Source organism: Gilliamella sp. X-60 (genome assembly GCF_057063585.1).
In genome coordinates this window covers 1-41,496 of record NZ_JBXSQJ010000026.1, presented here as the reverse complement: position 1 = coordinate 41,496, position 41,496 = coordinate 1, and the positions used below count along the sequence as shown (strand labels likewise).

Here is a 41,496-nt window from a genome sequence, read left to right as displayed (position 1 = left end):
TAAAGTGGATAGTGTCGATGGTAAAGTCACCATTACCGCCAAAGACAACCTCACGCTCATTTGCGGTGGCTCTTATATCAAAATCAGCGGTGAAGGCATTGAACTGGGTACACAGGATAATATCTATTTTAAATGTAATGTCTTCCAGAAGATGGGGCCGAAAGCACTTGATATCTCTACAGTAAATTTACCACAACTTATTACAGAACATGGTATTAAATTTCACTTTGTCGATGATCAAGGCGGGGTATATGCTAATGAACCCTACATTGCCGTGTTACCCGATGGCAAAGAAATACATGGCATAACCGATAAAGAAGGCAAAACCAAAGCTTTCTATACTGATTCTCCAGATTCAATTGATGTGCAATTAACTCGATTAATATAAGGAAATCAATATGAAGAATAAAAAGCAGGGATCATTTACTACAGCTAACACTAACCAAGTTGGAGCTAATGGTGAGGTTGCTGTACATAAACAAGTGATTAAACGTCCTGATGAAGTTATATTGACTATAGGTGTATTTTTTGACGGTACAGCGAATAATTCATTTAACATCTCAATGCGTGAAGAGTATCAACAAGCGCTAGCCCGCGGCGAAACACCTGAAATCACTTTCCCAGTGTTCAATACCAGTTACACCAATGATCATTCGAATGTCTATAAATTATATCAAATGTATCAGTCTGATCTTAAAAAAGATCTTGCGAAATTACCAAAAGATAAAAATGGTGTGGCACATTATCAATTGAGCGTTTATATAGAAGGTGTCGGTAGCCGAATTGGTGAAAGTGATAGTAATATTGGTTTTGCCACAGGCCTTGGTGTAACGGGAATTAAAGGTAAAATAAACCGAGCTATAATCGAAATTAAAAAAGAGTTAAAGACTTTTTTGGGTAAAGCCCCTAAAACACGTATTCAACAAATTAACTATGATGTATTTGGCTTTAGCCGAGGTGCGGCAACCGCCCGCTACTTTACCAACTTTGTTGCTGATAAGTTAAATGATAAAGATAAACAAGGCAATAACAACCCGCTAACCAAAATGTTAAAACAGGCGTTAGAGGGCAAAATCAGTGACCATTGGCAAGGACATGCCAATGGACATGTCCATTTTTTAGGTATTTTCGATACCGTGGCAGGAATTGGTCGACCCGAAAATTTATTTGATGCGGGCGATGCTAACACTTTTGATATCGATATCCATATTCACCCCGATTCGACTGATGCAGGATTACATATTCAGGCCGCGCACGAATATCGGCATAACTTTTCGCTCAATGATGTGCCTAATTATTTTAAAAAAGTAAGCATGCCGGGTGCGCATTCGGATATTGGCGGTGGCTACCCCAATCACGATATTGAAGAAAACCTTTATATTACCAAAGTTTATCAACATGATAATCTCTATTTAGGTCAACCATCCAATATTAAGCAAAAGCTACAAAAAGCGCTCGTAAAAATCCAACAACATCCTGACTTGCACTACCTGTTTTATGGTTTAAGTGAAAATAACTTCTACCAATGGACAACCCCAGTAAAATACGATAACAATAACTACACCAACGCCTATGGCGTAATTCGTGTTAGGCGGCAAATAAAATTTGGTCTTGACCGAGTTGCTTTAAGGATTATGTATAATGAGGCGGTAAAACAAAATTGTAAATTTATCCCTTTTTGGGATATTTACGTTATCCCGAATGAATTACAAAGCGTGGCCAATAAAATCATCAAAGCTGCCGATAGCTATCAAACCTATCAATTGACGGAAGCTGAAAAGCGGTTAGTGCTGAACAACTATACCCATTGCTCGGCTGAATATGAACGCTATTTTTATACTAGACCAGCCGAAAAAGAACTAATCGACAAAAACACTGGTCAAATAGTTAAAATCACTTGGCCGGCAAAAAAAGAAAAAGAGCAGGCAATAACAGGATTACTGCAAGTTCACCAACCACACCTTACCCACCACGGTGATTGGCAACGGTTAATCCACCCCGATCAATAAATAGTAAGGATTTTATATGTTAAAAAAATTTATCACCAGCTTCAGTTTGGTACTGCTAATAAGTGGTTGCCATACACCATTTACACATAACAACGTGGACCTTAATTTGCCGCAAAAACCTTACAGTGAATGGCGTATTGGTGGGAGTTATCCACACTATTTCCAATCGATAGTATTTTCAACCATGATAAAGACCCAATCAAACAAATATAAAATCATTGATATAGTTGCGCGTAATAATCAAAATTATGAAACCCCTGGGCAATGGCAGACAGAATTCGGTTATAGTAATTTACCGGTTTATTCCGATTTGCCAGAAGAATTTTATATTTGTTGGTCATCCTTTGCCGATCAAACTTTTTATCGCACTAAATTAGTGGTGCCATTATGGGCTAGGCAAGAGATGGCAACACCACACCATTTTTATTCCGAAGCCTATGATAAAAATGAGATTGGTTATAACGATACCATTATTATTGGTTTTGCCCCAGGCGGCAGTGTGACCGGTTGGGTTACAGGGCTTGCTCATCCAGATGCAACGGCAATAGAATTTGGTAAAGGAGTCACTGAGCGAATCCCGCAAGGGTCGGATGTTTGCCCCAATCCATACCCAAACGGTAAAATAACCGAAATCACCCCTGAAGCTAAAGCTTGGCTAAAAAAACACGGCATGCCTAAAGAGTGGCAAGAAAAATATAATAATGTCACCATGGGACAATATCTCAAACTAAAAAATTCACCCAATTTTTAAAATTGTAAGTATAAATAATGGGTAATAATGAAGAATCATGGTACAAGTTTAAATAAAGCATCTTCATCATTTGTTAATTGATATTTAAAGGAAGGATTACGCAGAAGCTGGACGGCGGAGTTGATAGGGCATTTACTGGTGAAATATGAAAGCGAATGGTATGCCGATGAATCGTTAAGAAAATGGAATGAAGTTGATGAGCTGTTTGAAGAAGAAAAACAACAACAAAAAGCGCTTATCGAAGCGGGATTAGATGAGCTGGGCATCACCGAGCCTTACCTCCGTGATTTTGCCTTAGACGTAGTGGACGAAGCGCATAAACATGTCAAATCAAACTGGCAACTTGAAAAAGTGCAGCGCATTAAACCATCACTGTGGTGGAAACAAGTGGCACAGGCACAAGCGCAAACTCAAAATCAAACAACCAGCACAGAACAAAGCAATGCGAATACCAATACCCCTAAACTGTCCAATCTATCCGCAGACGGCAAGGCGTGGTTTATTCATCCGGTAGCGATGATGGATTATTTTAATATTGAAACGGCAAAACTCTGGCATGAACCTTTAGAAAATCCACAAAGGATGTATTACAATTTTAGTGGTGCGGATAGGGCTCAAAATGGTGATTTTGGTATCGTTCGAACTCGTTTAGATAAAAATAACCCTAAAAATACAATATTTTGTGCTCATGCTGGTTTAGATATCTTTGCCGATATAAATACACCTTGTTATGCCTGTTTAGATGGTGAAATAATGCAATATAAAAATGAGGGGAATAACGGATACGGCAATATATTAGTCCTTAAAGTTAATGGTGAGGATTTAAGAAAATTACGAAATGATACTACCCTTGAATTTCGTAAAGACGGTGAAATTGAGCAAGCCAAGGATTTTAATATTAATGCTGACCATTTTTATTTGCGCTATTGTCATTTAAGTGATAAACGTGCTGACTTAGAAGTGGGTGATAAAGTTAAGTCTGGCGATACCGGTAATGCAAAAAAATGCCTTAATCCTCACCTACATTTTGAAATTGCAATGAAGATAACAGGTAACCGCTCTACCGCATATGATACGCAAACCAATAGATTAGGCTTTAAAATTAATCCTGCGTTATTTGTTAATTTACAGCCAATAGATAAAGATGAACAGACAAAAGTAAAAGAGCGAAGAGTTAACAAAAAATAATAAGAAAGTACAATGTAAACAAAGTAACAATATCCAAAAAATAAGGAATATCAATATGAAGTATATAAAGTGTATATTGCTGACCCTATTCTTAATCCCCACTACCAGCCATGCCATTTTTCGCATTTATACTGGCAATATTGGGCAAGATAACGCCGAATTTTATTTTGATGGTGAATATGCTTTTTATATTGCTGGTAAAGAGCACCAAATTAAACATTTAAGTTTTATAAGCGAAAGAGAACGTAATGATAAGTTTAATTTTAAAATTACTTAAGCAAATTCTTCTTTTAAAAACATATTAGATAAAATATATATTGAAAATTTTGATGATGTCACTTTTTATCATGGGACTGAAGCCTATCAAAATCTCACAGGCTACACCCTTAACGGAGACAAAGTAAATTTACACAAAATATTTGAATATAATACCATTGATGAACGAACATGGCGGGAAGTAGAATTTAACAATATCGAATTTTTACAGAATCATAGTTCCAAAGCTTTTTATTTTAAAGTGATGGTTTCTAAACTCAAAATATCGACTGGCAACGTAGTCGGTATCAAAATATATCGCAAACATGATGGTAAGCTTATTCAAACCATTACCGGCATCGACGGGTGTGATTTTCTTGGCCATGTTAATATCTCGAATCACGAAAACTCTGATTATAATTTTGATGGTGATAATAATGATTTTAGTCTTATTAAAGACAGATATCATGGGCCCAATACCACCGCAGAATATTATGTTTACGACAAAACACAACAACAATTTGTCAAATTAAATCTCGATGGTAATGATTTTCGTTTTGATCGCGAAGCAAAGACTGCCACTAGCTATAAAACCTGCCCAAGTAAAAAAGAAAATGATCATATATCGCTAACCGATAATTTTCAATACATAGGCAATAATCGTTACAAACGGGTCAAACCGAATGCCTGTATAAATCGGGGGAATATCTGAACGAAGACAATAATCAATTTGAATATAAAAAACAAAGGGCGTGCAGACCTAAAGAAATAAAAGATTGTCGAAATTATATTGATAATAATGATTATGATAGTTATTAATGGCACGGAACTAATTATGTAGCTGAACTCATTCGTGGCGGAAAGGGGCAAGGCTTATATTGCCGAGAAAATTATTGAAAGGAAAGCTGATTCTCGAATTTAGAATGTTAAAATTAAAAAAGGTTGCTTGGCAATGCCAAGTAACCTCGTTGTGTATGATAAAACATCAAAAGCAAACTATTGACCCATGCGGCGAGTCAATTCGATAACACGAATTTTTGCCAATGCTTTTGATAGTTCTGCAGAAGCTTGAGCAAATGACATATCATCGCTTGGGTGATTGATATGTTCTTGCGCTTGTCTTACTGCTTCTTGTGCTCTTGCTTCATCTAGATCTTCGCCACGGATAGCGGTATCCGCTAAGATGGTTACGATGTTAGGTTGAACTTCTAAGATACCACCAGATAGATAGATAAACTCTTCTTCTCCATTCGTTTTCACAATGCCAACCATACCTGGTTTTATGGTTGTGAGTAGGGGAGTATGACCAGGATAAATTCCAAGTTCACCTTCTTTACCTGTGACTCTGATTCGCTGAACATCACCTGAAAACAGGTGAGATTCAGCACTAACAACTTCTAATTGATAGGAAGTTAGTGCCATAATACGATCTCCATTAATACGATCTGTTCTATGAATCTCTTAGAGAGATTTTGCCTTCTCAATCGCTTCATCAATTGAACCGACCATATAGAATGCTTGTTCTGGTATATGGTCATAATCGCCTTTCATGATACCAGTAAATGCACTTATCGTATCTTTCAATGGTACATATTTACCTGGTGAACCAGTGAATACTTCTGCAACAAAGAATGGTTGAGATAAGAAACGCTGAATTTTACGAGCACGAGCAACGATCAATTTATCATCTTCTGATAACTCATCCATACCAAGAATCGCAATGATATCTTTTAATTCTTGATAACGTTGTAAAATTGACTGAACGCCACGAGCACAATCATAATGTTCTTGACCCACTACTAAAGGATCTAATTGACGACTGGTAGAATCTAGTGGATCTACGGCCGGATAGATACCTAAAGAAGCAATTTGTCGGCTCAATACAATTGTTGCATCTAAGTGAGCAAAGGTTGTTGCTGGTGATGGGTCAGTCAAGTCATCTGCTGGTACATAAACGGCTTGGATTGAAGTGATCGAACCAGTTTTAGTTGACGTAATACGTTCTTGTAGTAAGCCCATTTCTTCGGCTAATGTTGGTTGATAACCTACCGCCGATGGCATACGACCTAATAATGCAGACACTTCAGTACCGGCTAAGGTATAACGATAAATATTATCGATGAATAATAAAACGTCTTTACCTTCGTCACGGAATTTTTCAGCCATAGTTAAACCCGTTAATGCAACACGTAAACGGTTTCCTGGTGGCTCATTCATCTGACCATAAACTAACGATACTTTATCAAGTACGTTTGATTCTTTCATTTCGTGGTAAAAGTCATTACCTTCACGAGTACGTTCACCCACACCAGTAAATACTGAGTAACCAGAGTGTTCGATAGCGATATTACGGATTAATTCCATCATATTAACGGTTTTACCTACACCCGCACCACCGAATAGACCCACTTTACCACCTTTAGCAAATGGACAAATTAAGTCGATAACTTTAATACCAGTTTCAAGTAACTCTGTTGAGTTTGCAAGTTCTTCATAGGTTGGTGCTGCGCGATGAATCGCCCAACGTTCTTCTTCGCCAATTGGACCCGCTTTATCAACAGGATCGCCAAGCACATTCATAATACGACCCAGTGTTTTAGTCCCCACTGGTACTTCAATGCCGTGACCAGTGTTTCTAACTTTAAGTCCACGCCTTAAGCCATCAGATGATCCCATTGCGATACAACAAACAACGCCACCACCTAATTGTTGCTGAACTTCCAGAACTAATTTTTCAGTGCCAGTTTCCACTTCTAATGCATCATATACCTTTGGTACTGCATCTTCTGGGAATTCGACATCAACCACCGCACCGATGATCTGGACAATCTTTCCAGTAGCCATTTTTAATCCTCTACGTCTTTTTCTTAACTATAAGCCAATATTTAGCACTAACCTGAAACAGCAGCTGCACCGGATACAATATCAATCAATTCATTCGTGATAGCACCTTGACGTGCTTTGTTGTACACAATTTGTAATTCATTAATTAGGTTTGCACCGTTATCTGTTGCCGCTTTCATAGCTACCATTCTTGCTGCTTGTTCACTCGCTAAATTATCAACCACTGCTTGGTAGACTTGTGATTCAATATAGCGACGTAAAATCACATCTAATAGTGATTTAGCATCAGGCTCATAAATATAATCCCATGATGAAGCTTTAAGTTCTTTATCTTCTGATGGTGGTAATGGTAATAATTGCTGGATTGTTGGCTTTTGTGACATAGTATTAATAAATTTGTTAGTAACGATATATAATTTATCAATTTTACCGTTGTCATATGCCTCAAGCATTGTTTTTACCGGACCAATTAAATCGGATAAATTGGGTTCATCCCCCAAGTTAGTCACTTGAGTTAAGATGTTTGCTTTTACCGATGAGAAAAACGAAACACCACGCGAACCTACTAAAGCAACATCAGCTTCAACACCTTTTTCCTGCCATGCTGACATGTCAGCAATGACAGTTTTAAAAAGATTGATATTTAAACCACCACATAAACCACGATCGGTTGAAATAATAAGGTAGCCAACTCGCTTTACATCTCTTTCTTCTAAATAAGGATGTTTGGCGCCTATCTGAGCTAACGCTAAATGTCCAATTACTTCGCGGATCATTTCGGCATAGGGTCGACTAGCGGCCATTCTATCTTGCGTTTTACGCATTTTAGAATTGGCAACCATTTCCATTGCTTTAGTGATCTTTTGCGTACTTTGGATACTGGCAATCTTTGTTCTAATCTCTTTTGCATTAGCCATTTGTTACCTCACCCTTACCAAGTTTGAGTCGATTTAAAGCTTTCAAGTAATGCTTTTAGCTTACTTTCAATCTCATCATTGTAATTACCCGTCTCGTCGATTAATTTGACAAAATCGGCATATTGACTGTGGGCATAAGCAAGTAGTGCTGTTTCAAATGATAATACTTTAGCCAGTTCTACATCTTCAAGATAACCACGCTCAGCAGCGTAAAGTACAATTGATTGTTCAGCAACAGTCATTGGTGAGTATTGCTTTTGTTTTAACAATTCAGTTACTTTTTCACCGTGGCTTAATTGGTTTCTTGTTGCTTCATCTAAGTCAGATGCAAACTGAGAGAACGCGGCTAACTCACGATATTGTGCCAGTGCGGTACGAATACCACCTGATAATTTTTTCATTATCTTGGTTTGCGCAGCACCACCTACACGTGAAACCGAAATACCTGGATTAACCGCAGGGCGGATACCTGAGTTAAATAGGCTGGTTTCTAGGAATATCTGACCATCAGTAATCGAAATTACGTTAGTTGGTACGAATGCTGAAACGTCACCTGCTTGAGTTTCAATAATTGGTAATGCTGTTAATGAACCGGTTTTGCCCTTAACTTCGCCTTTTGTGTACTCTTCAACATAAGCTTCGTTCACACGCGCTGCACGTTCAAGTAAACGAGAGTGAAGATAAAATACATCACCCGGGTAAGCCTCACGCCCTGGTGGACGACGAAGTAATAACGAAATTTGACGATAAGCAACCGCTTGTTTAGATAAATCATCATAAACAATTAACGCATCTTGACCACGGTCGCGGAAGTATTCGCCCATTGCACAACCCGCATAGGGTGCTAAGTATTGTAACGCAGCTGATTCAGACGCTGATGCCACAACGACAATCGTGTTTTTAAGTGCACCATGCTCTTCAAGTTTACGCACAACATTAGCAATAGTTGATTGTTTTTGACCAATGGCAACATAAATACATTTTACCCCTGAGTCACGTTGATTGATGATTGCATCGACGGCAAGTGCTGTTTTACCTGTTTGACGGTCGCCGATGATTAGCTCACGTTGACCTCGTCCAATTGGAATCATTGAGTCGACGGCTTTATAACCGGTTTGTAATGCTTGGTCAACGGATTTACGATCGATAACACCTGGAGCAACAACTTCGACAGGTGAAAAGCCATCATGTTGAAGTGAGCCTTTACCATCAATTGGCTCGCCTAGCGTGTTAATAACGCGACCTAATAAACCTTCACCAACGGGTACTTGTAAAATACGCCCCGTACATTGTACTTTCATACCTTCAGACAAGTCTTCGTATGGTCCCATGACCACCGCACCGACAGAGTCTCTTTCAAGGTTTAATGCCATTGCATATCGGTTGCCAGGTAATGCAATCATTTCACCTTGCATTACATCTGTTAATCCGTGGATTCGAAGAATACCATCACTTACCGATATGATAGTTCCTTCATTGTGAGCATCACTCACAATATTGAACTGAGCTATTCGCTCTTTAATTAGTTCACTTATTTCAGTTGAATTTAGCTGCATTATCAGTCCCCTTAAGACTGTAGAGCGTCATTTAAACGATTTAAACGCCCTCTGATACTACTATCAATAACCATATCGCCCGTACGAATAATAAAACCAGAAATGAGCGATTTATCTATATGACATTTTAGTTTTACTTTTCGTGATAAACGTTTCTCGACAGCGACAGAAATCTTATTAAGTTGTTCATTAGTTAGCTCACTGGCAGAAATAACATCTACATCTGCTTGGGCTTCTTTATCTAAACAATATTGCTCAAACAAGGTTAAGACTTCAGGAAGAAGTGATAATCGCTTGTTTTCAGCCATAATCTTAATAAAGTTAGTGCTAAACTCATCTAACACATCTTGACAGATGTTGATGAGTAAATTAGCCACCGAATCGGTTTTCATGTCAGATGTTAAGACACTTCTTATTTGAGTATCTTTACTCACTTCAGATGTCAACACTAGCATTTTATGCCATGATTCGATGCTGTTTTTTTCTATCGCAAAATCGAAAGCGGCTTTAGCATAAGGGCGAGCAATCGTAATTAAGTCAGCCATTGCTCTATTCTCCTTATAGTTCAGCTACGAGTTTATCAATGATGTCGCTATTTGCGGCTTCATTAACAGAACGTTGAATAATTTTTTCTGCACCAGCAATAGCAAGTGTAGCAACTTGTTGTTTGAGCTCTTCTTTAGCTCGTTTACGTTCGGCTTCTACTTCAGCAAGTCCTTGCGCAACAATTCGTTCTTTTTCACGAGAAGCTTCTTGTTTTGCTTCTTCAAGAATGGCTGCTTTACGTTTGTTGGCTTGCTCAATAATTGCATTAGCCTCAACCTTAGCCTGTTGCATTATGTCAGATGTATTTGCTTTGGCTAGTTCCAAATCTTTTTTTGCTGTTTCTGCTGAAGCAAGTCCTTCGGCTATCTCTTTTTGGCGTTTTTCAATTGCGCTAATAACAGGAGGCCAAACAAACTTCATACAGAACCAAACAAACAATACAAATGTAATTGCTTGGCCGAGGAGAGTTGCGTTCATATTCATGACACGATTCCTCTTAAATTTTTATTAGCCTGCGACAGCAAAAATAACATAAAGTGCAATACCCACACAGATCATTGGGATCGCATCAACTAGGCCCATAACGATAAAGAATTGAGTACGTAACATAGGCATTAATTCTGGTTGACGAGCAGCACCCTCTAAAAATTTGCCACCTAATAAACCAATACCAACTGCACCACCAATTGCAGCTAATCCCATCATGATGCCTGCGGCTACAAATAACATACTATCCATTATATACTCCAGTTTATTATCAAAAAAATATTAAAATTAATGATCTTCCGTTGCCGACGCCATAGCTAAATAGACGATCGTCAACACCATAAAAATAAATGCTTGTAACGTAATTATTAAGATATGAAAAATGGCCCATGGTAACGATAATACCCACTGCGACCACCAAGGTAATAATGCAGCAATTAGGATGAAGATAAGCTCACCTGCGTACATATTTCCGAAAAGTCGAAGTCCTAAAGAAACGGGTTTCGCTAATAGGCTAACTAATTCAAGTACTAAATTGATAGGTGCAAATGCCCAGTGATTAAATGGGTGCAAGGTATATTCTTTGATAAACCCTGAAATTCCTTTGTACTTGATTGAATAAATGATAATAAGCGCAAACACACCTAAAGACATTGACATGGTAATGCTGACATCGGCTGTTGGCACAACTCTTAAATGTGATAGACCTAAATATTGACCTGCATAAGGTAGAAAGTCAACAGGGATAAGATCCATTAAATTCATCAAGAAAACCCAAATAAATACCGTTAATGCTAATGGTGCGATAAGTTTATTTTGGCCGGTAAACATGTCTTTTACCGTATTATTGACAAATTCAAAGATCATTTCTACTGCACATTGCAGTTTACTTGGCACGCCACTGGTTGCTTTTTTTGCTACGCGATGGAATACCCATAAGAAGATTACACCAAGTAGAATTGAAAAGAACAATGAGTCAAGGTTAAAGGTCCAAAAACCTGAACCTACTTGCAAGTTCTCAAGATGGTGCTTGATGTAAGCTTGCGGTGAAGCTGGAGAGGAAACTGACATATAACCCTCTTAACCTATTTCTAAAAAATAAAAATATTGCTCATGTTTTCATTTGAAAGATATAAGCAATCGCTGTAATAATCTGAAGTTGCTATTTTAAACCTAATTGCCTATATTAAGTCAACCTTTGATTAACAAAATTAAGATTTTAGACACTTTTTACTAATTTTGCGTAAATTAACGTAACTTCACGCATTATTTTAAATCGAATTTAGCTCAATTAATGGCTGAATTAATGGGCATTAATGGTGCTGTTTCTAAGCTTTAACTGCGTTTGCGATAGTTTCGGCTAATTTTTGCACTTCGTGTTCATTGCTTCCTTCCACCATAACACGAATTAACGGTTCGGTTCCCGATTTACGAATCAGAACTCGACCATGATGATCTAGTTGTTTTTCTGCTTGTGCAATAGCTGATTTTACCTCAGTGCTATTGAGTGGATCATGTTCACCTGCAAATCGAACATTAATTAATACTTGCGGCAACATTGTCATGCCACTGCACAAATCAGCTAACGACATATCGTTGCGAACCATTGCTGCGAGTACTTGTAAGCCAGCAACAATACCATCACCTGTGGTAGTTTTATCTAATAATAACACGTGTCCCGAATTTTCAGCACCTAAGCGCCAGTTTTTTTCTACTAGTTTTTCAAGTACATAACGATCGCCAACTTTGGCACGAACAAAAGGAATACCAAGCTTTTTAAGCGCTATTTCAAGCCCCATATTGCTCATTAAAGTGCCGACAACGCCGCCTTTTAGTTGGCCTTGTCTTAATGCTTCGCGTGCAATGATATAGATAATTAAATCACCATCAATTTTGCGACCTTTATGATCAACCATGATGATGCGATCGCCATCGCCGTCTAATGCAAAACCTAAATCGGCTTTTTCATCAATAACACATTTGGCTAATACTTTTACATCAGTTGCACCACAGTTCTCGTTAATATTAACCCCATCAGGCTCACAGCCAATTTTAATCACTTGTGCACCAAGCTCTCGTAATACTTTCGGAGCGATATGGTAGGTTGCACCATTAGCACAATCGACAACAATTTTTAATCCTGCCAAACTTAAATCATGATCGAATGTACTTTTGCAAAATTCGATATAACGGCCTGCTGCATCGGTGATACGGCTTGCTCGTCCGAGTTGTTTAGATTCTACGCAATCGATCTCTTTTTCAAGTTCAGTTTCAATTTCTAATTCGATTGCATCATCAAGTTTTTTGCCTTCGCTTGAAAAGAATTTAATGCCATTATCATAAAAAGGGTTGTGTGAAGCCGAAATAACTACGCCAGCATCAGCTCGAAAAGTACGGGTTAAGTAAGCAATAGCTGGCGTTGGCATGGGGCCTGTAAAAGCAGCTGCAACGCCAGCAGAAGCAAATCCTGCTTCTAGTGCTGATTCAAGCATATAGCCTGAAATACGGGTATCTTTACCGATTAATACTTTTTTCACGCCATCTTTGGCTAGCACACGACCCGCTGCCCAGCCTAATTTGAGCGCAAAATCTGGTGTGATAGGATACACTCCAACTTTACCGCGAATCCCATCGGTACCAAAATATTTTCGATTAGACATTTTATTCCCTCATACTAAATGATTTTTGATAAACGTATATTTTAAGTTGTAAAAAACTTTCAGGAAAGTATACCGCTTAGTATTAAGTTACTCTCGATTATCATTGGCAAATTTTAATAATACTTGGCTTTCTTTGATAAAGCGCTCTGCGTAAGAGCCAAACCAAGTAGTTACTTCGTTAAAATTCTGGATAAATTTTGTTTTGTCGCTTTGTTCAATTAATTTAACCATTTGTCCAAAGCGTTCGTAATAGCGTTTGATTAATTCGATATTATCATCCGATGCCATAATGATATCGGCATATAGCTCGGGATCTTGAGCAAACAAACGCCCAACCATCATCAGTTCAAGGCGATAAATAGGCGAAGAAAGTGCGATTAATTGTTCTAAATCAACTTGTTCACGTTGTAAATTAACACCATACGAAAAAGAAGTAAAATGACGCAGAGCTTGGATGAACGACATGCATTTGTCATGTTCTTTGGCATCCATGGCGCACAAATTAGCTCCCCATATACGCATTTGCTCAATTAACCATTGATATTTTGCGGGATTGCGACCTTCACAATAAACGATGATTTGTTTAGCTAAATTGGGTACATCAGGGCCAAACATAGGGTGCAATCCGACTACAGGGCCTTGATGCTTATCAAGCATTGTTTGGAGTGGTTTGGCTTTTATGGATGTAAAATCTGTTAAAATACAATTTTGGGGTAATGGCGGTAATTGTTTGATGATTTCGCAAGTTTTGTTTATCGGTACGGTGACAATCACTGCCGCAGCATCGGTAACCACTTCGGCAGCTTGATGCATCGTTTTGGAACCTAATGTTTTAACTTGATAGCCAGATAAAGTAAATAATCGAGCAAACAACCGCCCCATTTGCCCATTACCACCAATAATTACTATCGAGCCTTGGCCACTATAGACTTTTTTAAAGCCTTTGTCATTTTCGCTAATATAAGATTCACGCATTAAACGACGTAAAATATCTTCAATCAAAACGGGGGATATGCCTGCTTTTTCAGCCTCTTGTCGTCTTTTTGCTAGCATGTCTGCTTCACGCTTAGGATCATAAATCGGAATACCGTGTTTGCTCTTTACTTCGCCGACTTCGGCAACTAATGCTAATCGCTTGGTAATTAAAGATAAAATGGATTTATCAACTTCATCGATTTTATCGCGCAAGGCAAGTAATTCGGTAGACATATTTGGTGATTCCTTTTATCACAAATGACAACTCTTTCTGTAATAGCTTAACAGTATAACGTATTTTTGGTAGGATGGGGCAACTGCAACATTAAATCTAACATAATAAAATAATCATGAAAGTTATCTCGTTTAATATTAATAGCCTTCGCGCGCGAATTCATCAGTTAGCAGCAATTATTGATACTCACCAACCAGATATAATTGGTTTACAAGAAACTAAAGTTCATAACGATCAGTTTCCCGTTGACGAGTTAGCACAGTTCGGTTATCACTTACATTATCACGGACAAAAAAGCCACTATGGGGTGGCGTTATTAACTAAGCAAAAGCCTCTGTCTGTACAGTGTGGTTTTCCTACTGATAGTGATGATGCGCAATGTCGTTTGATCATGGTTGAATTACCAACTAGTCAAGGCAATTTAACGGTAATTAATGGTTATTTTCCTCAAGGTGAAAGTTTACATCATGAAATTAAATATCCAGCTAAACGTAAGTTTTATCAGGATTTAATAGCCTATATTAACCAGCGGCAATTAAGTAATCAGTTATCTTTAATTATGGGCGATATGAATATTTGCCCAACTGATTTAGATATTGGCATTTCACAAGATAGCCGTAAACGTTGGCTACGCACGGGTAAATGTTCATTTTTACCCGAAGAACGTGAATGGATGAATAGTTTAATGTCGCTTGGTTTTATTGATACTTACCGCAATGCTCATCCAACTGAGCTTGAATATTCTTGGTTTGATTATCGTTCAAAAGGTTTTGATAGCCATACTGGGTTACGAATCGATTTAATATTAGCAAGCCAAAAAATGATGGCGTATTGCAAGCAAACTGGGATTGATTATGATATTCGTGCAATGAAAAAGCCATCTGATCATGCGCCAATTTGGGCTCAATTTGATTTAGTTTAAACTTGTCTAGTTATAATATAGTTGTAAAAGGATAATCGCATGCAAAACAGTTCGATTCTATCGGTTAAAGATCTTAATCAAATGGTTAAGGATCTGCTTTGTAATGCTATTGGTCAGATTTGGTTAATGGGGGAAGTCTCAAACTTTTCACGCCCATCATCAGGACATTGGTATTTTTCGTTAAAGGACGATAGTGCACAAGTTCGTTGTGCCATGTTTCGTAATAGTAATTTTCGTGCCAGTTTTACACCACAAAATGGACAGCAGGTTTTAGTGAGAGCAACTGTTACATTGTACGAGGCGCGCGGGGAATATCAACTGGTTATTGATAAAATTCAACCTGCAGGTGCGGGATTATTGCAGCAAAAATTTGAGCAATTAAAACAAAAACTGTCTGACGAAGGCTTATTTGATCCTATTTATAAACAGCCATTACCTGAAAATATTCGTACCGTTGGGATTATCACTTCGTCAACGGGTGCTGCGCTGCATGATATTTGCCAAATATTAAAACGGCGAGATCCGAGCTTGCATTTGATTATCTACCCAACACAAGTACAAGGCAGTGAAGCGGCAGGGCAAATTGCTAAAATGATTCAAATTGCCAACATTCGTCAAGAATGTGATGTATTAATCGTTGGGCGAGGCGGTGGCTCGCTTGAAGATTTATGGTCATTTAATGAAGAAGTGGTGGCAAGGGCTATTTTTACAAGTCAATTACCTATTGTCAGTGCGGTTGGGCATGAAATTGATTTTACCATTGCCGATTTTGTGGCTGATGTTAGAGCGGCCACGCCATCTGCTGCAGCCGAATTAGTGAGTCATGATAATTTGGATCAAATAAAACGTATTCAAGCAAAAGAACAACATTTATCCATGGCAATGGATTATTATTTAATACAGTGTCGAGAAAAACTCAATAAATGGCATCATCAATTGCAGACTCAACATCCGCAAACAAAATTAGAAAAACAATTGAATCAACTTTTAACCTATCGTCATTCATTATATGAAAATATTCAGCAATATTTTCTCAAGCAGTCAAATCGCCATAACTTTTTAGATAGACGATTATTACGAGTATCGCCACAAAATAACATCACCTATTTAGGGCAATTGGTTCGACAAAAACAGCAGCAACTCATTAATTTAGTTGATCAGAAGTTAACAAAGTCACAGCATCAATTTGTGTTACAAACTTCACAACTCAATAGCGTTAGTCCGCTGGCTACACTCGAGCGAGGTTACTCTGTTACCACAAACCAAAACAACACAGTGGTTCGTCGCTTTGAGCAAGTTAAGGTCGGGGAATTTATCATAACAAAATTAAAGAAAGGGAAACTGGTTAGTCAAATTATCGAAATTAACGAATAAACTCATTATCTTTAAAGAATATTCATAAACTGTTTTTACCGGTTTTTAACATCATTTTTGCAATTCAAGTGATCACTAGTATATAATCTAAACAATAGGAAATTATTATATTATTCAGAGGGGTTATGAGTTACCCGATAGGTATTGATTTAGGTACGACAAATAGTTTAATTTGTGTTTGGCAAGATGGTAAACCACTCCTCATTCCTAATTCAATTGGTGAAGTTGTTACACCATCTGCAGTTAGTGTTGATGAAGACGATTCTATTTTAGTCGGACATGCGGCATTGTCCCGTTTAACCACGCATCCTAATCGTAGCGCAGCCGCTTTTAAACGCTTTTTAGGTTCAAATAAAGTTTTCGAATTAGGTGACAAAAAATTTACGCCAACTGAACTTTCAGCCATGGTTTTAAAATCATTGAAAGCAGATGCAGAGGCTTTTTTAAACCAAGAAATTCGTGATGTTGTCATTTCTGTTCCTGCTTATTTTAATGATGAACAGCGTAAGCAAACTCGTTTTGCTGCTGAGTTAGCGGGATTAAATGCTGTGCGTTTAATTAATGAACCAACAGCAGCTGCTATGGCATACGGATTACATGAAGACCAATCAGGTAATACTTTAGTATTTGACTTAGGTGGTGGCACGTTTGATGTGACTGTGCTTGAATATTCGATGCCAATTATTGAAGTGCACGCTTCGGCAGGTGATAACTATTTAGGTGGTGAAGATTTTACCCAAGAGCTTGTTAAAGCTTGCTTAAGTGAATGGAATCTTAAACAACAAGATATTCCAGCAGATGATTATGCTCGATTGTTAGATTTGGCAGAGCAATTAAAATGCAAATTAAATGGTGAACAGATGCACAATTTGACGTGGTTTTGGCAAGATAAGCAGTGGCAATTTGCACTCAATGAAAGCCGAGCTAAAATGATCTGGTTACCGTTACTTAACCGTTTGCGAGCACCGGTCGAACAAGCATTAAATGATGCACGTTTAAAGCCTAATCAGCTTGAGCATATTGTATTAGTTGGCGGTTCATCACGACTTGGTGTAGTGCGCGAATTGGTTACTAAATTATTTGGAAAATTACCTTATCGTCATATAAACCCAACTACAATTGTCGCTCAAGGTGCCGCTGTTCAAGCTGCTTGCCGATTGCGTAATAAAGATATAGAAGAAGTCATTCTCACCGACGTGTGTCCTTATACTCTTGGGATTGAAAGTTGTTCAAATAATGTCAGTGGATTATTTTCCCCCATTCTTGAACGTAATACTATTGTACCAACTTCGAAAGTAAAAACATTTTATACAACTCATCCTCAACAAAAGATGATTTGTATTTCGGTTTACCAAGGTGAAAATCCACGCGTTGAAAACAATGTTTTAATTGATGAGTTTGAAGTGCCTGTAACGCCAATGGAAAAAACACAAGGGATTGATGTTCGCTTTAGTTATGATCTAAATGGTTTATTAGAAGTTGATGTGGTTTTGCTTGAAACAGGTAAGCAACATGGCAAAGTGATTGATCATAGTCCAATTGGATTAACTGACAAACAAAAACAAGAAAGTCATGAACGCTTAAAATCACTTAAGATTCATCCACGTGACGAAATGCCAAATCGTACCTTATTGGCTAGATTAGAACGAGCATGGGCCCAATCATTGGGTGATGAACGACTATTAATTGGATCATATATTGAAGCTTTTATGGAAGTATTAAATAGACAAAATTCTGAAGAAATTAACGAAATTCGTTGTGAAATTGAATCCGATCTACAAGATCTTAATCGATAACCAATAAAATTTTAAAAATATAAAAATTCCTCTTTTTTAGAGATAAAAAAGAGGAATTTATTTTGTTTACTTTTCCTTTTTTTTGGTTGTTTTTTCTACTGGCGATCCAAAACGGTTAGTGAGTTCGATGCTAGAAACCCAAAATGGTGCCAAAAATAATGAAAAAACCAGTATTTTATCCACATAAGCGCGGAAAGTTTTTTTTCCGTTATCGATATCATTAAAACGTCGTTTTAAAGCAAAAACTGTGTTGGTTACAACAACAAAATAACAAATTATCGAGAAAGTAGGATTATTCAATTCAAAATTGTTGTTAAGTACGGTCATTAATTTTAACACAATGAAGCTACAACATAATTGTATAATAAAACCTTTTATATTGGTTCGGCCTTTCCAACGCCAAAACTGCCACCATTTATTTTTAGGTAATGGCAGTGAGTCCAGTTTTTGTTGATTTTCGGTATTTTTTGCTATAAGTAATGCTGCACAAAGCCGTAAGACTAAATCACTGTCACTGCTGTCTTTAAACTTGTCTAACATTTCAAGTTCATCGTTATTACATATACCATAATAATTAGACAAACAACGTTCAGCAAGTTTTGCTATTTTTTTTAATTGTTCAGGACAACTGTTTTTTTTGCTATCAAAAGATGGTGTAATCCAATTATCTTGCAGATCTTTGGCTATTTCTATTAACTCTTTATTATCACCAGTAATATTTTGTAACATATTATCTAATTTGGTTTTTTGCTCAGGTTTATTTAATACAATTATGTATAACAGCATTAAATAAATCGGATTTCTATTAGCCAGTTTTTGTGCCCATGCGTACTCTAGTTTTTGCCCAATATCATCAAAATCAATAAGGTGAGGCGCATCAATAAACCATTCAATCGAATTTTGATAATTGTTTAAAACACAATTAATTAGTCTGCCATCATTATTAATCAGATTATATAACTCTGTTTCATTTTTCCAATTTCCATACTTAAATATCTCTATTAACGGTTTAAATGGGTCATCCTCCTCGAGAACAAAGGTATTATTTTCTTGTTGAAGATAATTCGCAGTTTTTATTGGTTCACAAGCAATTGCGACTACTAATAAGTAACGACGATACCATTGCCAATAAGCTTCTTTCTTATTAGCAATAACTGAAGGATCTGGAGATTTTGGTAGTTGATAATAATTATTAAATTTTAAAAACGTAATCCAATCAAACATCTCCATATTTGAATAATGAAAGCTTTGATATAAGTGTGATTGAGCAATATCAGGGATATCTTCGAATCTATCTAACCATAAACGACCATATAAAACTTGCTTGCCATCTTCGTCGGGATCGAATTGGGTTGGAAGTTGAGCATTTTCATTATTATCAAATAACCATGCTTTAAATTCTTGTACTGGCGAAAGTTCTGTAAGCCATGCAAGATGTTGTTGTGCTTGGCGTTGCAAATGTTGCAAAATAAATTGTTCAAATGGATCATCACTTTGCTCATCTAAAATTTCTTGTAATAATCTTTCGTTACCATGGCGCAACATAATGGCATGTCGATATAAACGATATAATCGATTATTACCATCATCACGTAACAATATTGATAAGACTTGTTTATAATTCCAGTTTGTACTCAAAGCCCAATTAACAAAGTCGACGATTTCTTTTGAATATTCATTGATATCTTCTAACCCAGCTAATCGTGCCGTTGTGGTTGCAGTAATTTGCGGAATAGTATGCAAATAATTTTTTGTTTTATCGACCGCGACACAATAACTATTATTCAGTGCCATAACTAATAATGGGAAGTAATTTTTTTCAAAATAAACACACCAACCTGCTATCCAGCTTTCTGCTTTTTGTTGATAATGACCTGAATAATACAATTCTAACCAAGCCTGTAAGGCATTTTGTTTATCTTCAAGCAAAGTATATTGGATGGCAGCAATATATTTCCACTCGATAATAATATTTTCGTCTTGATCGCCTTCGGCAATGCATTTTAAAGCGTAATCCAAAATAGATTGATTTTTTAGGCTCGCAGCACTGTGCCAATGAGCAAATTCGAGCATAAATTTTTTATCATCAGGAAGGTAAATAACTGTATCTTGACATAAAAATGCATAAACATCTTCAGATCTACGTTCCCAAAATAACCATTTGGTATAATATATATAATCGATAGTTGTATTTTGTAGTATTTTATTTGTTGTCGGTAAGCATGTGTAATCAAAGACATCGCCACGATCAATGTGATTTAAATAATTATCATATTTTTCAAATTCATCAGTGAATTGTGTCATCAATTGCTGACGCCAGCGCAAATTATCGGCTAAAATTTTGACACATGATTCGGATATATTTGTTGTTTCGTAACTTAACTCTAATAGCCGCCATTTTACCGAATCAATAACTGTCATGGGATAGTCATAGAATGAGCCGATAAATTTTTGCCATTCATCAATGTTATAGCAACGCTGTGGATCTTCTAATAGGGCTTGATAAGCATCGCAAATTTCATTCGCTTTAATTTGTTCTTCTGTTAATGATGGCGCTTCTTTTTCTTCTGATTTCTGTGCAGTTTCGTCAACGGCTGTTTCGGGCAAATTTGCATAATTCATTGCCGATTCGTAAGCTTCGCGCAATGCTTTAAACCCGTCAGGATCCGTTTCAGGATGATATGAGGGTAATTTTGCACGATAGGCTTGACGAATAACAGTTGTATCTTTTGTTTGATCTATGCCCAGCAATTGCCAAAAATTTGTATTCATGACCAATCATACTCCGTTAGTGATTCAGGCTTTTCTAGTTCGTCAATCTCAATATACCAAGGCAGGCGATTGCAAGGAGAATCCTTGTCGGTAATTAATATTTTCATGGTATTTGTTTGTGATGCTCGGGTTAATTCACAGCGTAATACTTCAAGATCTTCTTTATTGTTGAGTGATTCCCAAAATTGAAAACCAACCGACCAACCCGCAAAGTAGTTATGCCAAGATTCATAAAAATATTGAGAACGAACAGCAATTCTTGAAAAAATCCATAGCGCTTCTTCTTCGGTAATATATTTATTGGTCGTGCCATTGCGTAGCACATATCCCATACGTGCATAATCCCAACTACGAATGCCGCCATAGCCACATACGCAAAAAGTTTGTTCAACAAACTCTAGTAATATTTTTTGATAATCATCTTGTGCTTGGCAATAATCATGCCAGTCTGATTCAGAAAATCGAGAATAGATTGAATAATATTGAGATAATAAAGGTGCATGCCCATCATCAACCATATCAAAGACACAGTTTAGTAATGTCTGGCGAGAATCAATTCTCCAACTTTCACTCATATCCATAAAATCCCGATCGGGATAAAAGAATGGTGAAGTATAACTTGCACCATTATTCTTGCTTAAGGCAACCATTGGCGCAGACAAGCCATATAACCAATCAATAACATCTTGATTCATATTTTTATTCCAATCATCTGATTTATTTTTTATCAAAAGATAGCAGATTTTACACCAAAATAAAAATTGAAATTCAAGGCGGGAATTTATGGTGTGGCTAAGTTATAATGAAATATAAATACCATTATAAGCCTGCATAAATCATAAAATCATTTTGCAAATCAATATCTACAAGGCATAATAATGGTAAATTTATTGGAATTTGATTATTACTAAGTAATAAGTCATAAGGAGTGATAATGAAAAAAATTACCTTAATGATAATGTTAATATTTTGTACATTAACATTACAAGGTTGCGTTGCTGCAGTTATTGGCGTTGGTGCAGGTGCAACAGCAAAAGTTGCTACAGATCCTCGTACCACTGGCACCCAAGTTGATGATACAACGCTCAGTTCACGCATGGGTATAAAAATTAAAGACCATGGACCTTTGTTTATTGGCTCGCGTATCGTTTCGAGTGCTTATGGTGGTAATATCCTTTTAGTTGGACAAGCCAATAGTGAACAAGTTGAACAAGCAGAAAAGCTTGCTTATCAAGTTGAAGGGGTAAAAAAAGTCTATAACCAAATTCGTATTGGGGAACCCGTTGGGGCAGTGACAATTACTAATGATACTTGGATAACTACTCAAGTTAAATCTCGGTTAGTTTTAGATGCCAAAACTAAAGCTCGCAAAATTAAAGTGGTAACCGAAAACAGTGAAGTATTTTTAATTGGAATTGTTACACCAGAAGAAGGCAAAGCAGCAGCTGAAATTGCAAGTAAAGTCAGTGGTGTAAAAAAAGTCATCACACTTTACACTTATACTGAAAATTAACGGAAACTATATAAAAGACAGGGGGCGCATTAGTCCCCTTTTTTATGCAACCGATTTTATGCGCTCAATTAATTTAGCAAGCCCTTGCAAACGTGATTGGCTTAGCTCATCGGAAATTTTTAACTGACTTAATAGGGATTGAAAATCGATAGCTGCAATTTCTTGTGCTGTTTTGTGATTAGCAATGATGATTAAAATGGCTAATAACCCTTTCACAATTCGCCCTTCGCTATCGCCACTAAAAATATAAGTATTATCGGCCTGCTTGTGATAACTAAGCCAAACTCGATTTTCGCAGCCATTGACTTGGTTCTGCTCTGTTTTTTGCTAGCCAGGAAAATCAGGCAATTGCTTGGCTAATATCACTAACTGTCGATAGCGATCTTGCCAAGTACGTTGCTTTGCAAATAACTCGGTTAAATTTTTCTGTGATAGCATAATATTGACCTATTTATGGTTGACTATTTTGTAAAAAATTTTCAGGAATCTATCATTTGATATATAAAACTATTTTTTGATAGGTTTAATTTAACAGGATAAAGTTAGATGGTAAACTAAGTTGTTCAAAAATGGAGCAACGTACAGTATTGATAACAACAATATGAAAAAATTGTATTACCTAAATAAACAATTTATGATGTGGTATGCTGAAAATAAAAGCATATTTAGGTTATATGCCATAAAGTGCTAGCTTAGTTGTACCTTTGTTGACGCAAAAATAAGGATTAAATAGTATTATGATACGTCAAAATAACAGACCCTATTTTAGATATAACATTGAACAATTACAAAATCTTGCCGAAGAAAATAATAATAATCTTGAAATCTTAAATCTGATTGTGATGGAATTGGAGTGCCGTTCAACCAAGAAAGCTATGATTTTATTAGAAAAAACAAGTGATTATCTGTCAAAAAATAAAAAAATTGTACCGTTAAAAGAAAAAGTGAACAATCAGAATTCTGATAGTCAACATTTTAGTGAGAAGATAATAAACAACAAACAAGCAATAGAAAAAGATTCACAATTTCAGCGTTGTGTACAGGTAGAAAAAGTAAACGACAATAAGATTATTTCAAAAGACGTGGATGTAAATCATCATCAACATGCGACTCAAACGGTCGAGCAATCTAGCCACATAGCGGAGTGTATGCATAAAGTTCAGACTTACTCTCAATTACCAGAAATAAAAAGAATAAACGAACAAGTGAATAGTCTTAGAATAGATAGAAACAACGATCCATTATCGATTCTCTCAAGTTGGAGTGCGTTAGAAGCTTTGGCGCCTCAAACTTACAAAAAACCAGAAGATTTAGCTAATGGTGATCGTAATAATATTATCAATACAACTCATACGGGTTTGCCGTGGTTACAGCAGCAAAAAAGCAGACCTAATTATAAGATCTATTATCAGGTGTGCTTAGGTTCAATTTCTATGTCAGAAGCAATCAAAGATCTTATTAAAGTATTTGGTCGAGATGAAGAACTAAACCAAAGAACTACAGAACACGCTGTTATCGGTTCATTACTGGTCGATAATAATGGTGTTTTATTAGAAGAAAACGGTATTGCAATTTCTAGTTTTGCTTGGGCTTTACCTTTAACGTTAAATAAACAATTAAATGGACTTAATCAATGGATAAACATTGAACGCACCATTCTGGCGCATCTTCAAAAATTATTACGTAAAACCAATGAGCAAGGTCAACTGATACCATTAAATAAAACAATGATCATTAATGCTTTTTATTGGTTGGTTAATCAGTTTGAACTACCCGATCATCTTGTTCAGCCACCTGAGTATATTATTCGTACGTACCACCATTTCAAAGCGAAAACGCCGCCAGAACTACCACTATTAAATTCATTCTATTTTAATGATCTGCTTAAAATCGCTCAACAAGTAGAAAACAAAACAGTTAATAAAGGAATTAAAGCCTATTTGGGTATAACAGAAATAAAAAATGTGAATGATTTGTTGACTAATCACGTTCTTTTAGAAAAAGTTTTGGCTCCAAAGAATATAAGTTTATCCCGTTGGCCTTCGCCAGGTGGACATCCGTTGGTCACTTTACAACAAGCGGCTGTTAATTTAACAAGAATGGAATTGAGGGATAATGGTGGCATTATTGCTGTAAATGGCCCTCCTGGAACGGGTAAAACGACATTGCTAAGGGACATTGTGGCTTCGGCTGTTGTTGATCGTGCTCTGGCAATGTGTGCTTTTGATGAACCCGAGAAAGCTTTTATACCTGTCGGAGGTAAAATTCCCGCAGGAAAAGGATTTTATCAGCTTTATCAACTAGATACTTGCTTAAAAGGGCATGAAATAGTTGTGGCTTCAAGTAATAATAAAGCAGTCGAAAACATCAGTAAAGAGTTACCAGCAAGTAAAGCTATTGGTTATTCGGTTGATGAATTTAACTATTTTAGTGCAATAAGTAATCATGTTTATAATTTATCGATTGATGATAATAAGCAAACCGACAATTCAAATTTACCATTGAATGAAACTTGGGGCATGATGGCTGCTGTGCTTGGCAATAGCAAAAATCGGACAATTTTTCAAAAAACATTTTGGTGGAATGAAGAGTATGGTTTTCGCATTTATTTAAAAGCTGCTAAAGGTGATGATGTTACAAAAGAGATTACAGATGAGCAAGGCAACGTTATTGCCCGTAAAATACCAGAAATTGTTTCAATAGAGCGACCAGCGACAACACTTCAACAAGCCGTAAGCTTATGGCAAGCAAAAAAAAATGAATTCTTGAAACTTAAATCAGAAATTGAAGCTGCATTAAAGACATTAGAACAACTACGACAAGCTTGTTTAAATAAGCAAAAAATTAGTCAGAAAGTTACTGAACAATATACTGTTCAACAAAATTATCAACAAAAGAAACAAGAACTAGATTTACAATTAGCGCAGCAACAAGCAGAATATCAGTCTTATGAAGCATTGTATGAGAAATCCCAACATATTGAGAACCTAAGTAAGAAAAAAAAGCCGGGATTGTTTGCTCGTTTATTTCGTACTCAGGCTTGGATGCAATGGTTACATAAACATAAAGAATTACAACAATCATCATACTCTAGAAAAAAACTTTTTCTAAATGCGCAAGCTGTTGTAGAACAACTTTTATCTGAAAAACAAAAATTAGAACAAAAACAATCGAATATACAACAATCCCAAATTAAACAACAAAATGAGCTAGCGCGATTGAACCAATATATTGATTCTTATCGCACTAAACTCGGTAATCGTCTTATTGAGGATAAAACTTTTTTTGCTGATCATCAGCTTTATAATCTAAATTCCCCTTGGTTACCAAATGAATTACATAAAAAACGAGAGCGACTGTTCATGCTAGCTATGGATCTTCACAAAGCCTTTATAAATGCTAGTGCTCAAAAAATCCTACATAATTTAAGTATTTTTATGATGCCTGGTGCGCTAAAAGAACAAGACAAAAAACAATTTTTATCTGATTTATGGTCAACGCTGTTTCTTGCCGTGCCTGTTATATCAACAACATTTGCTTCTTTTGAACGTATGATGGGAGATCTAAATCAAGATTCAATTGGCTGGTTATTAATTGATGAAGCAGGACAAGCATTACCCCAAGCTGCTGTGGGTGCTATAGCTCGTGCCAAAAGAACCATTGTTGTTGGTGATCCATTACAAATTCCGCCCGTTACTTCTATTCCATTACGTTTAAACGAAGAGATATGTCGATTTTTTAACGTAAATAAAACACTTTGGAGCGCACCTGATGCTTCTGTTCAAACACTAGCTGATAGAGCTTCTAGTTACCAATCTTCTTTTAGGAATGATACAGGAGGACGTAATGTCGGGATCCCATTATTAGTGCATCGACGCTGTTGTGAGCCAATGTTTAGCATTTCTAATCATATTGCTTATGATGGGCAAATGGTTTATGCAGCAGGGCACCATCAACCAGGCGTGATTGGTAATATATTGGGTTCTTCTTGTTGGTTTGATTTAAATGGTCAAGCGGATACAAAATGGTGTCCTGATGAGGGAAAAATAGTGATTGAGCTTTTAAATAAAATTGCCCATCAAGGCATTACCGAGCCCGATTTATTTATTATTACGCCATTCAAGATAGTGGCTAACGAATTAAGAAACTGTTTAAGAAAAGAAAAAGACCTTTTTGAAAAACTTAATATTAATTTAAATCAATGGATCATTGACCGAATCGGAACTATTCATACAGTTCAAGGGCGGGAAGCAGATAGCGTGATATTAGTGCTTGGAGCTCCAGAAAATAAACATAATGGAGCGCGTCTATGGGCGGCTGGTACACCTAATATTATTAACGTTGCGGCATCAAGAGCTAAACAGAACTTTTATGTTATTGGCTCTTATGCTTCTTGGTCAGGAGTAGGACATTGTCGAATAATGGCGCAGTATTTACCAGTGAAATAATTATCGATAAATAAAAATTTAACTGTTAGTCATCTCCCTATTTATGTTTGATGACATTATATTATAAATTCTCAAATAATGTGGCTTGGTGCGATGGTAATTATCATCGCAATATTTTTAAATTTTCAGGGGTGCGGTATGTCATCTAATTTTTTGGTTAATTCTAAAGCTTAATTTGGATTCAATTTTTTTACTGTTTGATTCCCTTCTGTTACTCTTCAGGGTTATAAATTAACTCACACATCATGTTAAATAAAGATTATCAAAACTTATCTGATTGATTTTATGCGCTCAATTAATTTAGCAAGCCCTTGCAAACGTGATTGGCTTAGCTCATCGGAAATTTTTAACTGACTTAATAGGGATTGAAAATCGATAGCTGCAATTTCTTGTGCTGTTTTGTGATTAGCAATGATGATTAAAATGGCTAATAACCCTTTCACAATTCGCCCTTCGCTATCGCCACTAAAAATATAAGTATTATCGGCCTGCTTGTGATAACTAAGCCAAACTCGATTTTCGCAGCCATTGACTTGGTTCTGCTCTGTTTTTTGCTCGCCAGGAAAATCAGGCAATTGCTTTGCTAGCATTACCAACTGTCGATAGCGATCTTGCCAAGTACGTTGCTTTGCAAATAATTCGGTTAAGCTTTGCTGTGATAGCATAATATTGACCTATTTACGGTTAACTGTTTGTAAAAAAGTTTCAGGAAACTATACGTTTTAGTATAAAATCACACTAATATTTCAATTGCATTTTGCAACTCTGAAATAAATTGATCCACATCTTGCTGATTATTATATGGCATCAATGAAACACGAACCGCTCCGTGGCAACCTAATTTATTCATCAAAGGCTGGGCACAAAGCTCACCAGTGCGGATCGCAATATTTTGTTCACTTAATAAGATAGCAATATCATTATGATGAATATCATTGATATTAAATGTAATAATCGGGCTACTATCCACACTATAAAATTGAATATCCGCAAATTTGTTTAGTTGTGATTTTACGTAGTCAGCGAGTTGCTTTGTGTAGTTCTCTGCTTGCTTATTATCCCAACTTTTTAACCATTCAAGTGTTGCGTTAAAGCCAAGAATGCCTGCAATATTGGGGGTGCCTGCTTCAAATTTATAGGGGAGATCTTCTTGAATAAAATCATCAAATGAGGCACTTTTTAACATTTTACCGCCACCATGCCAAACCGACATTTGCTCAAGTAAAACCTGCTTACCATATAAAACACCAAGACCCGTTGGTCCATACAATTTATGGGCAGAAAAAGCATAAAAATCGATATTTAATTGCTGAACATCAAGCGCATGGTGAACAATACCTTGAGCACCATCAACAACTAAAATAGCATTATGTTGATGAACAATGTGGCTAATTGTCGCTAAATCAGGGCAAAATCCAGTGACGTTTGACATTTGGGTTATTGCAACAATTTTGGTTTTTGTTGACAGTAGCGATGATAATTCATCAATATCTGATGACCATTTTATGACTTTAGCCCCCGTTTGTTTTGCAACAATTAGCCAAGGTAATAAATTGCTATGATGCTCTAATTCACTCACAATAATTTCATCATCAGGTTGTAGCAACGGGTGAGCATAGCTTTGTGCGACTAAGTTAATCGATTCAGTTGCTCCTCGTGTCCAGATAATTTCAGTACTATTGTTGGCATGAATTAAATCAGCAACATTTTGTCTTGCTTTATCAATTGTTGCGGTGACTTGCAGGGCGGTATTATACAAACTACGCTGGGTTGTTGCGGTATTTTCTAAATAGTAAGCAAGCGTTGCATCAATCATCACTTGTGGTTTAAGTGCGGTTGCTGCCGAATCAAGATATACGCTTTCACTATTAAGCGCAGGAAAATCCGCCCTAAATTGCTCAGGTACAAAATGCTTATTGGGTAAGTTCAAGTCCGGCAATACCATTCCAGTAACCATTACAATCTCGTTTATGTTCAATTTGTAGTGGGTTTAATCCATCTTCGTTAGCTTTGAACTGCTTGACAATATCAAGTGTTTCAAGACCAAGTGGTGAAATTCTAACAATATCCACTAATCCTTTCATCTCTTTGAGATTATTGCCTAAGTTATAACAATAACCACTTTGAGTCTGAATACCGTTTAGCACAAATACTTTTTGCTGTTCTTGCGAGAACACTTCACGCCCAACGGGATAGTTAATGCAACATGTTTCACATTTATCTTTAGGCTTGTCTTCTGATCTAGCGGTAAAACAACGCGCTGAATAAGCTAAAGGTAAATAACCGTAGCTAAAGACTTCAACTTCAAAATTTCGCTTAATATTTAAATTTTCAAATTGATTAAGTACATTGGTTAACCAATCACGAGAAAGCTCAACCGGCATACACCAACGCACCATCCCTTGTTTTTGTAATAATTTTAAAGTTAATGCGTTATAACAGTTAATAGCGGGGCCTGCAACAAATGGTAATTTATGCTCTTGCGCAATATTAATGGCAGCTAAATCATTTGCTTCGACTAAAAAATCGCCGTTATTGACTAATTGTCGTAAATCATTTAATTCTGATGGTGCTTCAAGTAACGCTAGGGTTGAAAGTACCACTTGTTTACCCGATTTAGCAATTTCTTTTGCCAGTTCAAGCCAATTGACAACTTTCATTTCACGGCGTTTGGTACACACCGTTTCGCCCATATAAATAACATCTGCTGCACTCTCTTTGGCAGCATGATAAAACGCTTCTGTTGTGGTTTTAGGCCAATAATAAAGTACTGGTCCTAATGCGTATTTCATAGTTTTGCTCACAATATTGTTTATATTAGATGAATTAAATTATTAAACATAATACCTTATCGCCTGTATTTATTTACAAAAAACAGAAGATATAAAAAGCGAAATATTACATTTAAAATGTATATTTTTTAATTATTTGTTTTAATAGACAAATTAAGTTATTGCCATTTACGGTGATAAGCGCCTAATGTTGTCTGTGTTCCCTCTGAAACAGAGCCAAGCGTATCCATCCAGCTTTTTTCTGTTTGGAATGATTGCGGATTGGCTTTATAGCGATCGATGGCTTGTCGCCATACTTTGGTCACTTGTTCAACATAAGCAGGGCTACGCTGACGCCCCTCAATTTTAACCGAGGCAATATTAGCAGCAAATAGTTCAGGTAATAACTCAATAGTATTTAAGCTGGTTGGCTCCTCGATTGGATGATAAAGCTTATCGCCAACAAAATAACGCCCTTTGCATAGCGTTGGGTAACCCGCATTTTCGCCTTTTTTATGGCAATCAATTAACACATTATTGAGTCGTGACTCAAGCCCTTTTTCTGTCTCTTCCCAGCGAACAAATTTTGCTGGCGAACAAGCTCCAACGGTATTGGGCGATTCACCGGTTAAATAGGATGATAAATAACAGCGTCCTTCCGCCATAATGCACAGGCTACCGAAAGCAAATACTTCAAGTGGAACAGGGGAAACTTGTGATAGCTGTTTGACTTGATGCATCGAAAGTACACGCGGTAACACAATACGATGTACCTGAAAATTGTTATAGTAAAATTTAATCGATTCTTCATTGGTTGAAGACGCTTGCACAGAAACATGACGCTCAAGATCAGGGTACTTTTCAGCCGCATAATCAAGCATGGCAAGATCAGCAATAATTAACGCATCGGCGCCAATATTTGCTGCTGTATCAACCGCATATTGCCAACGCTGAAAATTTTCGGGATGAGCAAAAGTATTAATGGCAATATGTAATTTTTTACCGCGTTTATGTACATAATCTGAAGCTTCTAACAATCGCTTTTCATTAAAATTTAAACCAGCAAAATGACGGGCATTGGTATCATCTTTCAAACCAATATAAACAGCATCAGCACCGTTATCAATAGCCACTTTTAGTGACGGTAAAGACCCTGCTGGACAAAGAAGTTCCATAATTATTCCTAACTTAATTTCGGTAATTTATACGTTGTGTATTATGCAATAATTCCGAGTGTAATGCGAATAGAAAGCGATAGTGTTAGCTAAAAAAACATCAGATGCTTGGTTTATTGTATAAACAGTAATTCCTACAAATTATATGAATAACAATGACTGGTAAAAATCGCAGTACAAGCGATTACATTTGTTACGCTTGGAACGGCATTTTTGGGAAATATTTTATACCATATCTAATTGTATGTTTTATGATCAGTATAAATAAAACTCTGGTTAAGCACAAAAATAAGATATATGGTAATATTTATAATGTGAATAAAAAATATAAAAAAAGAATAAAAAATCTTTGTCATTTGCTTTTTTTTTTACACTAGGCAATATCCTTAAAAATATGATCATTGAAAAAAATTAATTCATTATTTATCAATTTTTTACACTATTTTAATGATCAAAATATCTAGGTTTTTATTGATAAGATATTAATAGTACTTGGAATTTTATTAAAATTTGTAGAAAATTAGAATAATTTATTATATCATAAAGATTATCTATTTATATTATTTAAGAAATTATCAATTTATTCGTGTTTCATAAGGAATCAAATATGTCAAATAGCTATCAAAACGAAGTACCTCCTGCTCGTGTTAATATTCAACTAGATCTTCATACTGGTGGGGCCCAAAAGAAAGTTGAGTTACCTTTAAAAATTTTATCTATTGGTGATTATGGTCGTGGTAAAGACAAACGTCCACTTTCAGAAAAAGAGAAAGTATCCATTAATAAAAATAATTTTGATGCAGTATTAAAAGAATTTAGACCTTCTGCCAAGATTAGTGTACCAAATACTCTTGCTGATGATGGTAGCGATATTAGTGTAGAACTTGCTTTTGAATCAATGAATGATTTTAAACCTGAACAAGTTGCAAGAAACATTCCTCAGCTTCGTTCTTTGCTTGCTATGCGTAATTTATTAAGAGATTTGAAATCTAACTTACTAGACAACGCTACATTTCGTTACGAACTAGAGAAAATTGTTAAAGATGAACAATTATCTGATGAGCTTCGTGCAGAATTAGAATCAATTGTATCTAAAAACACAAAATAAGTGTTTTTTAATAAATTATATCGTTATTGATGAACAATAAGGAAAAAAGCAATGAACGAAAAAACAGAACAAAAAAGTGTTAGCCAAACCGTTTTAGAAGATAATGGTAGTGTTTACCAATCTTTATTTAATAAAATAAATTTAAATCCAATCCAAAAAGCTGGTGAGATCGATAAATACGAAGATAATGATGTATTATTTGAGTCCTCACAAGATGAACGTGTCACGATGGCTGTTGATATTTTACTTAAATTGATTCAAAGCTCATCTCAAAAAGTTGAAAAACTAGACAAACATTTATTGGATTACCATATTAGCCAAATCGACCAAAAACTGAGCCGACAATTAGATGCGATTATGCATAACGAAACGTTCCAAGAAATTGAAGCGACATGGCGTGGTTTAAAATTTTTAGTGGATCGTACTGATTTTCGACGCAACGTAAAAATTGAATTATTAGATGCTTCAAAAGAAGATCTTCGCCAAGATTTTGAAGATGCACCAGAAATCATTCAAACAGGTTTTTATCGTCATACTTATATTCAAGAATATGATACACCGGGTGGAGAACCTATAGGTGTAACTATCTCGAATTATGAGTTTGATCGTGGTCCACAAGATATTGCTTTATTACGTAATATTTCAAAAGTTGCAGCTGCGGCACATATGCCATTTGTTGGTTCTGTTGGTCCAAAATTCTTTGGTAAAGAAACCATGGAAGAAGTTGCTGCAATTAAAGACATTGCAAATTATTTTGATCGAGCTGAATATACAAAATGGAACAGTTTCCGCGAAACGGATGATTCACGTTATGTTGGCTTAACATTACCAAGAGTATTAGCTCGTTTACCTTATGGTCCTGACACAGTACCTGTCCGTAGTTTTAACTATATTGAAGATGTTAAAGGTATTGAACATAGTCGTTATTTATGGGCTAACGCTTCGTATGCTTTTGCAGCTAACATGGTACAAAGTTTTATTCGTAATGGTTGGTGTGTACAAATTCGAGGTCCACAAGCTGGAGGACTTGTCGAAGATTTACCTATCCATCTTTACGATTTAGGTACAGGTAACCAAGTTAAGATCCCAACTGAAGTTCTTATCCCAGAAACACGTGAATTTGAATTTGCTAATTTAGGTTTTATACCGCTCTCTTTCTATAAAAATAGAGATTATGCTTGTTTCTTCTCTGCAAATTCGGCACAAAAACCAGCGCTATATGATACAAAAGAAGCAACAGCAAATAGCCGTATTAATGCTCGCTTACCATATATCTTCTTATTATCACGTATTGCTCATTATTTAAAAGTAATTCAGCGAGAAAATATTGGAACAACAAAAGATCGTCGAGTTCTTGAACTTGAGTTAAATAAATGGATTAGCAATCTTGTGACTGAAATGACTGATCCTAGTGACGAAGTTCAAGCATCTCATCCATTACGAGAAGCAAAAGTTATTGTTGAAGATATTGAGGATAACCCAGGATTCTTCCGTGTTAAAACATTTTTAATCCCACATTTCCAGGTTGAAGGAATGGATATTAATTTATCGATGGTATCACAAATGCCAAAAGCTAAAGCTTAATATCAAAAAATCTGGGTGGTAGGATTCATGAAAATTTTTCGTCCTTTATGGAATGAAGGTGTCTTTTTGACACCTCAACAATTTCAGCAACAGGCGTTATGGCAACAGTTTTCCTCTCAAAAGTTAGCTGCTATGGCAGTAGCTAACCCATGGGGTATTGAAAAATTAGTCATAGATACGCAAGCGCTGACAATCGATCGCTTGCAGGCAGAATCTATTAGTATTCGCTTTCCTGATGGCGTGCTAATTAATACTGATACGGCCGATAAATTACCGGAAGCTAGAACACTAAATACAGATGTTCCACCTGAGCGTGAAGAAGTCATTGTATTTGTTGGGATACCATTGCTACAAGCTAATGGAGGTAACTGTCTACAAGACAATCAACAACTTGAAAGACCGCTTCGCTATCGACAAGAATGGATGGAAGTGGTAGATCTATTTGGACAAAATGCTGAAACAATTGCTGTTGAGCGTTATGCGTTAACTTTTTTATTTGATTTTGAAGATCATAGTGATTATTTAACATGTCCAATTGCATGCCTTAAGCGCGATCTAAATGGTCGTTTTGTACTTGATTTTGAATATCTTCCTCCACTAATTAATTTATTCACTCAAAGTGGAACATTAATAAAAGAGTTAGAATTATTATGTATCCAAATACAAGCTAAACGTCAACGTTTAATGGGCATGAGACATGAACGTAACGAACAAATGGCTGAATTTGCAATAGCTGATGTATCCCTATTTTGGCTTTTAAATGCACTAAACACATTTGAGCCTCAACTCAAATTTTTACGTGATAATCCAACTATTCACCCAGAAAACCTTTACCAAACCTTAACGGCATTAACAGGTGCATTGTTAACGTTTTCATTAGCAAATGATGTTGATAAAATTCCAGCTTATCAACACACCAACCTTAATGAAGTGTTTCCACCATTATTTGGATTAGTGCGTAATTTGTTAGAAGAAAGCTTACCATCTCGAGTGATTAAAATTGATTTAGTACATAATAAAGATACATTATGGACAGGTCGCTTAAACGATTCTCGTCTTGTTGAAGATGCTGATTTTTATCTCTCTGTACGTTCAAGTATGCCCGGACATCAATTACAGTCTCAGTTTCCAATATTATGTAAAGCCGGTGCACCAGATGATGTAAGGCAAATTATACATTCAGCATTATCGGGGATCCCAATAAAAGCGCTTAGCCATGTTCCAGCAGCAATACCTATGCGTTTAGAAAATCAATATTTTGCACTGGATCTATCGCATAGTGCTGCAAAAAATATGTTGCAAACTCGATGTTGTGAGTTTTATGTACCAAGAGCAATGCCAGATATTTCACTAGAACTTTTCGCAGTTTTGCGATCATAAGGTCAAGATTATGAGTATAGAACCACAAACAATAGTCATTGATGAATTATTACGGGATTCAATATTAGTTGTTGTCCAATTAAAAGCGAAAGCGAATATTCCATCAGGACATAAATTATATGAACTTTGTAAACAGCAAGTGACGACCGTTCGTGAGACGTTATATAAGGCGCAATATAGTCAAGATGTGATTGATGATATAAGTTATGCCCTATGTGCATTATTAGATGAAACAGTATTACTTTGCCATCGTGATAACCCCGAAAAACAAAATTATGATGAGTGGTTAGGCGCACCATTACAAGTCATTTTTTTTAATACACATAATGCTGGTTATGATTTATTTGAAAAAATTCGCGGACGCTTAAAAGCAGATAAAAAAGATCCATTAGTATTAAGTTGCTTTGACAGAGTGCTTGGGCTTGGCTTTCAAGGGTGCTATCTTGATAAACCTCAAATGGAAAGGGAACACTTGGTTTTAGCCCTGCGTGAAGCTGTACGAGAGTACGAGCCAGAACAATCTCATCCTATTATTGAACAAACCAAAACTTATCGTTATTTAGGGCGCAAAACGATGCTGTTATCTTGTACTGCGCTATCCGTTTTGTTGGTTATTGTTCTTTACTTTTTATTAGATTATCGACTTGATACGTTGATTAAAAAAATTGTAGGTTAAAGGGGAATTTATGAGCGATTACCCTAAACGAATTCAAATCATTTATGCTGCTATATTAAGTTTATTGTTACTATTTGTTTTTTTACCAATAGCAGTCGGTTGGAAAATTATTGGTACGGTTTTAGTTTTAGTTATTGCAGGTGGGTTGCTATGGCGAATGCAACGCTATCGGCGAATGCTTGCTTTATCAACAACAAATATTGACTTTTTAACTCAAAAGCTTGATTTATTACCGGCAAGGCAACGTTATCGGTTACCTATCTTATTGGTAACTGGTAGTGCAGCAAAAGACTTTTTTCCTGAGGATCTATCCATAGCAGAATCGAATATTGTTGTTTCATCCGAAGCGGTATGGATCTATGTTGAAGAGTATTCTCATTTACCTATTGTTTATGATTCATTAATCGCAAAATGGCCAGATATGATAGGGCGGGTAGGCATATTTCTTGCTTTAACGCCTGAACTTGAGGATAAACAAGGATTGTTCATTGCTAAATTGCAGGCATTTCGTCAATCATGGGCAGATACATGTCGCATTGCAAAATATCAACTGCCTGTTTACTTATCGACACATATTGGTCTAAATAATTTAATTTATGATGAACAAAATCCATTACCTGTTTACTGGTTTCAATTAGTCGATCACAAATTATTTCTGCTTGATCGTTATTTATCGCCTTTAAACAATTGGGTTAATGATATTAAAACGCCTTCAAGCGAACGGGAAAGACGATTACGATTAAGACCATTGCTAAACGAAACACAATCTTGGATTGAACAAGTCGTGTTATCAACATTAATTGATCCAAAACAGCCTATTGCAAAATGTAATCCAACAGGGATAGCGATTTATCCTATAAATCAATCTATTGTAAATAACAATATTATGCAAAAACAATGGGAAAGTATCACGACTTTACCACTGCCAAATAACCATAAAATTGAAGATAATGTAAGTCCGCCCGATTCCTTAATTAAATTTATGCCAATAGCTTACCCATTTTCGCCTATTGCCACAATGGCCTGTGGATTAATTACGATCACATCCATATTTATTATGGGGTGTTTAGGCGCATCTTTTTGGAACAATATTAAACTTTCTGATCAAATACAAAATGATATTCGGCATTACCATTTAATTTCGATGGACAGTTATGAAGAAAAGCGACAAGCACTTGAGTTACTTAAAGGCGATAGAACAATGTTAAATCAATATTTAGCTCAGGGGGAACCTGTTCGTTTAGGTATGGGGCTTTATCATGGACAGCAATTACTTGAGCCTTTAAATGTCTCTATGAGTGATTATGTTGCTAAACCACCAGAGCCAGAAAAAATTATTATTAAAGAAGAAAAAGTTATCGTAAAAGATGCACCGTCCGTGATTCGTCTAGATAGTTTAGCATTATTTGAAAGTGGTCAATCAAGCTTAAAATCAGATTCAACCAAAATATTAGTCAATGCGTTAGTTGAAATGAAAAAACAAATAAATGCTAACCACGGCACAGGGTGGCTTATTTTAGTTGCAGGGCATACTGACTCCACTGGTGATGAAAATAAAAATATTCAATTATCACTTGAGCGTGCAACAGCTGTACGAAACTGGATTATAAAAGCCAGTGATATCCCTGAAACCTGTTTTGCAATACAAGGGTATGGAGCAAAAAAACCGCTAGTTAGTAACGACACTCTGGAAGGTCGTGCACAAAACCGGCGAGTAGAAATTAGCTTAGTTCCTCAAATGTCAAATTGTATTTTGGCAAATGAAAACTAAGAGTGTTTAATAAAAATCAAAAAAGGAGTAAAAACAATGGCAGTTCCAGCGTATATGTTTTTAAAAGACGATGGTGGTGCAGAAATTAAAGGTTCTGTAACTGTAGTAGGACGTGAAGGTAGTGTTGAAGTGGTTGAATTTGATCACAAAGTTTACATTCCAACCGATGGTAATACAGGTAAATTAACCGGAACTCGCGTTCATAAAGCACTTGAATTTGTTAAAGAAGTTGATGCTTCATCACCTTATCTTTACAAAGCTGTAACTACAGGCCAAAACTTAAAGTCTGTTGAAATCAAATGGTACAAAATTAATGATGCAGGTCAGGAAATTGAATATTTCAATACATTAATGGATAACGTAAAAATTGTTTCTATTAAACCTGAAATGCACAATATTAAAGATCCAACAAAAGAACAATACAATCATTTAGAGCGTATTGAACTACGTTACGAAAAAATCACTTGGACTTATAAAGATGGCAACATCATTCACTCAGATAGCTGGGTTGAAAGTAGAGCCTAATGTGGTTTTTGTTGATTCTGCCATTACGGCAGAATCAACATTTTTTTATAAACAATAACATAACGAAAGGAATAGTAATGATTGCCGATCCTTCTGTTTTATTAAGGCGACTCAATCCATATTGTGCAAGAGCACTTGAAGCTGCGGCAGAATTATGTCAAACGAGAGCACATCCAGAAATTACACTTGAACATTGGTTATTAAAATTATTAGAACAAGGCGCAGGTGATATTTCATTTATTGCAAGACATTACCAACTAGATATGGACAAAGTCTGGCAAGGATTATTGAATTATTTAGACATTTTACCACACACAATTAATACAAAACCTAGTTTATCGTCATCGTTGATTGCGGTATTACAATCAGCATGGTTAAAGGCTTCACTTGAAGATCAAGAAGATGTTATTCGTTCAGTACATATTTTACAAGTGCTACAAGAGATGCCTCATTGCTTAAAAGCACAAGATACATGGCAATTGCTTAGCTTATCCGTTGTGTCATTACAAAAAATGCGCACTCAATTAAATGAAACATCAGATGAAAGCCCAGTAAATCAATACAGCTATCCTTCAAATAATGGTATCGATAGCACATCCCAATCAAAGATTGATACTAATCAGGATTCGCAAACAGCTGATACGAAGAATAACCAACAACAAGCTGTGCAACAAAAACATTATCAAGCAGCGCTTAGTCGATTTACTGAAGATATTACCGAAAAAGCGAAAACAGGTAAAATTGATCCTGTATTTGGTCGCGATAGTGAAATAAGACAAATGATCGATATTTTATCTCGTCGTCGCAAAAATAACCCAATCTTAGTGGGGGAACCCGGCGTAGGTAAAACGGCATTAGTTGAAGGGCTGGCACTACGTATTGCAGAAGGCAACGTGCCTAAGAACCTTGAAAAAGTTAGCATATTAATGCTTGATCTTGGCTTACTACAAGCTGGTGCTGGCGTAAAAGGTGAATTTGAACAAAGATTAAAAAATGTGATTGAGGCTGTGCAACAATCACCGAACCCAATATTACTTTTTATTGATGAGGCGCACACCATTATTGGTGCAGGTAATTCAGCCGGTGGGGCTGATGCAGCAAATTTATTAAAACCGGCGCTAGCTAGGGGTGAATTACGTACAATTGCTGCTACAACATGGTCTGAATACAAACAATATTTTGAAAAAGATGCTGCGTTAGAGCGTCGTTTTCAAATTGTTAAAGTTGATGAGCCTGATGACGAAAAAGCCTGTCTTATGTTACGTGGTTTAAAATCACGATACGCAAAACACCATGGTGTACATATACTGGACGAAGCTGTTAAAACAGCAGTTTCGCTTTCTCGACGTTATATCAGTGGTCGTCAACTGCCAGATAAAGCCGTTGATCTGCTTGATACTGCTTCAGCTCGGGTTCGCATGGGGCTAGATACAATTCCTGAATCAATCACGTTGCTTGAAGCCAAAATTGCCTCATTGACAATAGAACAAGAAGCAATAGAAGCTGATTTAGTGTTAGGAGAACAGCTATCAACAGATCGTATGGGGGAAATCGATTTACAACTAGGCGAACTACAAGAACAATTAACCAATCAACAAATACAATTTGAAAAAGAGAAAAAACTTGTTGAAACACTAATTGAGTTACGACAAAAATTAACACTAAAACAAGATAAAAAAATTCAAAAGCAACTGATTGCAACACAGCAAAAATTAAGTGAACTACAAAAAAGTTTACCTTTATTGTCACTTGATGTTGATAGCCGAATGGTCTCTTCAATTATTGCCGATTGGACCGGAGTGCCATTAGAAAGTCTATTAAAAGATGAACAAAGCCATTTGCTTATGTTAGAAGATGATTTGCGCTTACGTGTTGTCGGTCAAGATAACGCGCTTTTTGACATCGCTAAACGGATCCGTGCTGCAAAAACGGGACTAACCTCAGAAGATGCGCCGATGGGAGTATTCTTATTAGTCGGACCATCTGGTGTAGGTAAAACCGAAACAGCTTTAGCTTTAGCTGATACGCTCTTCGGTGGCGAACAATCTTTGATCACCATTAATATGTCAGAGTATCAAGAAGCTCATACCGTATCACAACTCAAAGGATCACCACCTGGATATGTGGGTTATGGTCAGGGTGGAATATTGACTGAAGCCGTCCGTAAACGCCCATATAGCGTTGTATTATTGGATGAAGTCGAAAAAGCACATCGCGATGTATTGAATCTATTTTATCAAGTATTCGATCGTGGTTTTATGCGAGATGGTGAAGGGCGTGAAATTGATTTCCGTAATACCTTAATATTAATGACTTCTAACCTAGGCAGCGATGAATTAATGGCATTATTTGATGAAATGCCAAATGCTGATATTGCAACACAGCAAGAATTATTGCGCCCTATTATACGTGAACACTTTCAACCAGCATTATTAGCGCGTTTTCAAACTGTCATTTATAAACCATTAGATGATGTTGCACTGCGCAAAATTGTTGAAATGAAATTAAATAAAGTCGCCTCTCGATTACAAAAACATTACAAAATTGAGTTTAATGTTGGCCAAAAACTTTGCAATACCTTAGTTTCAGCTTGCTTATTGCCAGATACAGGTGCTCGTAATATCGATAGTATTTTAAATCAACAAATCTTACCAGTAGTTTCTAACTTGTTACTACAGCAGGTTAATAGTCAAAACAATCAATCATTAGCGTTACAACTCGACTTTAGTGAAACAGATGGCATTGTACTTGAATGGGTAACAAAAAATAGTAAAACAGCGCCAACAAAAGCTAAAAAGGCAACAACAGTAAAAAAAACATCTTCAAAAGTATCAAAAACAGAGGAAAAAAACAGTAATAAAAAACAAACAACAAAAGAAACAACTAGTCATACAGAGTAAAAAAATATACACAAATAAATAGGAGAACAACATGTCAAACGAACTTCATCGTCTTTTGGGGCAACTCGGTGACGGGTTTAGCGATTTAATGGCAGGCTTAGATGGCGTTAGTCATAATCGCTATACCTTAACGGTTGACGGGCTGGAAGCGCCGATGTCGGTTTTGCATGTCGACGGTGATGAGTCGTTAAACCAGCCTTGGCGTTATGTTATCTCCTTTACTAGTACTGACAAAACCTTATCGCCTGATGCCTTTCTTAACCAAAAATCGACCTTCTCTTTTAATCCGGTTATCAATAAACCATTAACTTCCGCTATCCGCTCATTAAGTGATTCACCCACGTTGACGAATAAACGCA

At 36.3% G+C, this 41,496-nt stretch carries 34 protein-coding genes and 2 pseudogenes; 19 read left to right on the top strand and 17 right to left on the bottom strand.

Annotated elements, in window-relative coordinates; all coding sequences use genetic code 11:
* The 6 genes from ACYIAM_RS11630 to ACYIAM_RS11605 all read left to right on the top strand — a co-directional run.
* The coding region (locus tag ACYIAM_RS11630; protein WP_483748370.1) for a DUF2345 domain-containing protein at positions 1 to 388 on the top strand (388 nt) is incomplete at its 5' end.
* Positions 389 to 398: 10 nt separating this feature from the next.
* The gene (locus tag ACYIAM_RS11625; RefSeq protein WP_483748369.1) at positions 399 to 2,009 is read left to right on the top strand and encodes a T6SS phospholipase effector Tle1-like catalytic domain-containing protein; all 1,611 of its coding nucleotides are present in this window, start codon (positions 399 to 401) and stop codon (positions 2,007 to 2,009) included.
* A 16-nt stretch (positions 2,010 to 2,025) separates the two neighbouring features.
* Entirely contained in the window at positions 2,026 to 2,760 is a 735-nt protein-coding gene (locus ACYIAM_RS11620; protein WP_174796805.1) for a DUF2931 family protein, read from the top strand.
* Positions 2,761 to 2,898: 138 nt separating this feature from the next.
* A complete protein-coding gene (locus tag ACYIAM_RS11615) occupies positions 2,899 to 3,948 on the top strand; it encodes a M23 family metallopeptidase (RefSeq protein WP_483748368.1) in 1,050 nt (349 codons plus the stop codon).
* 55 nt (positions 3,949 to 4,003) lie between these two features.
* On the top strand, positions 4,004 to 4,225 hold the full coding sequence (locus ACYIAM_RS11610) for a hypothetical protein (RefSeq protein ID WP_483748367.1): 222 nt from the start codon (positions 4,004 to 4,006) through the stop codon (positions 4,223 to 4,225).
* Positions 4,226 to 4,468: 243 nt separating this feature from the next.
* Positions 4,469 to 4,915, top strand: coding sequence for a hypothetical protein (locus tag ACYIAM_RS11605; protein WP_483748366.1), 447 nt, complete (start codon positions 4,469 to 4,471; stop codon positions 4,913 to 4,915).
* 284 nt (positions 4,916 to 5,199) lie between these two features.
* Here the strand turns inward: ACYIAM_RS11605 and ACYIAM_RS11600 are convergent, their stop codons facing one another.
* The 10 genes from ACYIAM_RS11600 to tyrA all read right to left on the bottom strand — a co-directional run bounded on the left by ACYIAM_RS11600 (position 5,200) and on the right by tyrA (position 14,421).
* Positions 5,200 to 5,625 (bottom strand): F0F1 ATP synthase subunit epsilon, encoded by a 426-nt coding sequence (locus ACYIAM_RS11600; protein WP_174796801.1) that lies wholly within the window; start codon positions 5,623 to 5,625, stop codon positions 5,200 to 5,202.
* Positions 5,626 to 5,664: 39 nt separating this feature from the next.
* Positions 5,665 to 7,047, bottom strand: a complete 1,383-nt coding sequence (atpD, locus tag ACYIAM_RS11595) for a F0F1 ATP synthase subunit beta (RefSeq protein ID WP_174796800.1) — start codon at positions 7,045 to 7,047, stop codon at positions 5,665 to 5,667.
* Between the two features lie 47 nt (positions 7,048 to 7,094).
* Positions 7,095 to 7,964 (bottom strand): F0F1 ATP synthase subunit gamma, encoded by an 870-nt coding sequence (gene atpG / locus ACYIAM_RS11590; protein ID WP_065587117.1) that lies wholly within the window; start codon positions 7,962 to 7,964, stop codon positions 7,095 to 7,097.
* A gap of 14 nt (positions 7,965 to 7,978) precedes the next feature.
* Entirely contained in the window at positions 7,979 to 9,520 is a 1,542-nt protein-coding gene (gene atpA / locus ACYIAM_RS11585; protein WP_091350464.1) for a F0F1 ATP synthase subunit alpha, read from the bottom strand.
* An 11-nt stretch (positions 9,521 to 9,531) separates the two neighbouring features.
* Entirely contained in the window at positions 9,532 to 10,065 is a 534-nt protein-coding gene (gene atpH, locus ACYIAM_RS11580) for a F0F1 ATP synthase subunit delta (protein WP_174796799.1), read from the bottom strand.
* A 13-nt stretch (positions 10,066 to 10,078) separates the two neighbouring features.
* The gene (gene atpF / locus ACYIAM_RS11575) at positions 10,079 to 10,549 is read right to left on the bottom strand and encodes a F0F1 ATP synthase subunit B (RefSeq protein WP_065587114.1); all 471 of its coding nucleotides are present in this window, start codon (positions 10,547 to 10,549) and stop codon (positions 10,079 to 10,081) included.
* Positions 10,550 to 10,573: 24 nt separating this feature from the next.
* Positions 10,574 to 10,804 (bottom strand): F0F1 ATP synthase subunit C, encoded by a 231-nt coding sequence (gene atpE / locus ACYIAM_RS11570; RefSeq protein WP_034901511.1) that lies wholly within the window; start codon positions 10,802 to 10,804, stop codon positions 10,574 to 10,576.
* Between the two features lie 36 nt (positions 10,805 to 10,840).
* Entirely contained in the window at positions 10,841 to 11,623 is a 783-nt protein-coding gene (gene atpB / locus ACYIAM_RS11565) for a F0F1 ATP synthase subunit A (protein WP_174796798.1), read from the bottom strand.
* Between the two features lie 257 nt (positions 11,624 to 11,880).
* Positions 11,881 to 13,212, bottom strand: coding sequence for a phosphoglucosamine mutase (glmM, locus tag ACYIAM_RS11560; RefSeq protein WP_483748365.1), 1,332 nt, complete (start codon positions 13,210 to 13,212; stop codon positions 11,881 to 11,883).
* Between the two features lie 87 nt (positions 13,213 to 13,299).
* Positions 13,300 to 14,421 carry a bifunctional chorismate mutase/prephenate dehydrogenase gene (gene tyrA / locus ACYIAM_RS11555; RefSeq protein WP_483748364.1) on the bottom strand — a complete coding sequence of 374 codons (1,122 nt, stop codon included), beginning with the start codon at positions 14,419 to 14,421 and terminating at the stop codon, positions 13,300 to 13,302.
* 116 nt (positions 14,422 to 14,537) lie between these two features.
* On the opposite strand from tyrA, the gene xthA reads away from it, so the two are divergent.
* The 3 genes from xthA to ACYIAM_RS11540 all read left to right on the top strand — a co-directional run bounded on the left by xthA (position 14,538) and on the right by ACYIAM_RS11540 (position 18,514).
* Positions 14,538 to 15,344, top strand: coding sequence for an exodeoxyribonuclease III (gene xthA, locus ACYIAM_RS11550; RefSeq protein WP_174796795.1), 807 nt, complete (start codon positions 14,538 to 14,540; stop codon positions 15,342 to 15,344).
* A 39-nt stretch (positions 15,345 to 15,383) separates the two neighbouring features.
* Entirely contained in the window at positions 15,384 to 16,718 is a 1,335-nt protein-coding gene (gene xseA / locus ACYIAM_RS11545; RefSeq protein ID WP_483748363.1) for an exodeoxyribonuclease VII large subunit, read from the top strand.
* A 125-nt stretch (positions 16,719 to 16,843) separates the two neighbouring features.
* Entirely contained in the window at positions 16,844 to 18,514 is a 1,671-nt protein-coding gene (locus ACYIAM_RS11540) for an Hsp70 family protein (RefSeq protein WP_483748362.1), read from the top strand.
* A 66-nt stretch (positions 18,515 to 18,580) separates the two neighbouring features.
* Here the strand turns inward: ACYIAM_RS11540 and ACYIAM_RS11535 are convergent, their stop codons facing one another.
* Complete coding sequence (locus tag ACYIAM_RS11535; protein WP_483748361.1) at positions 18,581 to 21,286, bottom strand: hypothetical protein; 2,706 nt, start codon at positions 21,284 to 21,286, stop codon at positions 18,581 to 18,583.
* Complete coding sequence (locus tag ACYIAM_RS11530) at positions 21,283 to 21,981, bottom strand: DUF1266 domain-containing protein (RefSeq protein ID WP_174796791.1); 699 nt, start codon at positions 21,979 to 21,981, stop codon at positions 21,283 to 21,285. The genes ACYIAM_RS11535 and ACYIAM_RS11530 overlap by 4 nt, the downstream gene beginning before the upstream one ends.
* Before the next feature lie 239 nt (positions 21,982 to 22,220).
* Here ACYIAM_RS11530 and dolP point away from each other — a divergent pair, with 239 nt between their 5' ends.
* Positions 22,221 to 22,799: a division/outer membrane stress-associated lipid-binding lipoprotein gene (gene dolP / locus ACYIAM_RS11525; RefSeq protein ID WP_174796790.1), complete on the top strand. Its 579-nt coding sequence runs from the start codon at positions 22,221 to 22,223 to the stop codon at positions 22,797 to 22,799.
* Positions 22,800 to 22,841: 42 nt separating this feature from the next.
* On the opposite strand, the pseudogene ACYIAM_RS11520 reads toward dolP, so the two are convergent.
* Positions 22,842 to 23,114, bottom strand: a pseudogene (locus tag ACYIAM_RS11520) (SufE family protein); the annotation flags it as partial.
* A gap of 422 nt (positions 23,115 to 23,536) precedes the next feature.
* Here ACYIAM_RS11520 and ACYIAM_RS11515 point away from each other — a divergent pair.
* Positions 23,537 to 27,247, top strand: coding sequence for a DEAD/DEAH box helicase (locus ACYIAM_RS11515; RefSeq protein WP_483748360.1), 3,711 nt, complete (start codon positions 23,537 to 23,539; stop codon positions 27,245 to 27,247).
* 269 nt (positions 27,248 to 27,516) lie between these two features.
* Here ACYIAM_RS11515 and csdE read toward each other — a convergent pair whose 3' ends face one another.
* The 4 genes from csdE to ubiU form a co-directional block, all read right to left on the bottom strand.
* Positions 27,517 to 27,912, bottom strand: coding sequence for a cysteine desulfurase sulfur acceptor subunit CsdE (csdE, locus tag ACYIAM_RS11510; protein WP_483748359.1), 396 nt, complete (start codon positions 27,910 to 27,912; stop codon positions 27,517 to 27,519).
* Positions 27,913 to 27,980: 68 nt separating this feature from the next.
* Positions 27,981 to 29,204 (bottom strand): cysteine desulfurase CsdA, encoded by a 1,224-nt coding sequence (gene csdA / locus ACYIAM_RS11505; protein ID WP_483748358.1) that lies wholly within the window; start codon positions 29,202 to 29,204, stop codon positions 27,981 to 27,983.
* Complete coding sequence (locus tag ACYIAM_RS11500) at positions 29,161 to 30,039, bottom strand: U32 family peptidase (RefSeq protein WP_483748357.1); 879 nt, start codon at positions 30,037 to 30,039, stop codon at positions 29,161 to 29,163. The genes csdA and ACYIAM_RS11500 overlap by 44 nt, the downstream gene beginning before the upstream one ends.
* 158 nt (positions 30,040 to 30,197) lie before the next feature.
* Positions 30,198 to 31,193 (bottom strand): ubiquinone anaerobic biosynthesis protein UbiU, encoded by a 996-nt coding sequence (ubiU, locus tag ACYIAM_RS11495; RefSeq protein WP_483748356.1) that lies wholly within the window; start codon positions 31,191 to 31,193, stop codon positions 30,198 to 30,200.
* 607 nt (positions 31,194 to 31,800) lie between these two features.
* On the opposite strand from ubiU, the gene tssB reads away from it, so the two are divergent.
* The 8 genes and pseudogenes from tssB to ACYIAM_RS11455 form a co-directional block, all read left to right on the top strand.
* Complete coding sequence (gene tssB / locus ACYIAM_RS11490; RefSeq protein ID WP_174796785.1) at positions 31,801 to 32,301, top strand: type VI secretion system contractile sheath small subunit; 501 nt, start codon at positions 31,801 to 31,803, stop codon at positions 32,299 to 32,301.
* Positions 32,302 to 32,352: 51 nt separating this feature from the next.
* On the top strand, positions 32,353 to 33,885 hold the full coding sequence (gene tssC / locus ACYIAM_RS11485) for a type VI secretion system contractile sheath large subunit (RefSeq protein WP_065637773.1): 1,533 nt from the start codon (positions 32,353 to 32,355) through the stop codon (positions 33,883 to 33,885).
* A 27-nt stretch (positions 33,886 to 33,912) separates the two neighbouring features.
* Positions 33,913 to 35,265 carry a type VI secretion system baseplate subunit TssK gene (gene tssK, locus ACYIAM_RS11480; RefSeq protein WP_483748355.1) on the top strand — a complete coding sequence of 451 codons (1,353 nt, stop codon included), beginning with the start codon at positions 33,913 to 33,915 and terminating at the stop codon, positions 35,263 to 35,265.
* A gap of 10 nt (positions 35,266 to 35,275) precedes the next feature.
* A complete protein-coding gene (tssL, locus tag ACYIAM_RS11475; protein WP_483748354.1) occupies positions 35,276 to 35,941 on the top strand; it encodes a type VI secretion system protein TssL, short form in 666 nt (221 codons plus the stop codon).
* Positions 35,942 to 35,951: 10 nt separating this feature from the next.
* Positions 35,952 to 37,712, top strand: a complete 1,761-nt coding sequence (locus tag ACYIAM_RS11470) for an OmpA family protein (protein ID WP_483748353.1) — start codon at positions 35,952 to 35,954, stop codon at positions 37,710 to 37,712.
* 36 nt (positions 37,713 to 37,748) lie between these two features.
* Positions 37,749 to 38,237, top strand: a complete 489-nt coding sequence (locus ACYIAM_RS11465) for an Hcp family type VI secretion system effector (protein ID WP_065590676.1) — start codon at positions 37,749 to 37,751, stop codon at positions 38,235 to 38,237.
* A gap of 77 nt (positions 38,238 to 38,314) precedes the next feature.
* Positions 38,315 to 41,137: a type VI secretion system ATPase TssH gene (tssH, locus tag ACYIAM_RS11460; RefSeq protein ID WP_483748352.1), complete on the top strand. Its 2,823-nt coding sequence runs from the start codon at positions 38,315 to 38,317 to the stop codon at positions 41,135 to 41,137.
* 31 nt (positions 41,138 to 41,168) lie between these two features.
* A pseudogene (locus ACYIAM_RS11455) lies at positions 41,169 to 41,496 on the top strand (hypothetical protein); the annotation flags it as partial.

Coding starts and splice junctions, on each gene's coding strand:
- ACYIAM_RS11500 (WP_483748357.1), bottom strand. CDS start 30,039: ATGAAATACGCATTAGGACCAGTACTTTATTATTGGCCTAAAACCACA.
- xseA (WP_483748363.1), top strand. CDS start 15,384: ATGCAAAACAGTTCGATTCTATCGGTTAAAGATCTTAATCAAATGGTT.
- atpA (WP_091350464.1), bottom strand. CDS start 9,520: ATGCAGCTAAATTCAACTGAAATAAGTGAACTAATTAAAGAGCGAATA.
- csdE (WP_483748359.1), bottom strand. CDS start 27,912: ATGCTATCACAGCAAAGCTTAACCGAATTATTTGCAAAGCAACGTACT.
- atpH (WP_174796799.1), bottom strand. CDS start 10,065: ATGGCTGACTTAATTACGATTGCTCGCCCTTATGCTAAAGCCGCTTTC.
- tyrA (WP_483748364.1), bottom strand. CDS start 14,421: ATGTCTACCGAATTACTTGCCTTGCGCGATAAAATCGATGAAGTTGAT.
- ACYIAM_RS11535 (WP_483748361.1), bottom strand. CDS start 21,286: ATGAATACAAATTTTTGGCAATTGCTGGGCATAGATCAAACAAAAGAT.
- tssH (WP_483748352.1), top strand. CDS start 38,315: ATGATTGCCGATCCTTCTGTTTTATTAAGGCGACTCAATCCATATTGT.
- xthA (WP_174796795.1), top strand. CDS start 14,538: ATGAAAGTTATCTCGTTTAATATTAATAGCCTTCGCGCGCGAATTCAT.
- ACYIAM_RS11605 (WP_483748366.1), top strand. CDS start 4,469: ATGGTTTCTAAACTCAAAATATCGACTGGCAACGTAGTCGGTATCAAA.
- ACYIAM_RS11465 (WP_065590676.1), top strand. CDS start 37,749: ATGGCAGTTCCAGCGTATATGTTTTTAAAAGACGATGGTGGTGCAGAA.
- dolP (WP_174796790.1), top strand. CDS start 22,221: ATGAAAAAAATTACCTTAATGATAATGTTAATATTTTGTACATTAACA.
- ACYIAM_RS11540 (WP_483748362.1), top strand. CDS start 16,844: ATGAGTTACCCGATAGGTATTGATTTAGGTACGACAAATAGTTTAATT.
- ACYIAM_RS11600 (WP_174796801.1), bottom strand. CDS start 5,625: ATGGCACTAACTTCCTATCAATTAGAAGTTGTTAGTGCTGAATCTCAC.
- ACYIAM_RS11470 (WP_483748353.1), top strand. CDS start 35,952: ATGAGCGATTACCCTAAACGAATTCAAATCATTTATGCTGCTATATTA.
- ACYIAM_RS11530 (WP_174796791.1), bottom strand. CDS start 21,981: ATGAATCAAGATGTTATTGATTGGTTATATGGCTTGTCTGCGCCAATG.
- tssK (WP_483748355.1), top strand. CDS start 33,913: ATGAAAATTTTTCGTCCTTTATGGAATGAAGGTGTCTTTTTGACACCT.
- atpG (WP_065587117.1), bottom strand. CDS start 7,964: ATGGCTAATGCAAAAGAGATTAGAACAAAGATTGCCAGTATCCAAAGT.
- ACYIAM_RS11620 (WP_174796805.1), top strand. CDS start 2,026: ATGTTAAAAAAATTTATCACCAGCTTCAGTTTGGTACTGCTAATAAGT.
- glmM (WP_483748365.1), bottom strand. CDS start 13,212: ATGTCTAATCGAAAATATTTTGGTACCGATGGGATTCGCGGTAAAGTT.
- csdA (WP_483748358.1), bottom strand. CDS start 29,204: ATGGTTACTGGAATGGTATTGCCGGACTTGAACTTACCCAATAAGCAT.
- ubiU (WP_483748356.1), bottom strand. CDS start 31,193: ATGGAACTTCTTTGTCCAGCAGGGTCTTTACCGTCACTAAAAGTGGCT.
- tssL (WP_483748354.1), top strand. CDS start 35,276: ATGAGTATAGAACCACAAACAATAGTCATTGATGAATTATTACGGGAT.
- ACYIAM_RS11625 (WP_483748369.1), top strand. CDS start 399: ATGAAGAATAAAAAGCAGGGATCATTTACTACAGCTAACACTAACCAA.
- tssB (WP_174796785.1), top strand. CDS start 31,801: ATGTCAAATAGCTATCAAAACGAAGTACCTCCTGCTCGTGTTAATATT.
- tssC (WP_065637773.1), top strand. CDS start 32,353: ATGAACGAAAAAACAGAACAAAAAAGTGTTAGCCAAACCGTTTTAGAA.
- atpD (WP_174796800.1), bottom strand. CDS start 7,047: ATGGCTACTGGAAAGATTGTCCAGATCATCGGTGCGGTGGTTGATGTC.
- atpB (WP_174796798.1), bottom strand. CDS start 11,623: ATGTCAGTTTCCTCTCCAGCTTCACCGCAAGCTTACATCAAGCACCAT.
- atpF (WP_065587114.1), bottom strand. CDS start 10,549: ATGAATATGAACGCAACTCTCCTCGGCCAAGCAATTACATTTGTATTG.
- atpE (WP_034901511.1), bottom strand. CDS start 10,804: ATGGATAGTATGTTATTTGTAGCCGCAGGCATCATGATGGGATTAGCT.
- ACYIAM_RS11515 (WP_483748360.1), top strand. CDS start 23,537: ATGATACGTCAAAATAACAGACCCTATTTTAGATATAACATTGAACAA.
- ACYIAM_RS11610 (WP_483748367.1), top strand. CDS start 4,004: ATGAAGTATATAAAGTGTATATTGCTGACCCTATTCTTAATCCCCACT.